The following is a 54,530-nucleotide window of genomic DNA, read 5'->3' on the forward strand; positions in this document are numbered from 1 at the left end:
AGGTTCCTCGAAAACCGCGTTCGGCTCCTGCTGTGTTGTCAGGTTGATCCCTTTACCTGACGTTGCCGGATCGCCGTTCACGAATTGAAGTGTCAGCGAAATCGACGCCATTGGCCTCTTCGCACCTGCCTCACATATGCTGCGGCTCTGACGGCCGCCTTGGCCCCAAATTCACCACATAAGCGCCGGCTTTAATACAGATTTGCGAGCATTGCTCGGATTTGCCTGCGCCTGTGGCCGCGCCGCACTTGTTGCGCAGGCTCATCCACGGCTCTGCCGTCTCTTCGCACGCGCCCCGCCTCTTCGCCCGCACCCCGCGAGGACGCCTTCGAAGGGCGGACGAGCAGGCCCCGAATGCAAAAAGGCCGCCCCGAAGGACGGCCCTTTCAGATTTCTCTTCGCGGGCCTCAGGCCAGCGCGGCTTTCGCCTTTTCGACGATACCGCCGAAAGCTTCCGGCTCATGCACGGCGAGGTCGGCCAGCACTTTGCGGTCTACCTCAATGCCGGCCAGCGACAGGCCGTTGATGAAGCGCGAGTAGGTCAGCGCTTCGTCATGGGCGCGCACGGCGGCGTTGATCCGCTGGATCCACAGCGCGCGGAACTGGCGCTTGCGGTTCTTGCGGTCGCGCGTGGCGTATTGGTTCGCCTTGTCGACAGCCTGAGTGGCGGTTTTGAAGTTGGTGGACCGGCGACCGTAATAGCCCTTTGCGGCCTTGATCACCTTCTTGTGGCGGGAATGGGCGACGGTGCCGCCTTTGGTACGAGACATCTGGGGCTCTCCTTAGCGCGCGTAGGGCATGAATTTCTTGACGATTTTCTCGTCGGCTTCGCTCATAACAACCATGCCGCGGGCGTCGCGGATGAACTTGTTGCTACGCTTGATCATGCCGTGACGCTTGCCAGCCTGGCCTGCCTTCACGCGGCCGGAGGCCGTCACCTTGAAGCGCTTTTTGGCGCTCGATTTCGTCTTCATCTTGGGCATTTGCCATCTCCATCGAAGTGGTCATATTGGCACGGGTAGGCATGCCGCTTTCGGCCCGCCCATGCGTGAGAAGCGCCGTATAGGGGCGAATCCTCCGGCTGGCAAGGAAATTCTGGCCCCTTCACACCGCCCACCGGTGCAGCCACCCTGCGCCCCGATCCGACCTCGCAGAAAGGCCCGCGCCATGCAGCAGCTCGACCAAACCTACGACGGCTTTCACGGCACGATTGTCACCGACCCGTCCCAGTCGTCCCCCCGCCCCGGCGTGCTGATCTTTCACTCCATCGCATGGCGCAGCCCGGTGGAGATGGACGCCGCCGAGCGGCTTGCCTCAATGGGCTATGCCGCCTTCGTCGCCGACACCTATGGCCGTGCGCCCGAAAGCCCGGAAGACTGCCGCAGCCTGATGAACGGCCTCAACGCCGACCGGGGCGAATTGCGCCGCCGCATCGGGGCCGCCCTCGACTGGATGCGCGGCTCGGGCGTGACCAACGGCCAGCACGGGGCCATCGGCTTTTGCTTTGGCGGCAAATGCGTGCTCGATCTGGCGCGGATGGGCGAGCCGGATGTGAAGGCCGTTGCCAGCTTTCATGGCCTCTTCGATGCGCCCACATGGCCCGTTGCGCCGCGCATCACCGCCAGCGTTCTGGCGCTGCACGGCTGGGATGATCCGCTGGCCACGCCCGAAGATGTGCTGGCCCTGTCAAAAGAGCTGGATGCCGCCGAGGCCGATTGGCAAATCCTCGCAATGGGCGGTGTGGGCCATGCCTTTACCAACCCGAAGGCGCAGGACAAGGCAGGCGGCAAGCAGTTTGACGCCCGTGCCACCGCGCGGGCCTGGGCGGCAACCGAAGGGCTTTTCGCCGCGGCCTTCTAGTTCACGATACTGGAAACCACATTCATGAACACATCCGGCGCGGTGCTCAGCGAGTAGCCGCCCGGCTTGCGCAAGACGGCAACAGAGATCAGCCCCGCCGAGATCAGCACCATGATCGCCGCCGCGCGCGGTGTCCGGCTTTCCGAGAAAGCGCCGATCAGCGCCGGGACTGCTAGCAGCCCCACGACCATGCCGATCACAAAAATGACGTCCGGGTCGATATACACAAACCCACTCCTGAACTGCACTGCATTTCCTTGCCTTAGCGGCAAGTATTCCGGCACCCGCGCAGAAAATCAATTGTTCCGCGCGGAAACCAGTTCAGGGCGGCCCGACGTGGCCGCAGGGCGACGGTGGGTTACTCCGGGTCGGAGGGGAATATGAGGCGCTCGGCGCAGGGCGCGACCCGCAGGATGTTGGTGGAGCCGGGCACGTTGAAGGGCACACCGGCGGTCACCACAATCTGGTCATCCTCGGTGGCCATTCCCAGCTCGCGGGCAGCGCGGGCACCGCTGACCACGGCCTGCTTGAAGCGCTCCAGCGTGGCGGTGATGGCGCAGGTGCAGCCCCATGTCAGGGCAAGCCGGCGGGCGGTGCTGATGTGGTTGGTCATCGCAAGGATCGGCACCTCCGGGCGCTCCCGCGCCACCAGAGTGGCGGTGGTCCCGGTCTGGGTAAAGCAGGCGATGGCCTTGATGTCGGTGGCCTCGGCAATCTCGCGCGCGGCGCTCACGATCCCATCGGCCACAGTCGAGCGCTCGATCCGGCGGGCCGCCTCGATCACGTTGCGATAGGTCGGATCGCTCTCCACCTCCTGCGCCACCGCATCCATCATGCGCACCGCTTCAATCGGATAATCGCCCGCCGCGCTCTCGGCACTGAGCATGATCGCATCGGTGCCCTCGTAGATCGCGTTCGACACGTCCGACACCTCGGCGCGGGTCGGCATCGGGCTTTCGATCATGCTTTCCAGCATCTGCGTGGCCACGATCACCGGCTTGGCGGCAGAGCGGGTAGTGCGCACAAGGCGCTTCTGGATCGGCGGCACCGCCTGCACCGGCAACTCCACGCCCAGATCGCCGCGCGCCACCATGATGCCATCGGAAACTTCAAGAATTTCTTCAAACGCCTTCACGGCGGCAGGCTTCTCGATCTTCGAGAGAATGGCGGCACGGCCCTTGGCCAGCTCCCGCGCCTGAAGCACGTCTTCCTTGCGCTGCACGAAAGAAAGCGCCAGCCAGTCAACGCCAAGGGCGCAGACAAACTCGAGGTCTTTCAGGTCTTTCTCCGATAGTGCCGCCAGCGGCAGCACCACATCGGGCACGTTGACCCCTTTGCGGTTGGAGATGGTGCCCCCGGCGATCACCTCGCAATCGGCATAGTCGCTGCCACATTCCGTCACCTTCAGGCGGATCTTGCCGTCGTTGACCAGCAGGCTAGAGCCCGGCTCCAACGCGTCAAAAATCTCCTTGTGCGGCAGGCAAACGCGACTGGCATCGCCATCCGTCGGGTCCAGATCGAGGCGAAACTTGGCACCCTCCACCAGCTCTTCGCTGTCACCCGCAAAGGTGCCCACGCGCAACTTGGGGCCCTGAAGATCCGCCAGAATCGCAATCGGGCGGCCCACATCCTGCTCCACCTGGCGGATCATCTCGTGGCGCGCCTTGATCTCTTCATGGGAGCCATGGCTCATGTTCAGACGAAAAACGTCAGCCCCGGCTTCATGCAGGTTGCGGATCATCTCGTAGGTGTCCGAGGCTGGGCCGAGCGTGGCCACGATTTTGACGTTTCGGTTGCGTTTCATCTCGTGGCTCTCCTGATCTCGATTGCCCTCTGTTAGCGCTAAAGCGGCGCAACGGGAAGGGGGGGCACTGCTTGGTTGCTCTGGTATCCCGCGCCCCTCTTGCCTATCAGAGCATGACCCGAAATCAAAACACCGCCATGACATATCACCCCTACTCCCTTCACGGGCGCGAGCGCACCGGGCGCTGGTGCGTAACGTGTGACCACGCAACAAACTTTGTGCCCGCCGAGGTGAACGGCGGCAGCCTTGGCCTGCCCGCCGAAGACATGGCCCGCCACATCGCCTTCGATCCCGGTGCAGCCGGTGTTGCGCTTGCGCTGGCCGAGCACCTGGGCGGGCCTGCGATCTGCTCAAACTTCTCCCGGCTGGTGATCGACCCCAACCGCGGAGAGGATGACCCGACCCTGCTGATGAAGCTCTATGACGGCACGATCATCCCCGGCAACCGCCACGCCGGGGCCGACGAACTGGAGCGCCGCAAGGCCCTCTGCTACCTCCCCTACCACGACGCGCTGACCGAGCTGCTGGCCGCCCGCGAGGCCCCCGTGCTCTGCTCGATCCACAGCTTCACCCCCAAGCTCAAGGGCCGCCCGGCCCGGCCTTGGCAAGTCGGCGTGCTGCACTCCCATGTCGACCCGGCCCTCGCCCACGCCCTTATCGCGCGCCTGCGCCGCGAGCCCGACCTCGTGGTGGGCGATAACGAACCCTACGGCGGCCACCTGCCCGGCGACGCGGTCGATCGCCACGCCCTGCAACACGGCCGCCCGAATGTGCTCATCGAACTTCGGCAAGACCTGATCGAAACCGACGCCCAGCAAGCCGCCTGGGCCGCGCGGTTAGCCCCGCTGCTGGAAGAGGCGCTGGAGGCATCGGGGAGATAGCGCTTTCACACCCGGCCCAAGAAGGCGACGTAGCTGGCAGGTGCCTGCCAGCGCAGCACTGAACATCGGATCAGCTTTGCGGGACTGAACACCTAGAAGCAGACTCTAGCTGAAGCCCAGAAGATCGGAAAAAGGGCTCATAGCTGTCTTCCGCGCCGCCCCTGCCTCCTATGACGGCAAGCCAACTGCCTTTACCCCTTGCTTCCAACGAGACCACGCCCATTCTCTACCCCAACAAGGAGGACCCCCATGGACGACACCACCCGCACCGAACTTGAAGCCGCCGCCTTCCGGACTTTGCAAAAGCACCTGATGGAAAAGCGCACGGATGTGCAGAACATCGACCTGATGAATCTCGCCGGGTTCTGCCGCAACTGCCTGTCGCGATGGATGCAGGAAGCCGCCGCCGAGCGCGGCATCGAGATGGGCAAGGAAGAGGCCCGCGAGCTGTTTTACGGCATGCCCTACGACGAGTGGAAAGCGCAGCAACCCGAGGCGAACGACAGTCAGAAAGAGGCGTTCAAAACCGCCTTTGAAGAGAACGTCGGCAAGGGCTGAGCCCCCGCCGACGCTGAAGGTTGGGGCGGGCACGCATGCGCCCGCCCGCGCCCCTGTTACTGCGCCGCGGCGTTCAGCGCCGGGGCCTCGCTGACCACAAGGTCAACGTCCGCGTCCAGCATCAACCGCTTGTCGACGAGCGATTCTGCGGCCGCCTCGATGGCCGCCTTATAAGCCGCCTCATCGGCATAGCGCGCCGCGATTGGTTTGCGGCTGTCTCCCTCTACCGCCTCGGCGGGGAAGGGCAGGAAGCTGCCGGTCAGGCTGCACAGCTCACCATCGGCAAAGCCTTCGCTGCGCAGGTTCCAGCCCATGTAGGTGCCGGTCGGCACCGCCACATAGGGCAGCTTCACGCCAACCTCGGCAATCCCGTCTGCATCCAGCGCGGGCACCATCAGCGCATAGGCCTCACCCTCGGCTGGCGGGTTGGAGCCATGATCCATCACATGCAGATCATTCGGCTCGGGCTCCGGCGTGCCGCCCGGAAGCTGCGGCAGCGCCAGCTTGTCAGGGCTCGCAAGCCCCTCGCCACCAAGGCCGGGAAAGGCGCTTTGCGGCGGCTCGGTTCCCTCACGCACCCAATCCTCCAGAGCCACCTCAAGCGCGCGCAGCACCGGCGCGGGGCTGAGCGGGTTGGTCATGTAGTCACAGGTGCTCGCCTCGCCCGGCGCACCGCCCCAACCGTTAAAATGCGGCGCCCCCGCCAGATAATACAGCCGCACGTTCTCGGGCATCTCCAGCGGCGTGCCGTCCGGCGCGGTCGATACCAGCGAGGACCGGCCCTGCCAAAACTCGGTATCGGTATCCACATGCATGATCTTGGGGCAGGTCTCGCTCGCCGTGCAGGTGGCCAGAATACTGTCGGTCTGCCCGGTCAGCGGATCACTGGTTTTGGAGTAGGAAAACGGAAACTGATCGCCCGGATAGTCATGGTCTTCATGCGCGCGGGAGTAGCGCCCGGCCAAAGCGAAGCGGTAGTTGGTGAAGGTCTTGCGCGACCCGGCGATATGCACGATCGCCCCGTCAAACACCGTGTTGCCCGCTTCATCCGCGTTGAAGCCCTGATAGATCAGGTCGCGCATGAACCGTCCGGATTGCGAAATGCCGATCCCCAGCGCCTCGGTGATCTCGCCGGTCGGACGCTCGGCCTCTGTGCCGGTATTACCACGCAGGAATGAGACGACATCGCTCACCGCGACAAAACCCAGCGCCGCTGGCACCGCTTCGCTGGCCGGGTAGACCAAATCATAAATCGCGCCGCCGTCCACGCCTTCGGGCCGGGTGATCTCTACCGTGCGCTCGTCGATGTAGCGAAAGCTCAGGCCCTCCGGCGTTTCGCGCGGTGAGTCGGTGTCGGCGCGCACGGTCAGCGTGGCCTTGGCCGGGTCCATATCCGCCGCCGGGTAGGTCAGGGTTCCGGTGCTCACGGTCTCGCCATCGTCAAAGATGAACTGCTCGCGCGACTGGCCCGTTACGCCTTCCGCCGTCGGCAGGTTGAGGTTCAGAAAATCCTCGCCCAGATGGGTCTGCCAGCCACTCCAGACCAGCGTATGCCCCCGGTTCATCAGAAAGCCATCGCCCGGCTTGCTGATATCAAATCCCGAGCCACCCGGTGACAGGTTCAGCCCCATGAACGACAGGTTGCGACCGCGGTTCACCACCTCGTAAAACAGCACGCCAGAGCCCTCGCCCGCCGGGCGCAGAATCGCCACCTCGGCAGTAAACTCCACCATCCCCGCGTCATTCGTCGGCACCTTGTCGAGATCGACGATCCCGGCGGCGCGCTCCAATGTCGGGTCGATAGCAATGGTCGCCAGCGCGTCGATCCGCTCATAGGCGCCCGCGTCGCCAAAACTCTGCCCTTCGAAGGCCGGGGCCTGTGATGTGATCTCGAACTTGGTGACCTCGCCAGATGCAAGGCCCGGCGCAAGCGCCAGCATGGTCGTGCCAGCCAGTCGTGCGAATAGGGTCATGAGGTATCCTCCCTCTGATTGTGTGCGGTGGGCCTAGTCCTGCGCGCCGTTTTCGGCGTCTTTCGGGAGCCGCCCGGAAATGGCGCAACAACACGCACCATCGCCCCATGGGCGGCCCATCCGCCTATCCGCGCCCTCCCATCGCTCGGATAAACATCACCACTCCCGCACAACCTATCGGGGCATAGTTAACTCGACAATATTTTTGTATACAAAAAAATAGCTATTGCATCCGTTTGGCGAATTATTGCCTACAATCACTTGCCGATTGAATTGAATCCGAGCCGCGCCGCAAGACAGGCGCACCCCCAGCAGCCAAACTCACAGCGATGTTTCAAAGGTGCGAAAGCGTCAGGCGGGCAGCCAATCGCGCCGCCCCAATGGGCCAAGGAGCCCCCGGCCCCTCAGCCAGCGGCCACGCAGGCCTCAGCACGCGGGCACAACGCCTCGCCCCCCCGCACGCCTCACCAATTTTACGAAAAGGGCAAAAAGCCCACCCGCCAACGCCAAGCCTCAGTCGTAAAGGCCGCCCCGGTCGACTCGCTTCGAAAAGGCCGTTTCCTCACCAGCGGCGAGCACCTTCGCCTGCTCCACCCAGTTGTCACGGCTCACCCGGCCCTTGAAGCCAGCGAGGTTGGCGTTGACCCATGCCACCTCCTCATCGGTCCATTCGGCGATTTGGTCGTAGTGATAGAAGCCCATCTCGTGCAGCAGCTGCTCCAGCTTCTTGCCCACGCCCTTGATCTTCTTCAGGTCATCCGGCGCGCCTTCGCGGGGGGCATCGAGGGTGGCGGGGGCGCTGCCCTCTTCGGTGCCCTCACGCACCCCGTCGCCATCGAAATCGGGCGTGGCGTCTTCCGACGGCTCTGCGGGTGTGCCCGAGGTTTCGTCAAAAGCGCGAATCTCGTCATCCTCGGCCTCAAACGCCGGAAGCGGGGCGGTGAAGGCGGCCTCGCCGCGCAGCTCGTCAAGCTCGCCCTCCATCTCCTTCATCCGCGCGTCTTTCTTTTCGCCGTCCGAGCGGCAGCGATCTAGCCGGGCCAGCAGTTCGTCGCGCTCGGCACGCAGCCGGTGCTCATTGGCGCGGGCCTGATCGAAGGCCACCTGATCCACCTCCTCGCCCGCCTCGGCCAGCGGCTCGGATTTGCCCCAGATGATCCAGCCCGCCACCAGCCCGATAAGGGCGGCAAGGGCCAGCAACAGCCAGATTTCGGTGAGCAGAAAGCCCCAGTTCTGAAACATCTCGCGTCCTTCTCTAGTCTTTCCACGCGAGGGTGGTGCGCCGGTTGCGGGCGCGGCCCTCTGCGGTGTCATTGTCGGCCACCGGCTCGTCAGCGCCGTGGCCTGTGGCCTCCAGCACGCGCTCCGGCACGCCACGGGCGGCCAGCGCCTCGGCCACAACCTCGGCCCGCTTCTGGCTCAGCGCCCTGTTGCTTTCCGGGTTTCCGGTGGCATCGGTGTGCCCGCCGAGCGCCAGCGTCAGCCCCGCCGCGCCGCACTCCAGCGCCACCGCCGCTACGGCATTGACCGCCCGGAACGAGGCCGCATCAAGCCGGAAAGCCCCGGTGACAAAGCCAATCCGCTCCCCCTCCAGCGCCGCCTGCGTGGCCGCGTTGCAGCCCTCAACGGTGGTCTCGAAGCCGCTCACGACCGGCAGCCATATGCCACCCGAAAGGCGCTGCTGCGCACCGAGCGCTGGGTTGTCGCGCAAATCGCCCTCGGCAGCGCCCTCGGCATCCGCAACGGTCAGTGTCACCTGGCCGCCCAGCGCCTCGGCCAACTGGCTCTGCAACAGAGCGCCATCCACGCCCGGGCTTGCGGTCACATCGGCGCGCACCGTGCCCCCCTCGCCCAGCACCAGCTCCACTGCCTCAAGCTCGCCCATCCAGGGCGCGAGCGCCGCCAGCGCCTGCCGCATCGGCGCGGCGCCGGTTTCGTCATCGCGCGATTGGCCCGGCGTGCCAGCCAGCCTGTCCAGCCCGGCGAGGGCGGCAATTTCCGGCGGGGTGATCCCGGCAGGGAGTTTGCCGCTGAGCGCACCGCCCTCCGCTACGGAATAGGAGAAGGTAAAGCCCGGAGGCGTGCCGTCGTCCACCAGCTCCAGCGCCAGCGAGGGCGCAAACCCCTCGGGCAGCGCCGTCAGCGCCGCCTCGGCTTCTGCGGCGGCCTGCGGGTCATCGGCCTCGCCCTCGATTTCTACCGCACCTTCGCGCACCGTCAGCCTGCCGGTGTTCAGCACCGAAAGCGCCGCAAGCCCGGGGGGCACCGCATCTGCAAAGCCATGCGCCTCGCCGCCGATCCGCGCCACCGCAACCTCACCGGCCTCCAGCGCGTCCACTCCGGCGGCGGCGGCATAGTCGAATCCCTCCAGCACCGCCGGCACCTTGCCAGAGACCTTCCACGCGCCGTCCACCGGCTTCTCGACGACAAGCGCAAAGGGCGCGCCATCGTCTTCCACGTCAATCTGGATCGACATCGGCATGCTGCCTGTCACCGGCATCAGCGCCGCCTCGGCCTCTGCCGCCGCATCCGGCGTCGCGGCCAGCGCCACAAAGGAAAGACTCTCCGGCGAAAGCGCAACATCTGCCGTCTTCACGGCGGCTACGGCCTTCAGCGCGGCGCGGGCGGCGAGGGTGAATGTCTCTTCTTCCGCCCCGATCCGCGCCATCGCCAAATCGCCGCGCGGCTCCTGTCCAGCCAGCGCCACAAGGTCATCCTCGGCCATCGCGGCGGGCAGCTTGCCACCGGCCTGTAGCCCGCTGGCCGATTTTCGCAGGGTCAGGGCATAGGGCTTGCCATCGTCGTTCAGCTCCAGCTCAACCAGCGGCGTAAAGCCTTCGGGCAGGCCTTCCAACTCGGCCCGCGCCGCTGCGGCGGCCTCCGGGTCGGCCGCAAGGCCGGTCAGCGCCAGCGTCTGACCCTCGATCCGAAGCCGCCCGCGCATCAGGCGCGACAGCGCCGTCATTCCGGCCTGCGCCGCCCCGGCAAAATCCGCCTCACCCTCGCCGATCCGCGACACCGCGATATCGCCAGCGACCGGCGCGCCATAGGCGGTGTCGAGGTCCAGCGGGTCCACCGCCGCGGGCAGCTTTCCGCCCTTCCACGTCACATTGCCACCCTCGGCCTCGATATCCAGTGCAAATGGGGTGCCATCGTCCAGCGTGGTCAGGTCCACCTCCGCCGTCCAGCCCTCGGGCAACACCACCAGCGGGGCCTCTGCGGCGGCCTGTTCCGTCGGCGTGGTGACAACGCCGCTCAGCGCAATCGTCTGTCCTTCCAGCACAACCTGCCCACGCTCCAGTGGCAACAGTGCCTGCGTGCCGGCCAGTGCGGCATCGCCCCAACCCGCCGGGGCACCGCCTGCCAGCTCCAGCCCACCGGCGGCCTCCGCACCGATCTTCTCGGCCAGCGCCGCGCGCGCCGCTTCCGATGCAACATGGCCCTCCCAGACAGGGCCACCCGGCCCCTTGGCCCCGCGCAGGGTGAACGGGTCGGCCAGCGGAAGAATGTCAGCCTGCGAGCGCACCACGCGGCGGCCCGGCACAGCATCCAGCGCGGCCATCACGCGGGCATGTTCCGCCTCGCTGTCGGCCACGCCCGAAAGCACGATATCCCGGCCCCGCGCCGTTGCAGAAAGCCCATGAGCCGAGCCCTGCACCGCCGCAGCCGCCTGCGCGTTTAACTTGTCTTCGATCGAATGTGCGGGCCGTGCTCCGGCATAGAGCCCCAGCACCAGCACACCGCCCACCAGAACTGCCCCGCCCAAGAGCTTGCGCACGTTTCAAAATCTCCCGGTTCTCAAATCAACGCCTCGGCGTGGCCGCATGGTGCCCGCAAGCCACCCCAAAGTGCAAGGCCAAAGCCCGGCACAGGGGCAGCCGGAACACGCCGCAGTGGCGCGGGAGAGCAGGCAGTACGCCCAGCGCCGGGCGCTATACGGCGGCCTTCTTCATCTCGTCGATGTAGATCTCGCGCAGCCGGGTGGCCACCGGCCCGGGCTTGCCCTCGCCCACCGGTGCGCCATCCACCGAAACCACCGGCATCACGAAGGCCGAGGCCGAGGTGACAAAGGCCTCATCCGCACCCTGCGCCTCTTCAATGGTAAAGGGCCGCTCCTCCACCTTCATCTGCGCCTCACGGGCAAAGCGCAGCACGGCGGCGCGGGTGATGCCGTGCAGAATCTCGGTGCCGAGCTGGCGGGTAATGATGGTGCCGCCCTTGACGATATAGGCGTTGTTCGAAGTGCCCTCGGTCACTGCGCCATCTTCCACCATCCATGCGTCATCGGCGCCCGCCTTCTTGGCCGCCATCTTGCCCATCGACGGGTAAAGCAGCTGCACCGTCTTGATATCGCGCCGCCCCCAACGCTCGTCGGGGATAGAGACAACGCTGATCCCCTTGCCCGCCACCGGGCTCTCGGCGATCTGCTTTTCCTGGTGGAACAGCACCAGCGTTGGCGCGGTGCCCGCGGGCGGAAAGGCAAAATCACGATCCGCCGCGCCGCGCGTTACCTGAAGGTAGATCATCCCCTCCTCCAGCCCGTTCTTCGCGATCAGCTCACGGTGAATACCCAGCAGCTCCTCTTCGGTGCAGGGCGGTGTCATCTCCAGCTCGGCCATCGAGCGCCAGAGCCGTTTGGCGTGGCCGTCGAAATCCACCAGCTTGCCGCCCAGAACGGTCGTCACCTCATAAACGCCATCGGCAAAGAGAAACCCCCGGTCGAAGACCGAAACCCGGGCCTCCTCTTCCGGCAGATACTCTCCGTTCACATAGACGATCCGGCTCATGTCATCGCTCCTTGCATGCGTTGCAGCTTCTTCCCGTGCGGCACTGCCGCCGTCAACCCGTAGGGTGGGCAATCTGCCCACCACGCGCCTTAGCCCCTGATCCAACCGGTCTCCACAGCCCGCGCCCAGTCGTCGCGGGCATAGGCGTGCGCCATGGCGACCATACGGGCGGTGTCATAGGCGGTTTGTCGAAGCTCCACGGCCCAGCCATCGGCGGCGCGCTCCACCACCGCCCAGCGGGCCTCCGGCGCGCCATTCTGCACGGCATGGGGCGCGGGCGCGCCGTCTTCATAGGCCGGGCAGCCCACCGAGCCGGGGTTGACCACCAGCGTGTCACCGACTTCCATCACCCGGGGAAGGTGCGAATGGCCGCAGAGCACCAGACCGGCCTCGATTCCCTCAAGGTCGCCCGCCACCGCCGCCGCGGGCCGCTCGGCCACGCCGTCGCCGTCGATCACCTCCATCAGGTATTCATCGTCCCGCGCGGGCCGGGCGTGGCAGGCAAACACCGCGTCCCCCAGCCAGGCTGTCACCGGAAGGGCTGCAAGCCAGTCGATCTCGGCGGGTCCAATCGCCTCGCTGCTCACCCTGTCGGTCGCGCTCATCTGCCCCAGCGGATCTTCCAGCAGGTAGCGGTCATGATTGCCCCGGATGCACACCATGCCGGGCCGTGCCATCAGCTGCGCCGCTACGCCCGCAGGGTCCAACGGGCCGCTCAGATGGTCTCCGAGGTTGACGATATGGCCCAGCCCCTCGCCGTCGATCTCCGCCAGCACCGCCGCCAGCGCATCGGCATTGCCATGCACATCCGCGATTACCGCAAACCGCTCCGGCGGAGCGGGCAGATGCGCGGCGGGCAGGGTCATCCCCAGAGCGCGGCCTGGCTCGGGTGCACGCCGCGCCCGTCATAGGCCAGCGGCGGCATCCGGTCTTCGCCCAGCAGCAGCGGGCCATCGAGATCGGTGAAGCCCACGCCCTGCGCCACCAGCACTGCCGGGGCCATACCGAGCGAGGTGCCCACCATGCAGCCCACCATGATGCCATAGCCCTCTTCCTGCGCCGCCCGCTTCAGCGTGAGGGCCTCGGTGAGCCCGCCGGTCTTGTCGAGCTTGATGTTGATCACATCGTATTTGCCCTTCAGGTGCTTCAGGCTCTCCCTGTCATGGCAGCTTTCATCGGCGCAAATCGGAACCGGCTTTATGAGCCCAATCAGGCTCTCGTCCTGATCGGCGGGCACCGGCTGCTCCACCAGCCCCACGTCGAGGCGCAGGAGGTGGGGGGCCAGCTCGCTGTAGATTTCCGCACTCCACCCCTCATTGGCATCCACGATCAACCGCGAGCGCGGGGCGCCCCGGCGCACGGCTTCCAGCCGGGGCATGTCTTCCGGGGTGCCGAGCTTGATCTTCAGCAGCGGGCGATGCGCGTTTTCGCGGGCGGCCAGCTCCATCTCGTCGGGCTCGCCCAGCGACAGGGTATAGGCGCAAATCTCCGGCCCGGGCTGCGGCAGGCTGGCCAGCGCCCACACCCGCTCGCCGCGCTGCTTGGCTTCCAAGTCCCAAAGCGCGCAATCCACCGCGTTGCGGGCCGCGCCCGAGGGGAGAAGCCGCAGCAGATCAGCGCGGTTCACCTTTTCCGGCAGGCCGTTGATTTGGTCCATCACGCTGGCAAGGCTCTCACCATAACGGGCGTAGGGCACGCATTCGCCCCGGCCAATGGCCCCGCCCTCGCGGATTTCCACTGTCACCACATCGGCCGCCACCTTGGTGCCGCGCGAGATGGTGAAAGGCACCTTCAGGGCAAATTGCTCTGTCTTTGCAGTGATCTGCATCGGGGTCTCCGTTATCTGTTGCCGACCAGCCTAGCCCGGCCCCGTAGGGTGGGCAATCTGCCCACCTCGCGGCTACGCCTTGGACGCGGGAAGCGCATCCACCAGCCGTGCCGCGCCTTGGCGGAACGGGTCCACCGTGGGCAGGCCCATACGCTCTTCCACCTCTGCCAGATAGGCCTCGGCCTCGGCTTCGCTCATGTGCTGGGTGTTGATCGAAATGCCGATCACCTCGACCCCGGGGTTTACCACCCGCGCCATGGTGAGCGACAACTCGCGCAGCGCCTCCAGCGTAGGCAGCTCATAGCCCGGCAGGCCGCGCATATGGGGCCGCGTCGGCTCGTGGCAGAGCACCAGCGCATCCGGCGCGCCGCCATGCACCAGCGCCAGCGTCACGCCGGAGTAGCTGGGGTGAAACAGGCTGCCCTGCCCCTCGATCATGTCCCAATGGTCGGCGTCGTTGTCAGGCGTCAGCCACTCAATGCTCCCGGCCATGAAATCCGCGATGACAGCATCCAGCGGCACCCCATCGCCGGTGATCAGGATGCCGGTTTGCCCGGTGGGCCGGAAGGTTGATTTGAGGCCCCGCTTGCGCGCCTCGGCGTCCATCGCCAGCGTGGTATACATCTTGCCCACCGAGCAATCGGTGCCTACGGCCAGCAGGCGCATGCCGCTGCGCGGCTCTCCGCTGGCGATCGGATATTCGACGCTGGGGATGCGCACATCATGCAACTGGCGCCCATGCTCCTCGGCCAGCGCCACGAGTGTCGGCTCGTTCCGCAGCAGGTTGTGCAGGCCGGAGGCCAGATCCAGCCCCGCGATCAGCGCCTTTTCCAGCACATCCATCCAGCTTTGCGCAATCTTGCCGCCCCGGTTGGCCACGCCGATCACCAGCGTCTTCGCCCCCGCCTCCACGGCCTGCTCAATGCTCAGCTCCGCCAGCTTCATATCGGCCTTGCAGCCCGGCAGGCTCAGCTGGCCCACCGCGTTTTCGGGCCGCCAATCCTTGATACCCTGTGCCACCTTGGCCGCGAGGGCATCCGGGGCGTCTCCGAGGAAAAGAAGATACGGCGTCTCGATCATCTGGGCAGCTCCTGTTGGTGTTGCCCACAACCTAGGGCGAGACCGGCAAGAATTCTTGCCGATCTGCCCCGGCTCGGCGGGCATATGTGCAAAAATATCCGAATCCATCCAAAAGTTGCGCAAAATCTTCGCGCAATGCCCGCCCTTCAAGCCGCGTTCGCGCCGCCGTGGTGCCCTTTGGCCCCTATTTTGGCGTGCAAGGCGCGCCCTCCGGCGCCGCGCCGCTCATGAAGCTCGTGTGCCCGGGGCCATAAACCGCCTCCGCCCCCCGCGTTGTCCAGCTTTCGGCCCAAATCGGCAGGCCAAGGGCCGGGTCATATTCCATCACGGTGTCACCGCTCTCTTCCTTGAGCGCGGTAAAGCTGTAGCGAAACCGCTTCACCAGCCGCCGCTGCCCCGAGGCCAGCTCGCGCCGCCCCTCACCCAGCGCCTCGATGCGAATGTCGAATGGGTCAACCATTGCAGGCGTGTCGGTGCCCGTCATCCGGCGGCTCCGGTCGGCCTTCAGTTCCAGCACCTCGCCCGCGCTCAGCGCGGCCAGCGCCGCATAGCTGCCATCTTGCGCTGCCATCTCCTGCAACCTGTTGCCGCGCCGCCAGCGCACCATCTCGATAACCTGCCATTCCTCCTCGCCCAGATAGGTGCCGTCGAGATAGACATCCACCCGCTGTGGGCCCGCCTCGGCCTCGCAGCGCAAAACCTGAACCATCTCGCAATTGCTCCGCAGCATGGTCGCCGTCACCGCGCAGCCCGATGGCACGCCCACGGGCTCTGCCGCAACTGGGGCGGCGCTGCACAGGAGAACGACGGGAATGAAGTAAAAACGCATGATAATACCTCCGATGAATGCGCCAACTATGCCGCATCGGCCCCACGCCGCCTAGCCGCCATTGCTGCAGGTGCGAAATCGGCTTGCGATTGGCGGCGCAACAATCTATCTCCAAATAAACCGCCTGCGACACATCATTACCCAGAGGTCCGCCAATGTCCTTCCGCCTCCAGCCCGCCCCGCCCTCGCGCCCCAACCGTTGCCAGCTCTTCGGCCCCGGCTCGCGCCCGGCGATCTTCGAGAAAATGGCCAGTTCGGCGGCGGATGTGATCAACCTCGATCTGGAAGATTCCGTCGCCCCCGACGACAAGCCGGAGGCCCGCAAGAACATCATCGCCGCCATCGGCGATGTCGACTGGGGCAACAAGCTGCTCTCGGTGCGCATCAACGGGCTCGACACGCCGTTTTGGTATCGTGATGTGGTGGACCTGCTGGAAAACGCCTCCGACCGGCTCGACCAGATCATGATCCCCAAGGTCGGCTGCGCGGCGGATATCTACGCGGTCGATGCCCTCGTCACGGCAATCGAAAGCGCCAAGGGCCGCAACAAGCCGATCGGCTTTGAGGTCATCATCGAGAGCGCTGCCGGCATCGCTCACGTCGAAGAGATCGCCGCCGCCTCCCCCCGCATGGCCGCGATGAGCCTTGGCGCGGCAGATTTTGCGGCCTCCATGGGCATGCAAACCACCGGCATCGGCGGCACGCAGGAAAATTACTACATGCTCCACGGCGAAGCACGCCACTACTCCGACCCGTGGCATTGGGCCCAAACTGCCATCGTCGCCGCCTGCCGCACCCACGGCGTGCTGCCGGTCGACGGGCCCTTTGGCGACTTCTCCGACGATGAGGGCTACCGCGCCCAGGCCCGCCGCTCGGCCACCCTCGGGATGGTTGGCAAATGGGCGATCCACCCCAAGCAGGTGGCGCTGGCCAACGAGGTGTTCACCCCCTCCGAGGAGGCCGTGGCCGAGGCCCGCGAAATTCTCGCCGCGATGGAGAAGGCCAAGGCCGAAGGTGCGGGCGCGACCGTCTACAAGGGCCGCCTCGTCGATATCGCCTCGATCAAACAGGCCGAGGTGATCGTGCGGCAAAGCGAGCTGATCGCGGGCTGACGCAGGGCGGGGCTTGCCCCTCCCCCGGCACCAGCCCCCCTAGGCCAGCGGCATCACCACCTCGGTCAGCAGCTCTTCCTGTGCTGTGTCCATCGCGTTGTTGAGGTAACGCTCAAACGGCGGCTCCACCTCCGAGGGTGCCCGCCCGCTTTCGGGCAGGGCTTTGCCATACATGAATCCCCAAGCCTCGGGCAGCCCGGTGTAGGGGCCCTTATGGGTCACCACCAGCACCTCGCAGGGTGTCACCTCCACCGGGTCCAGCCCCTCTGGCAGGGGCACCCCCTCGGGCAGGATCACCCCGGCATGAGAGCGCAGCTTTTCCACCGGAACCGCCGTGGGGTCATCCCAGAAATAGGCCACCAGCAGCCCCAGCTTGCCCCTCAACCCGGCCTCAAGGCAGCGCGTGATCAGCCTGTCAAAGGCCCCGCCGATCTGCTGATAGGCCCCCGCGTGGGCAATCGCAGCCCCCCGAAACCCCGGCTCCTTGCGAATTTCAACATCATACATCGGAATTTCTCCTTGTTTGTCAGGCAATAACAGAACCGGCGTTGCGCGGCGCGTGCGGGTTTGAGAGGGCGTTTCGCCAAAAGCGGTACGATAGGCACGGGCAAAGCTCTGCGGGTTCGGATAGCCGCACATCGCGGCCACCTCACTCAGCTCCTGCCCGGTGGTCGCCAGCATCACGGCGGCCCGGTTCAGCCGTGTGCGCCGCACCGTCTCGGCCACCGTCTCACCCATCATCCGGGTGTAGACACGGTGAAAATGAAACCGCGAGAAGGCCGCCACATCGGCCAGCGCATCGAGGCTCAGATCCTCGTCCAGATGGGTCAGGATATGGCGTTCCACCCGATCCATCCGCTTTCGATAATCCATCGCAATCCCTCGCGGCCAACGCCCCTTCGCCTAGCATCGCGGCAGACGACAAATCTTGCTTTGTTGCAAGCCCCGCCACGCTGCGCCATATGAGGGGGGCAGCCACTCCGAGAGGCCATTCTGCGAGGATAGATGACCAACTACCTGGAATTCGAAAAACCGCTTGCCGAGATCGAAGGCAAGGCCGAAGAGCTGCGTGCGATGGCGCGCGCCAACCCCGAGATGAAGGTCGAGGATGAAGCCAAGGGGCTGGACGCCAAGGCCGCCACCCTGCTCTCCGACCTCTACGGCGACCTCTCCGCCTGGCGCAAATGCCAGGTCGCGCGCCACCCCGACAGGCCGCACTGCAAGGATTACATCGAAGCCCTCTTCACCGAATACACCCCGCTCGCCGGGGACAGGAACTTTGCCGACGATCACGCGGTGATGGGCGGCATGGCCCGGCTTGAGGGCCGCCCGGTGGTGGTGATCGGCCACGAGAAAGGCCATGACACCAAAACCCGGATCGAGCGCAACTTCGGCATGGCCCGCCCCGAGGGCTACCGCAAGGCAATCCGTCTGATGGATCTGGCAGACCGTTTCAACCTGCCCGTGGTGACGCTGGTCGACACCCCCGGTGCCTACCCCGGCAAGGGCGCCGAAGAGCGCGGCCAATCCGAGGCCATCGCCCGGTCTACCGAAAAATGCCTCAGCCTCGGCGTGCCGATGATCTCGGTGGTGATCGGCGAAGGCGGCTCGGGCGGCGCGGTGGCTTTTGCCTCTTCCAACCGTCTCGCAATGCTCGAACATTCGATCTACTCGGTGATCTCGCCCGAGGGCTGCGCCTCGATCCTCTGGAAGGACGCCGAAAAGATGCGCGAAGCCGCCGAGGCGCTGCGGCTCACCGCGCAGGACCTCAAGCAGCTCGGCATCTGCGACCATATCATCAAGGAACCGCTCGGCGGCGCGCAACGCCACCGCGCCGAGGTGATCGAGAGCGTCGGCAGCGCGGTCCAATCGCTGCTGAAAGATCTTGAGGGCAAGGGCCGCAAACAGCTGCGCGCCGACCGGCGAGAGAAGTTCCTGAAGATGGGAAGCAAGGGGCTGGCCGCCTGAGGCAAACCCGCGCTCCGCGATCTATTTCCCGAAATGTGATATATTGGCCGCGCCGACTGGTGCGGCTTTTTTAATCGCATATTTCACACAGGAGTTAGATCAATGGCCAAAATGCCTGATCCCGCTAAACAATTTGCCGAGCAAGCCGTTAAGGCGCGCGCCGATTTTGACAGGTTCGACGCCGAAACGAACGAATCGATCAATCGCACGATGAAAGCCTATGCCAAGCTGGCTGAGGAGAAGCCCGAGGAGCTTTTCGGCCTCAAACCGACCGAGCGCGAGCGCTTCTTTGTCTCCCGCCTGCTCGACCCGGCAGTGCTGCGCGCCGGTGCCGTGGCACAGCTCACCGGCACATCGGGCCCTGACGCGCCTTTGGACGATGCTGTCGAATTTTCCGGAGAGAACCCGGCCCTGATCGCCGGGGCCATTGCCAAGATCCTCAGTTCCGATGGTGGCGCCAAGGTAATTGAAGAATTCCTGCACCATATCCGCGAAGAAAAGAAATTCTTCAAGGAAACCGGTGAGGATATTATCGGCTGGCTTTTCGGCGGCGAGTAGCGTGCGGGTCGGATTTCCGATTGCCGTGAAGGCGAGGTTATTCGCAGAGGCCAGCCGCGCCGATCCTCATGAGTGCTGCGGCTTGTTCCAATGGGTGCTCACGTCTGAGGGGCTGATTATCCAAGCTCTGGTGCCGCTGGCCAATCGGGCGCCGAACCCGATGGGCGGCTTTTCGATCGGTCGGGCGCAGTTCCGGCGGGCGAGGGAAAGACTAAGGGGCGCGGTGGGCATCTACCACAGCCACCCCACCGGCCCCGCGCTCGCCTCGGGCGCGGATCGCCGGGCGATGGCGCGCCGGGACGGGCTGTATCTGATCTGCGATACGCTGGGGGATGTCGCCCTCTACACGGCGCGGGCCGGGGGCCTGCGCACCTTGTTTCAGGGCAGGCTCGGCGGGGCTGTGCGCTGACGGCGCAGGGGGCCGCAGGATGCTACCACATCCGCGGCCTGGCATATTCCGCGTAGCCGTCGTCGTAGCTTTCGGCATCAAACGCCTTGTCCGCCTCGCGGATCATCTGGCCCGCGCTCGGCACCCTGCCGCTTTCGTCCTCGCCGCGCCACAGCCCCGAGCGCATGATCGCCTTGGCGCATTGGAAGTAAACTTCTTCGACCGTCACCACCACGACCGAGCGCGGCTGCTTGCCCGCCTTCTCGAAGCGCGCCAGCAGGCCCGGCTCCACCGCGACCACCGCGCGCCCGTTCACCCGCACCACGTTGGCGGCCCCCGGCACCATGAACATCAGGCTCACCCGCCCGTCGCGGACGATGTTGCGCAAGCTGTCGATCCGGTTGTTGCCGCGCCAGTCGGGCAGTGCGAGGGTGCGGGCGTCCAACTCCAGCACCACCGGCCCGTCGTCGCCGCGCGGCGTGCCGTCGGTGCCCTCGGGGCCGACGGTGGAGAGCACGCAAAACCGCGAGGCCCCGATCCATTGGCGATAAAGCGGGGTGATCTGCCGTGCCACCTTGGTCAGCGAGGCCTTCACCGGCTCGCCATAAAGCCCTTCCAGCGCCTCGATGCTCTCGATCACCTTCATCATCGCCCTACTCCCCCAGCGGAATGTCCTTTGTCGCCACTGGAAACCCCGCCTCGGCCATCAACTGGTCGGAGCGGGTTTCCACCACCTCCTCCAGCCGCGCCATGAAGGCCTTGGCCTCCATCCCCGGCGGGATCGGCGGCAGAAATTCGATCACCCCGAGCCCCGGCTTGCGGTAGATGCCCTTGCGCGGCCAGAACACGCCCACATTGGTCGCCGCCGGCACGCAGGGCTGCCCCAACTCGCGGTAAAGCACAGCACTGCCCACCTTGTAGGGCAGATCGACCCCGGGGGCGACGCGGGTGCCCTGCGGGTAGATCACCAGCTGCCCCGGTAGCGCCGCGCCCGAGGCCACGTCAGAGATCATCTTCTGAATCGCCTGCGCCCGCTTGCCCCGGTCCACTGGCACACAGCCGATCCGCAGCGCGTATTGCCCAAGGATCGGCGCCCACATCAGCTCTTTCTTCATGATGAACTTCGGGCGCGGCAGCACCGAAACCAGAAGGATGATGTCCAGAAAGCTCTGGTGCTTTGAGGCCACCAGCACCTCTTCGCTCGGCACTTCGCCCCGCACCTCGGTTTTCAGCCCCACCATCCAAGAGGCCGTCCAGCGGACCCAGCGGCAGTATGTGTGTACCCCGGCATAGGCGCCGCGCCGGTCAAACAGCATCCACGGCGTGAAGAACAGCGCCAGAATGAACATCGCCAGATACATCTGCCCAACGAAGATCAGGCTGCGCAGCCATTGGATTGAATAGCTCATGTCACTTGCCTCAGGCTGCGGAATGCGGCGGCCCGGGTGGCCCAGAAGGCCACGGCGGCGGCCAGGAGCGGCACCAGCAGCGGCAAGAGCCAGCCCACCCCGGTAAAGCCGAGCCCGGTGAGAAAACCGCCGGTGGTTTCGGTCCGTGGCATCAGGGCGATGGCCAGCATCGCCAGCGAGGTGCCCACCGCCGCGCCCAGCAGCGCCCGCTGGGTGAAGCGCCGCACGAAGGCGCGGGCAATGTACACATCCCGCGCGCCCACCAGCCGCAGCGTGGCGATAACCCGGGCATTGGCAGCCAGCGCGGAGCCCGCCGCAAGGGTGATCATCGCGGCCATCGAGGCGGCAATGAGCCCCAGCGCCACCAGCCCCATCAGCCGCAGCCGCGAGGCCGCGCGGATGAGCGGGGCGCGCCAGCGGGAGTGATCGTCATAAACCGCACCGGGCACCTCGCCCGCGAGCCTTTGCTTCAACCCCTCCACATCCAGCCCACTGCCCTCGACCACCTCGATCAGCACCGGCACCGGCAAGTTTTCCAGCGGCAGGTCGACGCCGAGCCAAGGTGCCAGCAGCGCCTTCTGCTCCCCGTCATCCAGCGCCCGGGCCGAGCTGATGCCCGGCGTGCTCTCCAGCACCTCCAGCGCCTTTGCGGTCTGGGCCGCGCGCTGATCGGCGGGGGCGGAGATGCGCAGCGTGGCCGAGCGGGCCAGCTCCTCGCTCCAACGGTCGGCCACCCGGCCCGTGGCGAGCGAGAGGGCAAGCGCGAAGACGGCCAAAAAGGCCATGGCGCCCGCAGTGAAAAGGGTGAGGTTGGCCGTAAAGCCGGTCGGCGGCACCACCCGGTCGGCCTGCCCGTCGCCCTGCAACAGCGCCAGCGCCCGGCCCAGCCTCTGGCGCATCTCGGCAACGATGGCCCCGGCCCGGCTCAAAGGTCGGCCCCGGCCAGTTGCAAACGGCGCTTGGAAATGCGGAGCACCCGCGCGGCCACCTTGCTCTTGGCGGTGCGGATCAGGTTCAGATCATGGGTGGCGACGAGGATGGTCTTTCCCATCTTGTTCAACTCCACCAGCAGCTGGAGCAAGCGCTGCCCCATCTCCCAATCCACGTTGCCCGTGGGCTCATCGGCCAGCACGATATCGGGAGACATCACAACCGCCCGCGCCAGCGCCGCCCGCTGCCGCTCGCCGCCCGAAAGCGAGGGCGGCAAGGCATCGGCATGGGCCTCCAGCCCGACCCAGCGCAGCAGCTCATCCACATTTCCGCGCTCCGCCTCCACGTTCCGGCCCGCCACGGTGAGCGGCAGCGCGATGTTTTCGGCCAGCGGCAGGTGATCGAGAAACTGGCAATCCTGATGCACCACGCCAATGCGCTGGCGCGCGCGGGCCACCTCATCGCGGCTGAAGCCCTCCGAAGGCCGCTCAAACAGCTGCACCCGGCCCGCCGTGGGGGCCAGCTCCAGATAGCACAGCTTCAAAAGGGTGCTCTTGCCCGCGCCCGAAGGCCCGGTCAAAAAATGGAAAGAGCCGGGAGCAAGGCGGAGCGAAATGTCACTCAGCAACTCGCCCCCGCCGTAGCTGTAGGCCACATTCTCCAGCTCGATCACGCACTACCCCCGCCAGTCCTGCGGCTCCTTTTGCCGCAGTGGGGCCTCACATGCAATTGCCGCCCGCCGGGGGCCAGCGCTATTTCTTTGCTTCCCGCTGTTTGAGTGATAGTTTGCGCATCAATAAACTGGGGCAAGCAACCGAAACGGGTTGAAATCGAGGGGCGACTATGCGGCTGGTATGCCCGAATTGCGGGGCGCAATACAACGTGGACGACGGCGCCATTCCAGAGGCAGGCCGTGACGTGCAATGCTCCAGCTGTGGGCATGGCTGGTTTCAGAAGCCCGAAGGCGGCGGCGCAGAGCCAAGCCTGGCCACCCGCATCGCCAGCCAGCCCGGCCCCAAGCGCGAGACCACCAAGATCGCCACCGGCGGGCCGGATCAGGCCAGTCGCGAGGCCGCAGCGAGCGGCGCGCCCGAGCAGCGCACCGGCCGCCGCGCCCTCGACACCGCCGTCATGGACGTTCTCCGCGAGGAGGCCGAACGCGAAAAGGCCGCCCGCGCTGCCGAAAGCGCCTCACAACTGCAGCCCGCAGCCCCGCCCCCAGCCCAGCCCGAACCAATCCCTGTGCCCGAGCCGGCACCCGCGCCTGCGCCCGCCGCCGAGGCCCCCGCACCCGCCGAGCCGGAACAGGCCGCACCGCAGCCCGCACCCGAGCCGGCCCCAGCGCCCAAGCCGGAAGAGCGGCAGGTTGCCAGCGAAACCCACAAGGCAAAGATCCGTGGTGAAAACCCGGTGGTCGCCGTCGCCGCCCTGTCGGGCCGCGCGGTTCAGCGCAAGGAAATGCTGCCCGATATCGAGCAGATCAACTCCACCCTGCGCGCCAGCGCCGACCCGAGCCGCGCCGCCGAAGAAGCGGGCGCCGCCGATGAGGCCGAGAAGCGCAAGGCCAAGCGCGGTTTCCGCATCGGCTTCGGCCTCGTGGCCGTCCTCGCCCTCGCGGCCACCCTGATCTACATCCAGAGCCCGCGCATCGCGGCGGCCGTGCCCGCGCTGGAAGGCCCGCTCACCAGCTATGTTGCCGCCGTAAACGATGGCCGCCGCTGGCTCGACAACACGCTGCGCGGCGCCAGCAGCGAATAAGCGCCCGCTTCACGTCAGGTCAAACGCGAAAGAACGCGCCTCGGCGGCAGGCCTTGCACGGCCTCGCCGGATGGTGGCTGGTGGCTGGTGGTTGATGGCTGATTGCAGGCGAAGGCCAACACACGCGGTCAGAACCGCTCCAGCAGCCGCTTGAGGTATTCCAGTTCCACATCCGGGCGGCCCTGCTCTGAGGAGCGGCGGCGGATTTCATCGAGCAGGTCGCGGGCGCGGCGATACACATCATCGCCTTGCAGCATGTGCTCCTCGGTGCCCAGCGGGCCGGTGGAACCCCGGTCACGGCCCAGCGGATCGCGGCGGTTGTTCGGGTCTGCCCGACCCACGTTTTCGCCCTGCCCGCCCTGCTGCTGGCGGCGCTCTTCAGCCATGGCTTCGCCAAGGTTGCGCATGCCTTCGCGCAGCCGCTCGATGGCCTGTGATTGGTTGTCGATGGCCTCGGCCATGTCACCCTGCCGCAGGCTCTCCTCGGCCCGGTCCATCGCCCGGCCCGCCTCGTCGAGCGAGCGGCGGGCGGCATCGCCCTGCTCGGTGCCCGCGCCCGGCAGCTGCCCGCGCTGACGCTCCAACTCACGGCGCAGCTCGCGCTGGCGCTGCGCAAGGCTGCGCTCGTCCGGCTCGCCACCCTCGCCGGGGCGGCCATCGGGGTTGTCTCCCTGGCCCTGCTGGTTCTGGCCCTGCTCATGGCTCTCGCCCTGGCCCTGGTTGCCATTGCGGCCCTCGTTCTGCCCGCTCTCGCCCTGCTGGGCATTGGGGTTGAACTGCTCCTGCAAGTCGCGGAAGGCTTCGTCGCTCAGGCCCTGCTGATCGCGCAGGGTTTCGGCCAGCCCTTCCATGGCTTCCTCGCCGGGGCTCTGCTGCCCCTGCCCGCCCTGGCCCTGGGTGACCTGCATGTTCTGCATCATTTCCATCAGCTGGTTCAGCAGCTCCTGCGCCTCGGCGGTGCGGCCCTGCTGCATCAGCTCTTCGAGCTTGTCGAGCATATCCTGCAAATCTTGCTGGGAAAGCTCCATCGTCTCGCCCTGCTGGCCGGGCTGTTGCTCGCCGGGGTTCTGCTGTTGCTGCTGGGCAAGCTGGCGCATGTAGTCCTGCATCGCCTGCCGCATCTCTTCCATCAGCTGGGCAATCTCTTCGTCGCTCGCGCCGTTGCGGATCGCTTCGTTCAGCCGCTCCTGCGCCTGCCGCAGCCGCTCCAGCGCGTTGCTCAGCGTGCCCTCCTCGATGCGCACCGCAATCTCCCAGAGCGCCTCGGCCAGTTCGTCGCGGGTGGCCTCGGGCAGCGTCTCGCCGACCGCCTCCAGCCGCTTCAGCACCATCCGCACCTGCAAATAGGTGCGCGGTTGGGCGATGGCAGAGGCGGGCTTCCACGTGATCGTGCGCAGGATCTGGGCGGTGCGCGCCGCGTTCTCCCGGCTCCACAGCAAATCGCGGCGAAGCTCGATCAACGCCGAGGCCGCCGGGTCAAAGAAGCGCCGCCCGGGCAGCACCATGGCGCGAGCCTCGCTGCGGCCCTGCTGGCCGTTGGCGTCTTCCACCGACATCTGCATCACCACGGGCAGGTTGGCCCACGCGTGTTTTGACAGATCGTCAATCAGGGTTTCCTCAAAGCTCGCGCGGTTGCCCGAAATCGTCATCGGCAAATCGAGCACCACCGGCTCGCGCGGCTCCGGCTCGGCCTCCAGGCCATAGCGGCGATCCAGCGCGCCCTCGTCCAGCGTGATCCGGGCAGACCCGGCAACAACGCCGTAGTCATCCTCGGCCCGGAACCGCTGCTGCAGCTCGCCCATCGCCGATTTGTCGACCTCCCCAACAAGCTCCACCCGGGGCGCCGTGTCGGGCGAAATCAGCACCGTCCACTGCCGCCCGCCGGAGCCGCCAATCTCGATCTCGCCAGAGCCGTTGATGGCAAAGCTGCGCACGCCGTCGTCTGCTGCAGGCGTGGCCTCGGGGGTGGCCTCATCGGCAGAGGCCTCTTCGGCCGAAGCGGCAGGTGCCATGCCAGAGACGGTTTCGCGCACATCCAGCGCACCCACCTCGCCATAAAGCCGGATCGTCACCTCCGAGCCCTCGGGCACGGTAAACTCGGCCTGTTCGATGTCGTTGAGATAGAGCGAGGGCTTGCCGGTATAGGCCGGCGGCTCGATCCAGCCCTCCCAGCTCGGCCCGGCCGCCAGCGCCGCGCCCGGCCCGGCACCGGCCGCATCATCCAGCGAGGTGATCCGCCAAAGCGAGCCAAACAGCAGCGCCGTCACCAGCGCGCCCAGCGCCACGTAGCGCAGCGCATAGGGGTCACGGTCCGAAAGCCGCAGATCGGGCTGCACCGCGCGGGCGCTCTCGATCCGCTCGGCCATCCGCTCAACATGGGCGTTCCACACCGCCTCGGAGCCAAAATCACCCGCGCCAATCGCCTGCTTGTCAGAGAGCGCCTTGATCGGGCGGCCCGGCAGCGTGGCATCCAGCCGCGCAACAACCTCCTTGCCCGTGGGGCGGGTGTAGGCGCGGATACCAAGCCCGATGGCCACGATGACGGCCACAATCCAGAGCCCGCCAACACTCCACACCCCCTCGGGCGGCAGCATGTCATGCGCGCCAAAGGCCAGCGCGGCCAAGGCGGCAAACACCAGCGTCCAGACCGGCCAGAAGCAGCGCACCGCCCGTTCGGCAATCATCCCCATCCGCGTCAGCTGGAGGGGTTTCATCAGGCGCTTCAGGGCGCGGGAGCGGGCGGCATTCGGGTCCATGACCCTCCGATGCGGTCAGGATTCGCGGCAAGTGCGGCCAGCATGGCCTACACCCATGACGGAACCTTATCGCGGGCAATCATTTCGTCAAAGGTCGGTCTTTCCCGTATGACGGCAAAGTTATCTCCGCTCACCAGCACCTCCGGAATGAGCGGCCGCGAGTTGTATTCGCTCGACATTACGGCACCATACGCACCCGCCGAGCGAAACCCGACAAGCTCACCGGGCTTTACCGGCGCCATGGTGCGCCGCTTGGCAAAGGTATCGCCGCTTTCGCAGACAGGCCCGACGATATCATAGTTGCGCTGCTCCACCCCCGGCTCCGCCTCGATCACCGGCACGATGTCATGGTGTGCGCCATACATCGCAGGCCGCAGCAGGTCGTTCATCGCGGCGTCGATGATCAAAAAGTCGGTGCCATCCCCGTCCTTCTCATAGATCACGGCGGCCACCAGCATACCCGCATTGCCAGAAATCAGCCGCCCCGGTTCAATCTCCACCTCAACGCCCAGCCCCTCGGTGACCCGCTTGATCATCGCGCCATATTCAATCGGCAGCGGCGGGCCGGAGTTGTTGCGCTCGTAGGGGATGCCAAGGCCCCCGCCAAGATCGAGCCGCTCAATCGTGTGGCCCTCCGCGCGCAGCGCATGGGTCAGCTCAACCACCTTCTCAAAGGCGGTCTCGAAGGGCGTAAGGTCGGTGAGCTGGCTGCCGATATGCACGTCGATCCCCACCACCCTTAGGCCGGGCAGCGCGGCGGCACGGGCATAGGCCTCCTTGGCGCGGCTGATCGGGATGCCAAACTTGTCACCCTTCTTGCCGGTCGAAATCTTCTCGTGGGTCTTGGCATCCACATCCGGGTTCACCCGGATCGTCACCGGCGCCTCGGCCCCCATCGCGCAGGCCACCTCGCTCAGCGCCTCCATCTCCGGCTCGCTCTCGATGTTGAACTGCCGAATGCCGCTCTCCAGCGCCATCGCCATCTCGGCGCGGGTTTTGCCGACGCCGGAAAACACGATCTTGTCGCCCGGCACACCGGCGGCAATCGCCCGGGCATACTCCCCGCCAGACACCACATCCATCCCCGCCCCGAGCTTGCCCAGCAGGGTCAGAACCGCCTGATTGGCGAGGCTCTTCATCGCAAAGCAAATGCAATGCGGCACGCCGTCCAGCGCCTCTTCGAACAGCTTGTAATGCCGGGTCAGCGTGGCGGCGGAATACACGTAGAACGGCGTGCCCACCTGCGCCGCGATCTCGGAGATCGACACATCCTCGGCATGCAACACGCCGTCACGGTAGAGAAAATGGTCCATCGCGCCCTCGCTCGTTTCCGCGCGTTCCTACTGCCCAGCGCCGGGCAGATCAATCAGTCAGCAGCCCCGCGTCCCGCATCTCGGCGCGGCTGGGGTGCCAGAGCGTCTCGGGCGGGGTCTGATAGGCCCGCTCAAGGAAGGCCCGCGCCACGCCACGCCGCGCCAGAAAGGCCCTGTCCTTCGCCTCCTCGGCGGCAGCATTCACATGCCGCACCGCGCCATAGCTGGAACTGTCCAGCAGCACGTAGCGGTGAAAGCCCAGCGCGCCCTCCTGCCCCACGCTCCGCGCCGCCCCGGCGGCAAACACCAGCGTGCAGGCCGAAAAGCAGCGCACCTGCGCATGGGTCGCCAGCCCCGCCTCCTCGATCAGCCGCGCCATGCCGCGCGCCGCAAAGATATTGCCGCCCGGGCTGTCGAGGTCGATCGCCACCACACCGCCCCGCGCCAGCCGCTCGCGCAGCGCATTGAACTGCGCCAGCGTCATCTCCCCCTCCAGCCGCAGCCGCCCGGCCTCTTCCGGCAGGCTGGCCACGGCAAGGCGGGCGGGCACCGTCTCTGAGGTAAAGCTGCGCACCGGCGTCTTTCGCGCCACCAGCGTTGTGCCCACGGCCAGCAGCACCGCGCCCGCGCCCGCATAGGCGGCAAAACCGGCCACAAACCCGCCGCCCTCCCGCAACGCCCTGTCCGCCGTGCGAAACGCCCCCACCACAGCCCAGATCGCCAACGGCGCATCCACCAGCGCAAGCGCGGGCAGCGGCCAATCCGCCAGCACCCGGTTCACCGCCCAAAGCAGCAGCGCCGAGCCTGCCACCGGCCCCGCCAGAGCCAGCCAGAGCGGCAGCGCCCCACGCCAGTGTTGTTTGAGAAATGAGGCCACCCGCATGGGGCCAGCCTAACCGCCTGCGCGGCAGCAATACAGCGTCAGCCGGTAATCCGCGTGACGGGGCGAATGTTGCCGTCGGCATCCTTGGCCACGCCCATCTGCACCTTCCCGTGAAAATGCACCCCGGGCTCGGGGCGGTCGGCGTTGGGCTCGCCCATCGCGCAGCCCGAAAGCAGGGCGGCGGCAGCCAGCAGCAACAACAGCCGTTCAGAACGTGCGATCATCTTCATCCGCTCCATAAATCACATAGGGCTCCCAATCGGCCACCCGCTGCACGGGGCGGGTCTTGCCATCGCTCGACCCGGCCACACCGGCTTGCACCTTGGTCGGCAGGCTCACGGCCACCTTCAGCCCCTCGCCCGACCCTCCGGCGCAGCCCGCCAGCAGACTGCCGAAGCAGAGAAGCGCCAGTGCCCGCATTAGCCACTGCCCCCGGTGATCCCAACCTTCACCTTGCCACTCACGCTGATGCCCGGCTCCGCTGGCGGCTCCGGCTCGCCATCAACCCCGCAGGCAGCAAGGCCCAGCAGGCTGGCAATCACGATCAGCTTCTTCATCCCAATGCGTCCTTCCAGCGGGCAATCTGCGCCCGCACGTTGGCAGGGGCGGTTCCGCCATAGGATGTGCGCGAGGCCACCGAGTTGTCTACCGACAAGACCGTGAAGACATCTTCGGTGATCTCCGGCTTGACCGATTGCATCTGTTCCAGCGTCAGATCTGGCAGGTCGCAGCCCTGTTTCTCGGCCATCGCCACCAGCGCGCCGGTCACGTGATGCGCATCGCGGAACGGCAGGTTCAGCACCCGCACGCACCAGTCCGCCAGATCGGTCGCGGTCGAAAAGCCCGTGCCCGCCGCCTCGGCCAGCTTCTCGCGGTTGGGGCTCATGGTTTCGACCATCCCCGCCATCGCGGCCAGCGCCAGCATCAGCGTGTCGGCGGCATCAAAGACGCCCTCTTTATCTTCCTGCATGTCCTTGGAATAGGTCAGCGGCAAGCCCTTCATCACCGTCAGCAAGCCAAGGTTGGCACCAAGGATGCGCCCGATCTTGCCGCGGATCAGCTCGGCGGCATCGGGGTTCTTCTTCTGCGGCATGATAGAGGAGCCGGTGGACCAGGTGTCGGACATGGTGACAAAGCGGAACTGCGCCGATGACCAGATCACCAACTCCTCCGCCAACCGGCTCAAATGCATCGCACAAATGCTCGCCGCCGCCATGAACTCCAGCGCAAAGTCCCGGTCTGCCACCGCATCAAGGCTGTTGGCCATCGGCCGGTCAAACCCCAGCGCCGCCGCCGTCGCCTCCCGATCAATCGGAAAGCTCGTCCCCGCCAGCGCCGCCGCGCCCAGGGGCGACTCGTTCATTCGTGCCCGCGCGTCCTGAAACCGCGTCACATCGCGGCCCAGCATCTCCACATAGGCCAGCATGTGATGGCCCCATGTCACCGGCTGGGCGACCTGCAAATGCGTGTAGCCGGGCATCACCCAATCCGCGCCCGTCTCGGCCTGCGCCAGCAGCGCCTTCTGCACCGCACGGATCGCGGGCACCGCCGCATCGCACTGGTCACGCACCCACATCCGAAAATCGAGCGCCACCTGGTCATTCCGGCTCCGGCCCGTGTGCAGCCGCTTGCCCGCATCCCCGATCAGCTCCACCAGCCGCGCCTCGACATTCATGTGAATGTCCTCCAGCGCTGCGGAAAACTCGAATGTGCCGCCTTCGATCTCTGACAACACCGTGAGCAGCCCTTCCCGGATCGCCTCGGCATCGCTATCCGAGATGATGCCGACCTGCGCGAGCATGGCGGCATGGGCGCGGCTGCCCGCGATGTCTTGCTGCGCCATCCGCTGGTCAAACCCGATCGAGGCATTGATCGCCTCCATGATCGCGTCCACACCGGCAGAAAAACGCCCGCCCCACATGGCGTTGGCACTGGTCTTGGAGGTCTCTGTCATTACGGGCCTGAAGGAGTTGGGAATGAAACGTCTGATTGCCGCGGTTCTCTACACGGCGCTGAGCCTCACTGCAAACACGGGCAGCGCAAGCGCCCAAGACATTGCCGCCCTGCGCGACGGCAGCATGAAAAAGCTCGCCGTGCACTCCACGCCCCGCGACGTGCCCACCGAGGCCTTCGACGGCCCCGATGGCCCCGTTACCCTTGCCGACCTGAAGGGCGAGGTGATCATCCTCAACTTCTGGGCCACATGGTGCGCCCCCTGCCGCAAGGAAATGCCCGCGCTGGCCGAACTTGGGGAGGCCTTCGAGGGCAAGGGCGCCCGCGTCGTCACCGTGGCCACCGGGCGCAACCCCGACGGCGCCGTCACCCGCTTTCTCACCGAAATCGGCCTTGCCGACCTACCGGTCTACCGCGACCCGCGCCAAAAACTGGCCCGCAACATGGGCGTCCTGGGCCTTCCGGTAACGGTGATCCTCAACGCCGAGGGCCAAGAGGTTGCCCGCCTCACAGGCGATGCCGAATGGAACAGCGACAGCGCCCGCGCCATCATCGCAGCGCTGGTGGAATAGCGCGCAACCCGTTCATTTTCTTGCTGAAAATACTCACCGAATCTCTTTTGGCCTGCCCTCACCCAAGGGCGGCACAGGCGTCATGGCGCGGGCAGCCCACCACGTGGTCATTCACCATGCCCACCGCCTGCATGAAGGCATAAACGATCGTCGGCCCGACAAAGCGGAAGCCCTGCTTCTTCAGGTCTTTCGAGATCGCCTCCGAAACCGCCGTCTTCGCGGGCACCTCGGCCAGCGAGGGCCAGCGATTCTGCACCGGCTTGCCGTCGACGTAATTCCAGAGGTAGGCCGAAAACCCCTCCCTCGCCTCGATCTCCAGCCAGCCCCGCGCATTGCCGATGGCCGCCTCGATCTTGCCCCGGTGCCGCACGATCCCCGGATCAGCCAGACAACGCGCCACCTCGGCCTCGCCCCATACGGCAATCCGCGCAGGCTCGAACCCCTCGAAGGCGGCGCGAAAATTGTCGCGCTTTTTCAGAATGGTGATCCACGAGAGCCCGGCCTGAAACCCGTCGAGCATGAGCTTTTCATACAGCGCCCGCCCGTCAAATTCCGGCACGCCCCACTCCTCATCGTGGTAGTCGATGTAGATCTGGTCCTGCCCGACCCAGCCGCAGCGCTCGCCCATCCTGCACCCATCCCTAAAATTAGAACAAAATATGAATATTCAGGATTTCTTAGGAGAACAAGGTGCATCCTGTCGGCACCTGTCAGAACGGAGCATGCAATGGCCGGAGCAGAACCACGGCGGCAATTCTTCGAGGCCAATGACACCTCTCCGCTCGGCGCAGCGGTGCGCCAGCGCGACGAGAATATCCTGTCGATGGTCCGCGCCGCGCTGGACAGGCGCGATGTCATGCTCGCCTTTCAACCCATCGTCAGCACCCTCGATCACGGCAGAACCGCCTTTTACGAGGGGCTGATCCGCGTGCTCGATGACACCGGGCGGGTGATTCCCGCGCGGGAGTTTATCGGCGCTTGCGAAACCAACGAGATCGGTCGAATCATCGATTGTCTCGCGCTCGAAATGGGGCTGACAGCGCTGCATCAGGCCCCCGCCCTGCGGCTGGCCATCAACATGTCGGCCCGCTCCATCGGCTATCCGCGCTGGATGCAGACGCTGGAGCGCGGCCTCACGATGGAGCCAACGCTGGCGGAGCGCCTGATCATTGAGATCACCGAAGCCTCGGCCATGATCATGCCCGATATCACCTCGGTTTTCATGCTCGATCTGCAAACCCGCGGCATTTCCTTCGCGTTGGATGATTTCGGGGCGGGCTACACCGCCTTCCGCTACTTCAAGGATTTCTTCTTCGATATCCTCAAGATCGACGGGCAGTTCGTGCGCGGCATCAGCCACGACCCCGACAACCGCGTGCTGGTGCAGGCCATGGTCTCCATCGCCCGCCACTTCGACATGTTCACCGTGGCCGAATTCGTCGAAAACGCCGATGATGCCGCCGCGCTTTCAGCGCTCGGGGTGGATTGCTTGCAAGGCTACCACTTCGGCGCCCCCACCACCTCACCGGGGTGGAAGGAATTTCCCCAAGGCATGCGCCGCACCGGCTAAGCGGGCCACGGGGCGCAGGCCAATCCGCCTCAGCTCCGGCTCAACGCCGCAGCGCAGCATTTTGCCGCAGCGCAGCAATGCCGCCCTTGCGTCACCCCCGCCAAAGCTCTACCCATGGCTGTGATCCGGGCGGGGTGGAGTCGGGTCAATCAGGCACGCAAACACAGACACCCCGCCCCAGCCATCGGGAAAGGATGTCTCATGACCAACGTCGTAATCGCCTCAGCCGCGCGGACCCCTGTGGGCTCCTTCCTCGGCTCTTTCGCCAACACCCCGGCCCATGATCTCGGCAAGGCCGTTCTGGAGGCCATCGTTGAGCGTGCGGGCATCGAAAAGGGCGAGGTTTCCGAAACCATCCTCGGCCAGGTGCTCACCGCCGGTCAGGGCCAAAACCCCGCCCGTCAGGCCCATGTCAACGCCGGTCTGCCCACCGAGGCCGCCGCATGGGGCATCAACCAGGTCTGCGGCTCCGGCCTGCGCGCCGTGGCGCTCGGGGCCCAGCACATCCAGCTTGGCGATGCCTCGATCGTGGCTGCGGGCGGGCAGGAAAACATGTCGATGTCCCCCCACTGCGCCTCCCTGCGTCAGGGCCAGAAGATGGGCGATATGAAGTATATCGACACGATGATCCGCGATGGTCTCTGGGATGCCTTCAACGGCTACCACATGGGCCAGACCGCCGAGAACGTGGCCGACCAGTGGCAGATCACCCGCGACCAGCAGGATGAGTTCGCCGTTGCCTCCCAGAACAAGGCCGAAGCCGCGCAAAAGGCCGGCAAGTTCGACGACGAGATCACCGCCTACACCATTGGCACCCGCAAGGGCGACATCGTGGTCGACAAGGATGAGTACATCCGCCACGGCGCGACCATGGAAGCCATGCAAAAGCTGCGCCCCGCCTTCACCAAAGAGGGCTCCGTCACCGCCGCCAACGCCTCCGGCCTCAATGATGGCGCCGCCGCCGTGCTGCTGATGAGCGCCGATGACGCCGAGAAGCGCGGCATCCAGCCGCTGGCCCGCATCGCCTCCTACGCCACCGCCGGGCTGGACCCGTCGATCATGGGCGTCGGACCGATCTACGCCTCCCGCAAGGCACTCGACAAGGCGGGCTGGAGCGTCTCCGACCTCGACCTCGTGGAAGCCAACGAAGCCTTCGCCGCGCAGGCCTGCGCCGTGAACAAGGACATGGGCTGGGATCCCTCGATCGTGAACGTGAACGGCGGTGCCATTGCCATCGGTCACCCCATCGGCGCCTCGGGCTGCCGCGTGCTCAACACCCTGCTCTTCGAAATGCAGCGCCGCGACGCCAAGAAGGGCCTCGCCACCCTCTGCATCGGCGGCGGCATGGGCGTGGCCATGTGCCTCGAACGCCCCTAAGCCGAGAGAACGCAGAAGAGGGCGCGCAATATAGTTGCGCGTCCAATTTCAACTGCGTAACAAGATTACCAATACGGAGGAGGAGAATCATATGACCCGCGTTGCACTCGTCACCGGCGGTTCCCGAGGGATCGGGGAAGCCATTTCCAAAAAGCTGAAGTCCGATGGCTACGAAGTGGCCGCCACCTATGCGGGCAATGACGAGAAGGCCAAGGCCTTCACCGAGGCCACCGGCATCAAGACCTACAAGTGGAACGTGGCCGATTACGAGGCCTCCAAGGCCGGTATCGCCCAGGTCGAGGCCGATCTCGGCCCGATCGACGTGGTGGTGGCCAACGCAGGCATCACCCGCGATGCGCCCTTCCACAAGATGACGCCCGAGCAGTGGAAAGACGTGATCGACACCAACCTCACCGGCGTCTTCAACACCGTCCACCCGGTCTGGCCCGGCATGCGTGAGCGCAAGTTCGGGCGGGTGATCGTGATTTCCTCGATCAACGGCCAGAAAGGCCAGTTTGCACAGGTCAACTACGCCGCCACCAAGGCCGGTGACCTCGGCATCATCAAATCGCTGGCCCAGGAAGGCGCCCGCGCCGGGATCACCGCCAACGCGGTCTGCCCGGGCTACATCGCCACAGAGATGGTGATGGCCGTGCCCGAGAAGGTGCGCGAGAGCATCATCGGCCAGATCCCCGCCGGTCGCCTTGGTGAGCCCGAGGAAATCGCCCGCTGCGTGGCCTTCCTTGCCTCCGATGATGCGGGCTTCATCAACGGCTCCACAATCTCGGCCAACGGCGCTCAGTTCTTCGTCTGAACCCGACGCGAAGGCAAGCAAGGGGTCGGCCATGCGGTCGGCCCTTTTTCTTTGTCCGCACCCCGGCTAGACCGGCGGGATGACACGCCCCGCCGCCACCGCCATCGGCTTCACCGCCATCCTGCTCTGGGCGCTTCTGGCGCTGTTCACCGTGGGCTCCGCACCGGTGCCGCCGCTTCAGCTCAACGCCATCTGCTTCACCATTGGCGGGGCCATCGGGCTTGTCTGGTGCGCCGCGCGGCCCGGCGGCTTTGCCCGCATGCTCGCGCCGGGCTGGAAGGTCATCGTCTTCGGCACCACCGGTCTCTTCGGTTACCATCTGCTCTACTTCTCCGCCCTGCGCGTTGCCCCGCCCGCGCAGGCCGGGCTCATCGCCTATCTCTGGCCGCTCTTCATCGTGCTCTTCTCCGGCCTCCTGCCGGGCGAAAAGTTGCGGGCCGGGCACATAATCGGGGCGTTGCTCGGCTTTGCCGGGGCGGCGGTTGTGATCACCGGCGATGGCGGCGGATTTACCCGCGAATGGGCGCTTGGCTACGGTCTGGCCTTCGCCTGCGCGCTCACCTGGTCAAGCTATTCGGTGCTGTCGCGCCGCCTCGGAACGGCCCCCTCCGAAGTTGTCACCCTTTTCTGCCTCGCCTCCGCCCTGCTCTCTGCGGTGGCCCACCTCGCGCTGGAGCAAACCGCATGGCCACAGGGCACGCTGGGCTGGGCGAGCATGCTCGCGCTGGGGCTGGGGCCGGTGGGCCTTGCCTTCTATACTTGGGATATCGGCATGAAGCGCGGCAACATCCAGCTTTTGGGCACCGCCTCCTATGCGGCCCCGCTGCTCTCTACCCTTGCGCTCGTGCTCGCAGATGTGGCGAAGCCGACCGAGTGGCTGGCCGCCTCCGCCCTCCTGATCTCGCTTGGCGCCGCGCTTGCCGCTCGGGCAAGCCGCAGCGCCGTGAAGCTCACTTCGCCAAAGCTTAAGTCGCCAACCGGCTGATCTCTTCTTTCAGACGAAGTTTCTGCTTCTTCATCTCCGCGATCTTTAAATCGCTCGCCCCGGGGCTGCGTTGTGCCTCTTCCACTTCGGCCGAGAGTACTTGGTGTTTGCGACGAAGCTCCTGAAGATGGGCAGTCACGGACATGAGTATCTCCTCTATGGTTATGGGTCAGCCCGCTGATTGCAGCACAGAATCTGAGTCGTGTCACCCATGCCGCGCAACTGGGCTGTGGATAAAGGTCAAGTGCAAAGCTTTCGAAAGGGTTAAGATTTCACAGAGCTGTCACAAGAGCCGGGTGAGCGGCGCGCCCTCCCGCAAAATCGCAGCCGCTTCTTCGGTAAAGTCGTCCCCATCCCGCTCATGCGCCGGCCCCCGGTGCAGCACCATCGGGGCCACCAGCCGTGCATCGGCCCGCCCGCCCTTGCGGGCTTGCACAATCACCCGCCCGGCGTCCCGCCCCGCACGCCCGGCCAGCGGCAGCATCTGCGGCCCGCCAAACCCGCCCTGCCCCTGGAGCGCCGCCAGCAATTCGGGCAGGCGCTCGGCCCTGTGAATCACCGTGAGCAGGCCCAGCGGCGCCAGCCTTCTGGCGGCCACATCGACCCACTCTGCAATCGGCGTTTCCTCGCCCATCGCCGCCTCTCGCGCCGGATCGGGCGAGGCCTTGCCGCGGCTGCGGTCGAAATAGGGCGGGTTGAACAGCACATGGGCAAAGCTGCAGGCCTTCAGCTCTGGCGGCAGGGCCGCAATGTCGGCCTCCACCACCTCCACCGCGCCGTCGTTCTCGCAGGCATTGCGGCGGGCAAGCGCGGCATAGGCCGCATCGCGCTCCACCGCCGTGACCCGGCAGCCTGTCACCCGGGCCGCAAGGCACAGGCTGGCCACACCGGCCCCCGCGCCCAGCTCCAGCGCCGTCTGTCCGGCCTGCGCGGGCACCGCTGCCGAAAGCAGCACCGCATCCATCCCGGCCCGATAGCCCGCCACCGGCTGCCAGGCCTGCACGCGCCCGCCCAGATACCGATCGCGCCGCGCCTCAGTCGACAACACCTTCCACCCCGTTGTCGCGCAGGATCTCGGCGGCCTCCTCATGCTCGGCATCCGCCACCATCAGCCGCCGCGGCAAAACGCCTATGGAGCCTTCGAGCACGCTCATATGGACGTCCATTTCGAAGCAAGTTATATCCTCGCCGGTCAGGAGCGCCTTGGCGAATGCGAGTTGTGTCGGGTCGGTGGTGCGTAGAACGGCCTTCATGGACAAAGACTTAAGCGCAGCGATGGCGGCTGTCGAGCGGGGTTACAGGAGCGTGAGCGTGCTGAAGAAAGCAGAGACGGCGGCGCAGACCAAACCACATGAACGGCTGGCTGTGGCGTTGCAGGGCGATATGGCCGCGGTCAACGCGCTCATCGCCGAGCGTATGGCCTCCGAACACGCCCCCCGCATCCCCGAGGTGTCGGCCCACCTGATCGAGGCAGGCGGCAAACGCCTGCGCCCCATGCTGGTGCTCGCCGCGGCGCGGCTCTGTGGCTACGCCGGCCCCTTCCACGTGCACCTCGCCGCGACGGTCGAGTTCATCCACACCGCCACGCTGCTGCATGATGACGTGGTCGATGAAAGCGCCCAGCGCCGGGGCCGCCCCACCGCCAACCTGCTCTGGGATAACAAATCTTCCGTGCTGGTGGGCGATTACCTCTTCGCCCGCGCCTTCCAGCTCATGGTCGAGCCGGGCAACCTGCGGGTGCTCTCGATCCTCTCCAACGCGGCGGCCACCATCGCCGAGGGCGAGGTGCTGCAACTGAGCGCGGCGCAGGATCTGAAGACCGATGAGAGCGTCTATCTCAAGGTTGTGCGCGGCAAGACGGCGGCGCTGTTCTCGGCGGCAACAGAGGCGGGCGGGGTTATCTCCGGTGCCGCCGACGAGGCCACCCGCGCCCTCTTCGACTATGGCGACGCACTCGGCATCGCCTTCCAGATCGTCGATGACTACCTTGATTACGCGGGCGACACCGGGGCGACCGGCAAGAACGTGGGCGACGATTTCCGCGAGCGCAAGCTGACCCTCCCGGTGATCAAGGCAGTGGCGCTGGCCGATGCGGAAGAGCGCGATTTCTGGAAGCGCTGCATCGAGCGCGGGCGTCAGGACGAGGGCGATCTGGAAACCGCGCTCGGCCTTCTGGCAAAGCACGGCACGCTGGAGGCCACCCGCACCGAGGCCACCGCATGGGCCGACCGCGCCAAGGCGGCCCTCGCGCCGCTGCCCGCAAGCGACATGCGCGACATGCTCATCGACCTCGCCGATTACGTGGTCGCCCGCATCCGCTGACGCCGGGCTCAGCCCTCGGCCACCCACCACTCGGGCCGCTCATCGCGCAGCATCCCGGCGGCCCGGTCGCGGGCCTCATTGTCCTCGAAAATGGCAAAGCAGGACGCACCAGAGCCTGACATCCGCGCCAGCATCACCCCTTCCATTAGCCGCAGCTCATCAAGCACCTCGGCAATCTCCGGGGCCAGCGAGCAGGCGGGGGCTTCAAGATCATTGCGCTGCCACGTGAGCCAATCCACCAGCTCGCGGCGCGTGGGGGCCTCGGGCGGCTCCGGCAGGGGGGCGTTGTCATGCCGCTCCATCCGCCCAAACACCGCCGCCGTCGAAACCGGCACCCGCGGGTTGACCAGCAGCAGGTTGAGTTGCGGCATCCGCTCGATCCGCGTCAACTCCTCGCCAATGCCGCGCATCCGGTAGGCAACGCTCGGATCGGCGCAAACCGGCACATCCGCGCCCAGCGCCTCTGCCAGCCTGTGCGGGCCGGGCATGGGCAGGCGCCACAACTCCGAAAGCGCCCGCAGCGCCGCCGCCGCATCCGCCGAGCCGCCACCGAGGCCGGAAGAGATCGGCAGGTTCTTTTCCAGCTGGATAGAGACGCCGCCCGCCGGCAGCCCAAGCCGCGCGGCCTCGGCCTCCATCAGCTCCGCAGCCTGCAACACAAGGTTGGAAGGCCCCGGCGGCACGCTTGCCCCAAACGGGCCAGAGGCACCAAGGCTCATCCCCGCCGCATCGCGCAGGATCAGGTGATCGCCCACATCGGCAAAGCACACGAGGCTGTCGAGCAGGTGATACCCATCACTGCGGCGGCCTGTAACGTGAAGCGCAAGGTTGATCTTGGCCGGGGCGAAGGCCTCAACCTTCGTCATTGGCGATTGCGAGCGGCTGTGCACCTTCCTCGGCCAGAACCTCGTCCAGCCCCACCTCCAGCTTGCGCCGGATGCGCTCCGCGTCCTTTTCTTCCGGCTCGAAGCTCAGCGCCCGCTTCCACTGAAACTGCGCCTCAAGATGGCGGCCCACGGCCCAGTAAACGTCGCCCAGATGGTCATTGACGATCGGGTCCACTGGCAGCAGTTCGGTTGCCCGCTCCATATGGGCCACCGCCTCATCGTAGCGGCCCAGCCGATAAAGCACCCAACCGAGGCTGTCGGTGATATGCCCGCTATCGGGCCGCTCGGCCACGGCGCGTTCGATCATGTCGAGCGCCTCGTCGAGGTTTTCACCCATCTCCACGTAGGAATAGCCAAGGTAGTTCAGCACCTGCGGTTGGTTCGGGCGCAACTCCAGCGCCTTGCGAAAATCCGCTTCGGCACCGTCCCATGTCTCCATCCGCTCACGGGTGATGCCCCGCGCGTAGTAAACAACCCAATGGGTCTCCAGATCGCTCTCGAAGAGCGCAATTGCCTTGTCATAGGCCGCTTCGCTCGCCGCCCATTCCTCCTGCCCGCGCAGGATGTCGCCCAGCGCGATGTGCACTCCCAGAATATCGGGGCGCGACTTGGCCAGCTGGCGCAACACTTCCGTGGCCGCCTCCACCTTGCCAGCCCGGCGCAGCGCCTCGGCGCGGCCCATCTCGGCAGCATGGAAGGCCGGGTCACTCTGCGGCACCCGCTCATAGGTGCGGGTGGCCAGCTCGTATTGCTCCATCTGGTCCAGCAGCTCAGCCGCCAGCAGCAGCGCCTCGGTGTTGCCATCCGGGCGCAGGTAGTCGGAGGCGCGGGCGTAGAGCAGCGTGTAGCTGTCGGAGGTTTCGCCATTCAGCGCACCGGCCACCGAGAGAAACACCTCTGCCAGCCCGTCATCCGCCGAGCGGATCACGGTAAACGGCAGGGTCTCTCCGGCCTCCAGCTGCGTGCGCATGGCGGCAAGCTCTGGGTCCAGGTCGCGGGTGAAGGCCTTCTGCATCAGCTCCAGCGCAGACTCGTTGCGGTCCAGCTGGCTCAGCACCTGCACATGGGCAATCACGCCCCGGCGGGTCAGCCGCAGCGGCCCGGCCTCGCGGCCCGAAAAGATGTTGTCGGCCGCCTCAAAATCACCTGCCACCCCAAAGGCCAGCGCCTTGTGATACAGGCCAAACGCCTTCAGCCCGGTATCGGCAGCAGCGGTATCGAAAGCCTCCAGCGCGCGGTCCATATTGCCCTGCGCCAGCTCGGCCCAAGCCCGCACCAGACCGTCCACCAGCGGGCCAACGCTCTCACCCGCCTCGATGCTCTCCAGTACCCCGGCATAGTTCTTCTTGCGCAGCTCCTCGGCAATCAGCACCAGCTGCGCGATCTGGCTGTCCTCGGAAGTCTCCACCATCTGCCGGGCAATCGGCGCAGCGGCCTTGAAGTCGCCCAGCCCGATGAAGGCCAAGATGGCGTTTTCCAGCAAAAACGGGTTCGTCCGGTCGCGCACCAGAGCGCGGGTGTAATAATCGGCGGCGGCGCGAAAATCGTTGTTATAGCTGGCCACACGGGCCGCGAGATACGCGCCGGAAAGCCCCCTGTCGGCCTGTTGGGCGGCGGCGGGCAGGGCAAGGCTCACGGCCAGCGTCAGCGTGGCGGCGGTGCGAAGCAGTGATCTAAGGCGCGGGGTGCTCATGGCGGGGCCGATCTACCTTTTATTGTTCATTGTCGGCGCACGGTAGACCCCTGTGCTTACCAAAACAATACGATCCCCGGCCACGACAGCCCTTGTCACGCGATTTCTCGCGCCATCGTGACGGCCCTGCCGCGCCCGCCCCTCACATGTTGGGGTAGTTCGGCCCGTCACCGCCCTGCGGCACCGTCCAGTTGATGTTCTGCGGCGGATCCTTGATGTCACAGGTCTTGCAATGCACGCAGTTCTGGAAGTTGATGACAAACTCTTCCTTGCCATCCTTCTCCACCACCTCATACACGCCCGCCGGGCAGTAGCGCTGCGCCGGTTCGGCGTATTTCGGCAGGGTGAAGGCAATCGGGACCGACGGATCCTTCAGCTTCAAATGGCAGGGCTGGCTTTCCTCGTGGTTGGTCATCGAGAAAGACACATTGGTCAGCCGGTCAAAGCTGAGCTTGCCGTCGGGCTTGGGGTATTCAATCGGCTCATGGTCGGCGGCCAGCCCGGTGGCATCGGCATCGTTCTTGCCGTGCTTCAGGGTGCCGAACAGGCTGAAGCCAAAGAGGTTGTTCGTCCACATGTCCAAGCCGCCCAGCGCCAGCGACGGCCAGAGGCCCCACTTGCTCCACATCGGCTTCACGTTGCGCACCTTCTTGAGATCCTTGGCAATCGCTCCGCCGCGCACCTCAGCCTCATAAGCCGCCAGTTCGTCGCCCTCACGCCCCGCCTTGATCGCCTCAAAGGCCGCCTCGGCCGCGGCCTTGCCAGAGAGCATGGCGTTGTGGTTGCCCTTGATCCGCGGCACGTTGACCATGCCCACCGAGCAGCCCAGCAGCGCCACACCGGGCGCCACCATCTTGGGCATGGACTGATAGCCACCCTCGGTGATCGCCCGCGCGCCATAGGCCACGCGCTTACCGCCCTCCAGCAACTCCGCCACCATCGGATGATGCTTGAACCGCTGAAATTCCATGTAGGGGAAGAGATGCGGGTTCTTGTAGTTCAGGTGAACCACGAAACCCACGTAAACCTGATTGTTCTCAAGATGATAGATAAAGGAGCCGCCACCTGCGTTGCCGCCCAGAGGCCAGCCCATCGTGTGGGTCACGGTGCCCTCGCGGTGCTTGGCCGGGTCGATCTCCCAGATCTCCTTCATTCCAAGCCCGTATTTCTGCGGCTCATGCCCCTCGGCCAGCCCGTATTTGCCGATCACCTCCTTGGAGAGCGATCCCCGCACGCCCTCGCTGAGGAACACATACTTGCCGTTCAGCACCATCCCCGGCTCGTAGCCCGCGCCCGGCGTGCCGTCGGGATCGCGGCCAAATTCACCGGCCACAACACCCTTCACCCGGTCGCCCTCATAGATCAGCTCCGAGCAGGCCATGCCGGGAAACACCTCAACCCCCAGCTCTTCCGCCTGCTCCGCCATCCAGCGGCAGACATTGCCCATCGAAACGATGTAGTTGCCGTGGTTGTTCATCAGCGGCGGCATCGGGAAGTTGGGCACCCGCAGCTTGCCCTCTTCGCCAAGGATATAAAAATTGTCCTTCGTCACCGGCACATTGACCGGCGCACCCTTCTCTTTCCAATCCGGAATCAGCGCATCAAGGCCGCACGGGTCCAGCACCGCGCCAGACAGAATATGCGCCCCAACTTCCGAGCCCTTCTCCAGCACCACCACGTCCAGATCGGCATCAAGCTGCTTGAGCCGGATCGCCGCCGACAGGCCCGCAGGCCCCGCGCCCACGATGACCACGTCATAATCCATGGATTCGCGTTCGATATCGGCCATTGGTCACATTCCTCGCGCAAGAAAAATTCGTCCGGCCTTGGTTACCGGAGGGGCAGGCGCAAGTCCATCGCTACGCTGCGGCTTTGGCCGGCGCGACCAACGCCCCTCCAACAGGACCTATTACGATCACTCCGCGATACGACCGGTCTTTCCGTCCGAAAGCGAGACTCGTTGTTCATAGATCAACGGCTCACCCTTGACGGCGCGATAGCCCGCATCAGCGATTAGCGTTCCAGCCTTAAGGAGGAGGGCAGCCGCCAGAAAGGTAAACGCCAGAAAGAAAAGGATGCCCACGGTCGTGAAATGGCTGCGATCAATACAGAGTGCAGCGATCAAAAAAACCACACCCACCGCGGCAAGCAATCCTACTATCGCGTTAACTCGTCCAGCCCAGATCATTAGTAGCAACCTTGTATGTGTCATTGAACATTACGTCCGACTTGGCACCGCCAATGTGGCATGGACTTGGCTAATTAACGAACTTGTTGGGATTAGCGCCAAACCCCGTGAAATCACGACCTCTGGTTTTGGAACAGAACGGCGAAGATTATGAAGTGGCCTGGCAGGGGCAGCAGGGCTTGAACCCGCGACCTACGGTTTTGGAGACCGTCGCTCTACCAACTGAGCTATACCCCTAAGGCCGGTGCCGTGCATATGAAAGCGCGCCTGCCTTGGCAAGAGGGAAATCCGCAGGGCGGGGCTTGTGGGGCCATCCCGCAGCCCTCAAATCCACTTCAAGCGGCGCAGCACCCAAAGCTGCCCGACCGCCACAACGCAGAGCGCCCCGGTAAACACCCAGAACGCCGCGCCGCTTTCGGCCCCCGGCATCCCACCTAGGTTGATCCCCATCAACCCGGTCAAAAAGCCCAACGGCAGGAAGATCGCGCTGAGGATGCTCAGCAGGTAGAGGTTGCGGTTCAGCCTGTCCTGCACCGCCGAGTCGATCTCGTCCTTCAACACGATCAAGCGGTCGCGCATGGCATCCAGCTCCTCCACCGCGCGCACCAGCCTGTCATGCGCCTCGTTGAGCCTGCGGCGGTCGCTCTTGGACAGCATCGCATGGCCACCACTGACGAGCAGGCCAATCGCATCACGCTGCGGGCCGAGGTAGCGGCGCAGGTCGATCACCTCCTGCCGCTCATCCACAACCTGCCCGCGCTGTGCCGGGTCGGGCGTGGCAATCACCGCGTCCTCCAGCGCGTCCACCCGCTCGGCCAGATCAAACAGCGCCCCGTCAATCCGCCCGCCCAAGTGCTCCACCAGAGCCGCCAAAAACGTCCCCGCGCTCTGCGGGCCCTCACCCGCCTCCACCTCCCGGCGCAAGTCGGTGAGCGAGAGCAGCGGACGCCGCGAGAGCGTGATGATTCGCGCCGGGTTCAGGAACACCCGCAGCGAAACCATGTCTTCCACCTCTTCGCCGGGGTTCAGGTTGACCCCCCGCAAAATCACCACCAGCCCGTCCTCCTGCACCGAGGTGCGCGGCCGGGTCGATTTGGCGGTCAGCGCGGCGCGGGTCGGCGGCTCGACGAAGTCCAGCACCTCCTCCATCCAAGGGTCGGTTTCCGGGTGGTCGGCCACAAGATGCAGCCACGCCAACTCATCCGCCTTCAGGCTGGTGACGATATGCGCCTCGCTGTCGAGCCGCTGGCCCGCGTCGGGGCCGTTCAGGCAATATGCAAATTCGATGTGCTCCATGGGCCTGAGCCTAGCTCCCGCATCGCGCCGGGCAACCGAAATCCGGCGATGGCCACGGAGGCGAAGCCACCGGCGCGCGCAGCCTTAACAGCGAACGCCCTGCATTTTCTCATAGGTATGGAATGTGCATGGGATGTGCATAGGATGTTGCCCCCCAAAACCACTGGTTAACGGCGCGACAGCGGCCCACGCAACGGCATCCCTGCAAAGCCCGCCGCGCCCCCGGTGGAGCGCGGCGCAAGCCATTGATATCAGGCGAACTCCACGCCAGCATCCACCATCGGAAGCCGCATGATCCGCTTGCCCGTCGCCGCAAAGATCGCATTGGCCACGGCAGGTGCCGCAGGCGGCAACCCCGGCTCCCCGATCCCCGTAGGCGCTTCAGCAGAGGCCACGATATGCACCTCGATCTTGGGCATATCGTTGATCCGGAGCGGCTCGTAATCGGGGAAGTTGCTCTGCACCACCTCACCGCCATCCAGAGTGATTTTCTGGCGCATCGCATGGCTCAAACCATAGCCAATCGCCCCCTCCACCTGCGCGCGGATCACATCGGGGTTCACCGCCACGCCGCAATCCACCGCCGCCACGATCCGCTCCAGTTTCACGCGGCCATCGGCATCGGTCGAAACCTCTGCCACCTGCGCCACATAGCTGTTGAACGAGGGATGCACCGCCACGCCCCGGCCCCAGCCATCGGGCAAGTCATTGCCCCAACCGGCTTTTTCCGCAGCGAGCTGAAGAACGCCCAGCAGGCGTGGGCTACCCGCAAGCATCTCTTCGCGGAAGGCCACCGGATCGGCGCCCGCAGCTTCGGCGGCCATATCCATCGCCACCTCCATCGCATAGCCCGAATGGCTGTGGCCAACCGAACGCCACCAGAGCACCGGCACCGGGGTTTCCATGTTGCGCACCGAAACCTTCATCGCCGGGATCGCATATTGCGTATCTGAAACGCCCTCGACAGTGGAGTGATCCACCCCGTCATGCACGATCATCTCTTCCATCGGCGTGCCGGTGAAGATCGACTTCGAGGCCACGTCCGATTGCCACGCAGCGAGCTTGCCATCCGCCCCGACCGCCATCTTTACCCGATGCTTAACCATTGGCCGGTAGTATCCGCCGCGCACGTCATCTTCGCGGGTCCAAACCAGCTTCACCGGCTGATCAGTGCCCAAGGCAACGGCGGCCATCGCGGCTTCCACGTGGTAGTCGCTGTCCATATTCGCGCGTCGGCCAAAAGAGCCGCCCGCGTAAATGGTCTCGATGGAGGTATTTTCCGGGCCAACGCCAGTGACCGCGCCCACGGCCATCTGCGTCACGGTCGGAAACTGCGATCCGTCCCAGATGTGCACCTTGCCGTCCTTGGCCTGCACAACGCAGTTCATGGTCTCCATCGGCGCATGGGCAAGGAACGGAAAGTCAAACTCCGCCTCCACGGCGGTGCCGGCCTCCAGCGCCTCGGCCACGCCCGCGTCGTCACGGGCCACCGGGCCGTCGCCATCGAGCGCAGCGGCGTATTCGGCCTCCATCTCCTCGGTGGAGCGCCCTTCTGCATTGGAGAAATCCCACTCGATGCTCAGCGCATCGCGGCCCTGCATCGCGGCCCAGGTGTCGGTGGCATAAACCACCACGCCCTTGGGCGTTTCCTTCACCGCAGACACGCCGGGCACCTCCAGCGCAGCGCTGTCATTAAGGCTCGCAACCGTTCCGCCAAAGCGCGGCGCCCGGGCCATGACGGCATAGATCGCGCCCTCAGGTGCCACATCCATGGCGAAAATCGCGGTGCCATCCGTCTTGGCCGGAGTATCCTTCCGGGGCAGCAGATCTTGCCCTATCAGCTTGAAATCCTTCGGCTCTTTCAGGATCGGCTCGCTCGGCGGCTCGGCGGTCTCCTTCACCTTGCCAACCAGCTCACCAAAGCCCGCGGATACATCCCCGTGGCGCACCACCCCCTTGTCGATGGTGATCTCGCTGGCCCGCACGGCCCACTCAAGGCTCGCCGCCTCCATCAGCATCGCCCGTGCCGCTGCGCCCGCCTGACGGTATTGCATGTAGCTGTTGGCCATTGCCGTCGAGCCGCCAGTGCCCTGCATTCCGAAGAGCGTGTTGGCGTATTTCGAGGCATCCGCCGGGGCAAACTCGATCTGGAGCGCGTCCCAATCGGCGTCCATCTCCTCGGCCACCAGCGTGGCAAGGCCCGTGGTCGTTCCCTGCCCCATCTCGAAGTGCTTGATGATCACCGTCACGGTGCCATCCGGCGCGATCTTCACAAAGGGGTTGGGCACCAGCGCACCATCATGCCCGGCAGCCAGCGCGCCCTTGGCGTTCAGCCCGATAACAAGCGCAGCCCCCGCAGCGGCGGAGCCAGCGAGGAAGGCGCGGCGGGAAGGTGTAAAATCATTCATGGTCTCAGCCCTCCATCCGCTTGGCCGCATCGTGGATCGCAGCCCGGATCCGCACGTAGGTGGCGCAGCGGCACACGTTGCCTCCCATGTAGCTGTCAATGTCCTCATCCGTCGGGGCGGCGTTTTCGCTCAGCAAACCAACGGCTTGCATGATCTGGCCTGACTGGCAGTAGCCACATTGCACCACGTCATTGGCGCGCCACGCGGCTTTCACCGCCTCGGCCACCGGCCCGCTGGCCCCTTCGATGGTGGTCACCTCAAGCCCCTCCACGTCAGAGATCCACGTCTGGCAGGAGCGGGTCGGTTCGCCGTCCACATGCACGGTACAGGCCCCGCAAGAGGCCACGCCGCAGCCAAACTTGGTGCCAGTGAGCTTGAGGCGGTCGCGGATCACCCAGAGGAGCGGCATCTCCTCGGGGGCCTCAACCGAAACCTCCTCGCCATTGAGTTTAAAGGAAATAGACATCGGTGCTGGCCTCCCTGAGCTGGCGCGGTGAACTCTTGTGTTCATTTTGCTCAGGGACTTAGAGCGCGGCGACATTTTGTCCTGCCAGCCAGCCAAAAAAGTCGGGCCGCCCCGGCTAAGGGGCGGCCCTGCAACGCTTTTTCAAGGTGAGGTGGGCAGATTGCCCACCCTACCGATCACTCGATGATCTTGGAGACCACGCCGGCGCCGACGGTGCGGCCGCCTTCGCGGATGGCGAAGCGCAGGCCGTCTTCCATGGCGATCGGGGCGATCAGCTCAACCGTGAACGACACGTTGTCGCCCGGCATCACCATCTCGGTGCCCTCTTTCAGGGTCACCGTCCCGGTCACGTCCGTGGTGCGGAAGTAGAACTGCGGGCGGTAGTTGGCGAAGAACGGGGTGTGACGGCCGCCTTCCTCTTTGGTGAGGATGTAGGCTTCGGCTTCGAATTTCGTGTGCGGCGTCACCGAACCCGGCTTGCAGAGCACCTGGCCCCGCTCAACGGCTTCACGGTCGATACCACGCAGCAGCGCACCGATGTTGTCACCAGCTTCACCACGATCCAGCAGCTTGCGGAACATTTCCACGCCCGTGCAGGTCGTCTTCTGGGTGTCCTTGATGCCGACGATCTCGATTTCGTCGCCCACGTTGATCACGCCGCGCTCGACGCGACCGGTCACAACCGTACCGCGACCGGAGATCGAGAACACGTCCTCGACCGGCATCAGGAACGGCTGATCCACGGCGCGCTCGGGCGTCGGGATGTACTCGTCAACGGCAGCCATCAGCTCCTTGATCTTCTCTTCGCCGATCTCGGGCTTGTTGCCCTCCATCGCCGCCAGAGCCGAACCCGCGATGATCGGGATATCGTCGCCGGGGAAGTCGTAGGACGACAGAAGCTCACGCACTTCCATCTCGACGAGCTCCAGAAGCTCCTCGTCGTCCACTTGGTCGACCTTGTTCATGAACACGACCATGGCCGGGATGCCAACCTGACGGCCGAGCAGGATGTGCTCGCGGGTCTGGGGCATGGGGCCGTCAGCGGCGTTCACCACCAGGATCGCGCCGTCCATCTGGGCGGCACCGGTGATCATGTTCTTCACGTAGTCGGCGTGGCCGGGGCAGTCGACGTGGGCGTAGTGACGCGCGTCCGTCTCGTATTCCACGTGCGCCGTCGAGATGGTGATCCCGCGGGCCTTCTCTTCCGGCGCGCCGTCGATCTGGTCGTAGGCGCGGAAGTCGCCGAAATACTTGGTGATCGCAGCCGTCAGCGTTGTCTTGCCGTGGTCAACGTGACCAATCGTGCCGATGTTCACGTGCGGCTTGTTACGTTCAAACTTTTCCTTAGCCATCGTCCTTGGCGCCTCTTTTCGGGGGGCCGACGATGGCCCCGGGATTTGCATGGGCGGGTGCCTACGCGGGCATGGGAGAAAAATCAAGCAGGTTTGGGGGCAAGCGGTTCACAACATGGCAAAAGCCGCGCCGCACCTATTGTGCAGGTGTGATGACCTCGCCGATGTCGGGCGACACGCCGGGCCGGTCGGTTGCCGCCGGGGGCACCATGGGCGAAGGTGCGGGCGTGGCTTGCACTGTCGGAGCGGGGGCGGTGCGGCGGGTAAACCACCCCGGATTCTCCCGCATCCACGCTTCGATCAGCCGCGCCGCATTGGCCGAAAGCTGCTCGATCTGTTGCTCACGTGTGCGGGTCAGCCCCGAGCCCACGACGGTTTCGCTGGAAAACCGCTCAAACACCGTGAAGGCACGGGGCTCGGCGTTCAGCTTACCGCCCGCCGCATCATCCCAGACCGAAACCTGTATCCGCAGCACGGACTTGGGCGAAAGCACCACAGGCACACCGGGCACCGCCAGCGCATAGGCATCAACCTTCACCGCGACGTGGTAGAGTTGCCCGCCATCAAACCGGCCAAAGCGCTGAGTCAGGGCGCTCTCCAGCGCCGCCTGCCATTCCTCCGGCGTTGCCTCCCGCGAGGGCGGCACCTTCTGGGCGCCTTCGGCGACCACCACCGCATGCCCAAGGCTGAAGGCCCCGATGGGCACCACCGGCTCTTCAAGGTCGGCCACGGCAGAGCAGCCTGCCAGAAGCAACAGCAGGGCCGCGGCGCGCCTCACTTGCAAATCGCCTTCAGCGCATCCCATTCAGCATCGGTCAAAACCGGCTCAAAATCGCCCCTGGCGCGGGTCTCGGCGGCACGTGCGGCGATGGCCCGGCTGGCAAGGTTGGGGTGTGAGGCGAGATATTCCATCGCGCCCTCACTGTCGCCGTAGCGGTCGCGCAGCTTTTCGAAGAAGCGGGCGATCCCCTCGGTGGGCAAGCCAGACTTTTCCAACGCCTCAAAGGCAAAAACATCGGCCGCCGCTTCGGCCTCGCGCGAGAAACTGGCTTGCATCAGCTGCTGCGAAATCGCCAGCACCAGCGTGCCACCGGCAAAATCGCCGAGGATCATCGAGAGGATACCCGCCGACCCTGCCGTGCGCAGGGTGATGCGGAGCGGGTCGCGGTTGTAGACATGGCCGATCTCATGGGCCAGCACACCGGCCACCTCTTCGGCGCTATAGGCCTTGTCGAGCAGGCCCGAGACAATCACCACATGCCCGCCCGGCGCGGCAAAGGCATTGACCATCGGATGGCGGATGACCTTGAGCTTCAGCGGATAGGGCAACTCGATATGGCCGGTGAGCCGCTCGCTCATCTTTTCCAGCGCCGCCTGCCCCTCTTCGCTGGTGCAAAAGCCCGAGCCGTTGCGGCTGCCCAGCATGCCCTCCATCTGTGACACCACCGTGAGGCCGATCTGCTCTTCCTGCTCGGGCGAGATCAGCCCGGCGAGCGTGTCAGAGAGGGTGGGCAGGATCACGAAGAGGATCAGCAGCAGCGCCGCCACGGCCCCGCCCGTCCAAAACAGCACCTTGCGAGCCGTGCCTTTGGCCACGGTCACCTTGCGCAGATTGGGGGCAACAGCCTCCAGCGCAGCCGCATCCTGCGCCGAAGCAACGTTTAGGCGGGCTTCATCATGGCCTTCGCGGTAAAACACGATGCCATCGCCAAAACCCGGGTCGCGGATCATCCGCAGCTCTTCGAGTGGCCACTCTGCAAGCAGGCGGCCGCTCTCTTCGTCAAAGATCTGCAGCCGCCCCTTGAGCTGTTCGGCCAAGCCGCGCACCACCGTCTCACCGGCGCTCTGCCCGTCAAAGTAGCGGGCGGCAACGGCAAAGGCGGGCAGGGGCGCGGCATTGCTCATGGGACGGCTCCTTTTGAGTGTGGCAGACGCAGCCTAGAAGGCCGCGCCCACATCGAGCGCATCGGCAAAGCCCTCGGCATCTACCACCTCATCGCCTACACGCTGGCGGATGGCATCAAGGCCGGAGGCGTTGATCACGGTAGTTTCTTCAACATAGTGCCGCAGAATCGGCTGGGTGATGAAGACCATCGAGAGTGCGCCTGCAAAGACGATGACGAAGAAATAGGCAAAGCCAACGATGGCAATCGCCAACCAGCCTTGCGGAGTGGTCATCAGCGCGTCTGGATCGACGAAAATCGTGGTCGCCTGAGCCAGCCCGCCAAGCAGCAGCCCCAGCGGGATCAGCGCAAGCGCCGAAAGCAGCGAAACTGCGATGCTGCCAACGATATAGGTGCCGATGATGGTGCCGGTGCGCGGCAGCGAGCGGAAGCGAATATCTTCGCCCAGCACCTTATGGGCCGCCAGAATGCGCCAGGCGTGCACCTGGTAGTAGATGAAGCCGATGATCAGCCAGATGTAGCCGACGAAAAACAGCACCGTGCCGAGCAAGCCAAGGTTCGGATCAACAGCGATGAGCACGCCAGCCGCGATAAAGAGCACCACACCGATCACCACGTGGATCATCGCCCGATAGAGGCTTGTCCACTTGCCGCCTTGGGTAAACTTCGCATCACCATACCACGTGCGGTTCCACGTGTATTTTTCGAGCTTGAAAGTGGCGAGCGGGGTAAGCAGGCCGAGTGAGAGGCCGCTCACGATAGCGAGCAGACAGCCCCGCCACGTGTAGCCCCAAGCGCCCTTCTCCGCCCCGAAGCGCACGCCACGCCAGCGGGTGCGGCTGAGCAGGTAGCGGCGGGCGCGATACTGCGCGAAATAGATCAGCGGGATCAGGGCGAAGAGGTTGATATACAGCACCAGAATCTGCTGAAACATCACCATCGGGTCCGAGGGGTCACCCCCTGTGAGGATCGAGAAACCGGCGAAGAGCAGCAGCACGTTGAGAACGCCGAGATAGGCGGCAAGGATCACCACCGCCACAAGGAAGCCAAGAAACTTCTCAAGCCCGGTGCCGGTATATTCAAACGGGTTGCCGCCGGGAGCAGTGGCGCTCCAGAGATAGCGGCGAATGCGGGCCTTGGCCCAGAAACGGTAAATACCCAGTGTCAGCAGCGTCAGCACCCCGGTGCCGAGCGCAAGCCAGAACAGCCGCCCTCCCTCGCCGCGATATGCACCGTGCAGCACGTCGTCCTCGACAAGTGGTGCGTCTGTATAAGCCATTGCTCTTCCCTCGTTTTATGCCCTGCCCTCTTATCGGGGCTGATCGGGCGAAATCATGACATTCAGTCGGTAAATTTGTTGTCTCTCGGAAATCCGCGCGGGGCCATTCGGCCAGAGGAAGCGCGTTTGCCGATCCATTCGGCAAGGTCGGTTTCGGTGCGGGTGCGCCCGGCCGGGTCTTTCCAGCTCAGCCCCTCTTCAAGCGTGAAGGTCACGGCGTCTGACAGGCCACCATCCTTGTAGCGTTGCAGCCGCACGCCCTTGCCGCGGGCCATTTCTGGTAACTCGTCGAGCGCAAACACCAGAACCTTGCGATTCTCGCCCACAGCCGCCACGTGATCGCCCTTCACCGGGCGGCAGACCAGCGCCGTGACGCCATCTTTCACGTTGAGCGATTGCTTGCCCGCGCGGGTCTGGGCCACCACCTCGTCGGAGTTGACCACAAAGCCATCGCCCGCGCTGGAGGCCAACAGCAGCTTCTGGCCCGGCACATGGGCAAAGAGGGCCGTGATCTCGGCCTCATTGGGCAGATCGACCATCAGCCGCACGGGCTCGCCCATGCCGCGCCCACCGGGAAGTTGCGAGCCGGGGAGGGTATAAAACCGCCCGTTCGCGCCCAGCAGCAGCAGCTTGTCGGTGGTCTCGGCATGGAAGGCAAAGCGCGGCCCGTCACCGTCTTTGAACTTCAACTCCTGGCTCAGGTCGATGTGGCCTTTCATGGCCCGGATCCAGCCCATCTGCGAGCAGACAACCGTGATCGGCTCCCGGTCGATCATCGCCTCGATCGGCACATCCTCAACCTCGCCCGCCTCGGCAAAGGTTGTGCGCCGCGCGCCGCCCTCCGCCTTGGCACCAAACTTCTCGCGCACCTCTTTCAGCTCGTCGCTGATGCGGGCCCATTGCAGATCGGGGCTTTCCAGCAGGTCTTGCAAGGCCTCGCGCTCCTGCATCAGCTTGTCCTGCTCGGCCTTCAGCTCCATTTCCTCCAGCCGCCGCAAGCTGCGCAGCCGCATGTTGAGGATCGCCTCGGTCTGGACCTCTGTCAGCCCGTCCTGCGGCTCTTCCGGGGTGTCGGGGCCGATGGGGCTGACATAATCGCGCTCATCCGTGGCCCGCGCCCTTGTGAGCGACCAGTCCTCGGCCATCAGGGCGCGCTTGGGCTCGTCGTCGTAGCGGATGATGTCGATCACCCGGTCGAGGTTGAGGAAGGCCACCATCAGGCCTTCGAGCACCTCAAGGCGATGGTCGATCTTTTCGAGCCGATGGCGCGACCGGCGCTCCAGCACGTCGCGGCGGTGGTCGAGGAAGGCGCGCAACAGCTCTTTCAGCGAGCAGACCTTGGGCGTGCGCCCGTCGATCAGCACGTTCATGTTGAGGCTGAATCGCACTTCGAGGTCGGAGTTGCGAAACAGCATGCCCATCAGGATCTCGGGATCGACGTTCTTGGAGCGCGGCTCGATGACCAGCCGGATATCCTCGGCGCTCTCGTCCCGCACATCACCCAGAATCGGCAGCTTCTTCAGCTGGATCAGCTCGGCGATCTTCTCGATCAGCTTGGACTTTTGCACCTGGTACGGGATCTCGGTGACAACGATCTGCCACTGACCACGCCCCAGGTCTTCAACCTCGTAGCGGCAGCGCAAGCGTACCGCGCCTCTCCCCGTGCGGTAGGTTTCGGCAATGCTCTCGGGCGGCTCCACGATCACGCCGCCGGTGGGGAAGTCGGGGCCTTTCACGTAATTCAGCAGCGTATCGTCGCGCGCATCCGGCGTTTTCAGCAAATGCAGGCAGGCCTGCACCAGCTCGTCAATGTTATGCGGCGGAATGTTCGTGGCCATCCCCACGGCAATGCCGCTGGAGCCATTGGCCAGAAGGTTGGGGAAGGCGGCGGGCAGAACCTCGGGCTCCTGCAACCGACCATCGTAGTTGTCACGGAAGTTGACGGTGTTTTCGTCCAGCCCTTCCAGCAGCGCCTCCGCGCCCACGGTCATCCGCGCCTCGGTGTAGCGCGAGGCGGCGGGGCCGTCGCCATCAATGTTGCCAAAATTGCCCTGTCCGTCGACCAGCGGGTAACGCACCGCAAAGTCTTGCGCGAGCCGCGCCATCGCATCGTAGATCGCCTGGTCACCGTGGGGGTGAAAATCCCCCATCGTGTCGCCGCTGATCTTCGCCGACTTCAGGAATCCCCCGGTCGCCGACAGCCGCAAACGGCGCATCGCGTAGAGGATTCGCCGGTGAACCGGCTTCAGCCCGTCGCGCGCATCGGGGAGCGCGCGGTGCATGATGGTTGAGAGCGCATAGGTCAAATAGCGCTCGCCAATTGCCCGGCGGAGGGGTTCTGCCCTCTCGTTTGGCTCGATATTGGGGGTGTCTGCCTCGTTATTCATAGATGATGTGATACCGAAGCCAAGAAACGCGGTAAAGCGAAAGCGGAGTCATCTGAACGACACACAGAGGCCCTCAAAGCGGTTTGACGATTGGCAACGCCATGGCCGGGCGGAACTCTTCACGCTATAGTGCGGTTAGATTTACCGGGTCGGTTTAAAGTGCAAAGTCTGCGGAGGGTGCGATGGGTGCGCGCGGTTTGATGAAAATGGTTGTAGCGTTGGTCGCCCTTATTTTTGGGGCGATGGTGCTTGTTGGAGACGGCCCCGAGGTTGCCATGGGGTCTGATCAGCCAGAATTGACCACGCAGGAGTTGGCCGCGCTTGACGCCGAGTCGGTGCAAGACACCGCCACCAAGGCCGAAGACAACCCCGCTGTCCTCACCACCGCCCCACCGGCGATTG

55 protein-coding genes and 1 tRNA gene (1 of these 56 cut by a window edge) are annotated in these 54,530 nt (G+C 65.4%); 15 read left to right on the top strand and 41 right to left on the bottom strand.

Annotated features, from left to right (window positions below):
- Nucleotides 1-407: 407 nt before the first annotated feature.
- Together rplT and rpmI are read right to left on the bottom strand one after the other, a co-directional pair.
- A complete protein-coding gene (rplT, locus tag ACXAG6_RS17770; RefSeq protein ID WP_140015489.1) occupies nt 408-770 on the bottom strand; it encodes a 50S ribosomal protein L20 in 363 nt (120 codons plus the stop codon).
- Nucleotides 771-782: 12 nt separating this feature from the next.
- A complete protein-coding gene (rpmI, locus tag ACXAG6_RS17775) occupies nt 783-983 on the bottom strand; it encodes a 50S ribosomal protein L35 (RefSeq protein ID WP_140015490.1) in 201 nt (66 codons plus the stop codon).
- 184 nt (nt 984-1,167) lie between these two features.
- Between rpmI and ACXAG6_RS17780 the strand changes: the two genes are divergently transcribed.
- Nucleotides 1,168-1,860, top strand: a complete 693-nt coding sequence (locus ACXAG6_RS17780) for a dienelactone hydrolase family protein (protein WP_475339212.1) — start codon at nt 1,168-1,170, stop codon at nt 1,858-1,860.
- Here the strand turns inward: ACXAG6_RS17780 and ACXAG6_RS17785 are convergent.
- Complete coding sequence (locus ACXAG6_RS17785) at nt 1,857-2,087, bottom strand: hypothetical protein (RefSeq protein WP_254695363.1); 231 nt, start codon at nt 2,085-2,087, stop codon at nt 1,857-1,859. The genes ACXAG6_RS17780 and ACXAG6_RS17785 overlap by 4 nt on opposite strands.
- A 131-nt stretch (nt 2,088-2,218) precedes the next feature.
- Entirely contained in the window at nt 2,219-3,664 is a 1,446-nt protein-coding gene (pyk, locus tag ACXAG6_RS17790) for a pyruvate kinase (protein WP_140015492.1), read from the bottom strand.
- A 137-nt stretch (nt 3,665-3,801) separates the two neighbouring features.
- Between pyk and ACXAG6_RS17795 the strand changes: the two genes are divergently transcribed.
- Both ACXAG6_RS17795 and ACXAG6_RS17800 read left to right on the top strand, forming a co-directional pair.
- Nucleotides 3,802-4,545 (top strand): N-formylglutamate amidohydrolase, encoded by a 744-nt coding sequence (locus tag ACXAG6_RS17795; RefSeq protein WP_475339512.1) that lies wholly within the window; start codon nt 3,802-3,804, stop codon nt 4,543-4,545.
- A gap of 249 nt (nt 4,546-4,794) precedes the next feature.
- Nucleotides 4,795-5,103, top strand: a complete 309-nt coding sequence (locus tag ACXAG6_RS17800; protein WP_475339214.1) for a DUF1244 domain-containing protein — start codon at nt 4,795-4,797, stop codon at nt 5,101-5,103.
- Between the two features lie 56 nt (nt 5,104-5,159).
- Here the strand turns inward: ACXAG6_RS17800 and ACXAG6_RS17805 are convergent, their stop codons facing one another.
- From ACXAG6_RS17805 to ACXAG6_RS17840, 8 genes are all read right to left on the bottom strand, one after another.
- Nucleotides 5,160-7,076: an alpha/beta hydrolase domain-containing protein gene (locus tag ACXAG6_RS17805; protein ID WP_475339215.1), complete on the bottom strand. Its 1,917-nt coding sequence runs from the start codon at nt 7,074-7,076 to the stop codon at nt 5,160-5,162.
- 513 nt (nt 7,077-7,589) lie between these two features.
- Entirely contained in the window at nt 7,590-8,318 is a 729-nt protein-coding gene (locus tag ACXAG6_RS17810) for a hypothetical protein (protein WP_475339216.1), read from the bottom strand.
- Nucleotides 8,319-8,331: 13 nt separating this feature from the next.
- Nucleotides 8,332-10,854 carry an OmpA family protein gene (locus tag ACXAG6_RS17815; protein ID WP_475339218.1) on the bottom strand — a complete coding sequence of 841 codons (2,523 nt, stop codon included), beginning with the start codon at nt 10,852-10,854 and terminating at the stop codon, nt 8,332-8,334.
- 154 nt (nt 10,855-11,008) lie between these two features.
- Nucleotides 11,009-11,863, bottom strand: a complete 855-nt coding sequence (locus ACXAG6_RS17820; protein ID WP_475339219.1) for a D-amino-acid transaminase — start codon at nt 11,861-11,863, stop codon at nt 11,009-11,011.
- Nucleotides 11,864-11,952: 89 nt separating this feature from the next.
- Entirely contained in the window at nt 11,953-12,729 is a 777-nt protein-coding gene (locus ACXAG6_RS17825; RefSeq protein WP_475339221.1) for a metallophosphoesterase family protein, read from the bottom strand.
- Nucleotides 12,726-13,691, bottom strand: a complete 966-nt coding sequence (gene dgcA / locus ACXAG6_RS17830) for an N-acetyl-D-Glu racemase DgcA (RefSeq protein WP_475339222.1) — start codon at nt 13,689-13,691, stop codon at nt 12,726-12,728. The genes ACXAG6_RS17825 and dgcA overlap by 4 nt, the downstream gene beginning before the upstream one ends.
- Nucleotides 13,692-13,763: 72 nt before the next feature.
- Entirely contained in the window at nt 13,764-14,771 is a 1,008-nt protein-coding gene (dgcN, locus tag ACXAG6_RS17835; RefSeq protein WP_475339224.1) for an N-acetyltransferase DgcN, read from the bottom strand.
- 184 nt (nt 14,772-14,955) lie between these two features.
- Nucleotides 14,956-15,600, bottom strand: a complete 645-nt coding sequence (locus ACXAG6_RS17840; protein ID WP_475339225.1) for a hypothetical protein — start codon at nt 15,598-15,600, stop codon at nt 14,956-14,958.
- Between the two features lie 155 nt (nt 15,601-15,755).
- Between ACXAG6_RS17840 and ACXAG6_RS17845 the strand changes: the two genes are divergently transcribed.
- Nucleotides 15,756-16,712 carry an L-malyl-CoA/beta-methylmalyl-CoA lyase gene (locus ACXAG6_RS17845; protein WP_475339226.1) on the top strand — a complete coding sequence of 319 codons (957 nt, stop codon included), beginning with the start codon at nt 15,756-15,758 and terminating at the stop codon, nt 16,710-16,712.
- 39 nt (nt 16,713-16,751) lie between these two features.
- On the opposite strand, the gene ACXAG6_RS17850 is transcribed toward ACXAG6_RS17845, so the two are convergent.
- A complete protein-coding gene (locus ACXAG6_RS17850; protein WP_475339227.1) occupies nt 16,752-17,585 on the bottom strand; it encodes an AraC family transcriptional regulator in 834 nt (277 codons plus the stop codon).
- A 132-nt stretch (nt 17,586-17,717) separates the two neighbouring features.
- Between ACXAG6_RS17850 and ACXAG6_RS17855 the strand changes: the two genes are divergently transcribed.
- The 3 genes from ACXAG6_RS17855 to ACXAG6_RS17865 all read left to right on the top strand — a co-directional run bounded on the left by ACXAG6_RS17855 (nt 17,718) and on the right by ACXAG6_RS17865 (nt 19,647).
- A complete protein-coding gene (locus tag ACXAG6_RS17855; protein ID WP_475339229.1) occupies nt 17,718-18,680 on the top strand; it encodes an acetyl-CoA carboxylase carboxyltransferase subunit alpha in 963 nt (320 codons plus the stop codon).
- Between the two features lie 102 nt (nt 18,681-18,782).
- Complete coding sequence (locus ACXAG6_RS17860; RefSeq protein ID WP_475339231.1) at nt 18,783-19,238, top strand: hypothetical protein; 456 nt, start codon at nt 18,783-18,785, stop codon at nt 19,236-19,238.
- 25 nt (nt 19,239-19,263) lie between these two features.
- Nucleotides 19,264-19,647: a Mov34/MPN/PAD-1 family protein gene (locus ACXAG6_RS17865; RefSeq protein WP_475339232.1), complete on the top strand. Its 384-nt coding sequence runs from the start codon at nt 19,264-19,266 to the stop codon at nt 19,645-19,647.
- Nucleotides 19,648-19,669: 22 nt separating this feature from the next.
- Here the strand turns inward: ACXAG6_RS17865 and ACXAG6_RS17870 are convergent, their stop codons facing one another.
- From ACXAG6_RS17870 to ACXAG6_RS17885, 4 genes are read right to left on the bottom strand one after another with little or no spacing between them, the layout of a single operon-like run.
- On the bottom strand, nt 19,670-20,272 hold the full coding sequence (locus ACXAG6_RS17870) for a pyridoxamine 5'-phosphate oxidase family protein (RefSeq protein ID WP_475339513.1): 603 nt from the start codon (nt 20,270-20,272) through the stop codon (nt 19,670-19,672).
- A gap of 7 nt (nt 20,273-20,279) precedes the next feature.
- Nucleotides 20,280-21,035, bottom strand: a complete 756-nt coding sequence (locus ACXAG6_RS17875; RefSeq protein ID WP_475339233.1) for a lysophospholipid acyltransferase family protein — start codon at nt 21,033-21,035, stop codon at nt 20,280-20,282.
- On the bottom strand, nt 21,032-21,934 hold the full coding sequence (locus ACXAG6_RS17880) for a cell division protein FtsX (RefSeq protein WP_475339515.1): 903 nt from the start codon (nt 21,932-21,934) through the stop codon (nt 21,032-21,034). Before ACXAG6_RS17880 ends, ACXAG6_RS17875 begins: the two co-directional genes overlap by 4 nt.
- 26 nt (nt 21,935-21,960) lie before the next feature.
- Complete coding sequence (locus tag ACXAG6_RS17885) at nt 21,961-22,638, bottom strand: cell division ATP-binding protein FtsE (protein WP_140015509.1); 678 nt, start codon at nt 22,636-22,638, stop codon at nt 21,961-21,963.
- A 170-nt stretch (nt 22,639-22,808) separates the two neighbouring features.
- Here ACXAG6_RS17885 and ACXAG6_RS17890 point away from each other — a divergent pair, with 170 nt between their 5' ends.
- Nucleotides 22,809-23,723 (top strand): zinc-ribbon domain-containing protein, encoded by a 915-nt coding sequence (locus tag ACXAG6_RS17890; RefSeq protein WP_475339234.1) that lies wholly within the window; start codon nt 22,809-22,811, stop codon nt 23,721-23,723.
- A 128-nt stretch (nt 23,724-23,851) separates the two neighbouring features.
- Here ACXAG6_RS17890 and ACXAG6_RS17895 read toward each other — a convergent pair whose 3' ends face one another.
- From ACXAG6_RS17895 to argH, 7 genes are all read right to left on the bottom strand, one after another.
- On the bottom strand, nt 23,852-26,437 hold the full coding sequence (locus ACXAG6_RS17895) for a TIGR02302 family protein (RefSeq protein WP_475339235.1): 2,586 nt from the start codon (nt 26,435-26,437) through the stop codon (nt 23,852-23,854).
- Nucleotides 26,438-26,526: 89 nt separating this feature from the next.
- On the bottom strand, nt 26,527-27,792 hold the full coding sequence (lysA, locus tag ACXAG6_RS17900; RefSeq protein WP_475339236.1) for a diaminopimelate decarboxylase: 1,266 nt from the start codon (nt 27,790-27,792) through the stop codon (nt 26,527-26,529).
- Between the two features lie 49 nt (nt 27,793-27,841).
- Nucleotides 27,842-28,669 (bottom strand): COG3904 family protein, encoded by an 828-nt coding sequence (locus ACXAG6_RS17905; RefSeq protein ID WP_475339237.1) that lies wholly within the window; start codon nt 28,667-28,669, stop codon nt 27,842-27,844.
- Nucleotides 28,670-28,713: 44 nt separating this feature from the next.
- Nucleotides 28,714-28,899: a hypothetical protein gene (locus ACXAG6_RS17910; RefSeq protein WP_475339239.1), complete on the bottom strand. Its 186-nt coding sequence runs from the start codon at nt 28,897-28,899 to the stop codon at nt 28,714-28,716.
- Nucleotides 28,883-29,095, bottom strand: coding sequence for a hypothetical protein (locus tag ACXAG6_RS17915; RefSeq protein WP_475339240.1), 213 nt, complete (start codon nt 29,093-29,095; stop codon nt 28,883-28,885). The genes ACXAG6_RS17910 and ACXAG6_RS17915 overlap by 17 nt, the downstream gene beginning before the upstream one ends.
- A complete protein-coding gene (locus tag ACXAG6_RS17920) occupies nt 29,095-29,232 on the bottom strand; it encodes an argininosuccinate lyase (protein WP_475339241.1) in 138 nt (45 codons plus the stop codon). Before ACXAG6_RS17920 ends, ACXAG6_RS17915 begins: the two co-directional genes overlap by 1 nt.
- Nucleotides 29,229-30,629, bottom strand: a complete 1,401-nt coding sequence (argH, locus tag ACXAG6_RS17925) for an argininosuccinate lyase (RefSeq protein ID WP_475339243.1) — start codon at nt 30,627-30,629, stop codon at nt 29,229-29,231. The genes ACXAG6_RS17920 and argH overlap by 4 nt, the downstream gene beginning before the upstream one ends.
- Before the next feature lie 22 nt (nt 30,630-30,651).
- On the opposite strand from argH, the gene ACXAG6_RS17930 reads away from it, so the two are divergent.
- The gene (locus tag ACXAG6_RS17930) at nt 30,652-31,200 is read left to right on the top strand and encodes a TlpA family protein disulfide reductase (protein WP_475339244.1); all 549 of its coding nucleotides are present in this window, start codon (nt 30,652-30,654) and stop codon (nt 31,198-31,200) included.
- Nucleotides 31,201-31,258: 58 nt separating this feature from the next.
- Here ACXAG6_RS17930 and ACXAG6_RS17935 read toward each other — a convergent pair whose 3' ends face one another.
- Nucleotides 31,259-31,828, bottom strand: coding sequence for a DNA-3-methyladenine glycosylase I (locus ACXAG6_RS17935; RefSeq protein ID WP_475339245.1), 570 nt, complete (start codon nt 31,826-31,828; stop codon nt 31,259-31,261).
- Nucleotides 31,829-31,927: 99 nt separating this feature from the next.
- On the opposite strand from ACXAG6_RS17935, the gene ACXAG6_RS17940 reads away from it, so the two are divergent.
- The 4 genes from ACXAG6_RS17940 to yddG all read left to right on the top strand — a co-directional run bounded on the left by ACXAG6_RS17940 (nt 31,928) and on the right by yddG (nt 35,946).
- Nucleotides 31,928-32,770 (top strand): EAL domain-containing protein, encoded by an 843-nt coding sequence (locus tag ACXAG6_RS17940; RefSeq protein ID WP_475339247.1) that lies wholly within the window; start codon nt 31,928-31,930, stop codon nt 32,768-32,770.
- Nucleotides 32,771-32,971: 201 nt separating this feature from the next.
- Nucleotides 32,972-34,147 (top strand): acetyl-CoA C-acetyltransferase, encoded by a 1,176-nt coding sequence (locus ACXAG6_RS17945; RefSeq protein WP_475339248.1) that lies wholly within the window; start codon nt 32,972-32,974, stop codon nt 34,145-34,147.
- Nucleotides 34,148-34,238: 91 nt separating this feature from the next.
- On the top strand, nt 34,239-34,961 hold the full coding sequence (gene phbB / locus ACXAG6_RS17950) for an acetoacetyl-CoA reductase (protein WP_140015522.1): 723 nt from the start codon (nt 34,239-34,241) through the stop codon (nt 34,959-34,961).
- A gap of 79 nt (nt 34,962-35,040) precedes the next feature.
- Nucleotides 35,041-35,946, top strand: a complete 906-nt coding sequence (gene yddG, locus ACXAG6_RS17955) for an aromatic amino acid exporter YddG (RefSeq protein WP_475339249.1) — start codon at nt 35,041-35,043, stop codon at nt 35,944-35,946.
- Here yddG and ACXAG6_RS17960 read toward each other — a convergent pair.
- The 3 genes from ACXAG6_RS17960 to ACXAG6_RS17970 form a co-directional block, all read right to left on the bottom strand.
- Entirely contained in the window at nt 35,927-36,091 is a 165-nt protein-coding gene (locus ACXAG6_RS17960) for a YdcH family protein (RefSeq protein ID WP_140015524.1), read from the bottom strand. The genes yddG and ACXAG6_RS17960 overlap by 20 nt on opposite strands.
- Nucleotides 36,092-36,229: 138 nt before the next feature.
- Entirely contained in the window at nt 36,230-36,994 is a 765-nt protein-coding gene (locus tag ACXAG6_RS17965; protein WP_475339250.1) for a tRNA1(Val) (adenine(37)-N6)-methyltransferase, read from the bottom strand.
- Nucleotides 36,981-37,199 carry a putative signal transducing protein gene (locus ACXAG6_RS17970; protein WP_140015526.1) on the bottom strand — a complete coding sequence of 73 codons (219 nt, stop codon included), beginning with the start codon at nt 37,197-37,199 and terminating at the stop codon, nt 36,981-36,983. Before ACXAG6_RS17970 ends, ACXAG6_RS17965 begins: the two co-directional genes overlap by 14 nt.
- Before the next feature lie 130 nt (nt 37,200-37,329).
- Here ACXAG6_RS17970 and ACXAG6_RS17975 point away from each other — a divergent pair, with 130 nt between their 5' ends.
- Nucleotides 37,330-38,268: a polyprenyl synthetase family protein gene (locus ACXAG6_RS17975; protein ID WP_475339516.1), complete on the top strand. Its 939-nt coding sequence runs from the start codon at nt 37,330-37,332 to the stop codon at nt 38,266-38,268.
- 8 nt (nt 38,269-38,276) lie between these two features.
- On the opposite strand, the gene ACXAG6_RS17980 is transcribed toward ACXAG6_RS17975, so the two are convergent.
- From ACXAG6_RS17980 to ACXAG6_RS18040, 13 genes are all read right to left on the bottom strand, one after another.
- Nucleotides 38,277-39,134, bottom strand: a complete 858-nt coding sequence (locus ACXAG6_RS17980) for a 4-(cytidine 5'-diphospho)-2-C-methyl-D-erythritol kinase (protein WP_140015527.1) — start codon at nt 39,132-39,134, stop codon at nt 38,277-38,279.
- Complete coding sequence (locus tag ACXAG6_RS17985) at nt 39,121-40,848, bottom strand: tetratricopeptide repeat protein (RefSeq protein ID WP_475339252.1); 1,728 nt, start codon at nt 40,846-40,848, stop codon at nt 39,121-39,123. The genes ACXAG6_RS17980 and ACXAG6_RS17985 overlap by 14 nt, the downstream gene beginning before the upstream one ends.
- A gap of 142 nt (nt 40,849-40,990) precedes the next feature.
- Nucleotides 40,991-42,637, bottom strand: coding sequence for an electron transfer flavoprotein-ubiquinone oxidoreductase (locus ACXAG6_RS17990; protein ID WP_475339253.1), 1,647 nt, complete (start codon nt 42,635-42,637; stop codon nt 40,991-40,993).
- A gap of 126 nt (nt 42,638-42,763) precedes the next feature.
- Nucleotides 42,764-43,036, bottom strand: a complete 273-nt coding sequence (locus ACXAG6_RS17995; protein WP_475339254.1) for a hypothetical protein — start codon at nt 43,034-43,036, stop codon at nt 42,764-42,766.
- Nucleotides 43,037-43,197: 161 nt separating this feature from the next.
- Nucleotides 43,198-43,273 (bottom strand) — tRNA-Trp (locus tag ACXAG6_RS18000).
- Nucleotides 43,274-43,360: 87 nt separating this feature from the next.
- The gene (locus tag ACXAG6_RS18005) at nt 43,361-44,332 is read right to left on the bottom strand and encodes a zinc transporter ZntB (RefSeq protein ID WP_475339256.1); all 972 of its coding nucleotides are present in this window, start codon (nt 44,330-44,332) and stop codon (nt 43,361-43,363) included.
- Between the two features lie 251 nt (nt 44,333-44,583).
- Entirely contained in the window at nt 44,584-46,740 is a 2,157-nt protein-coding gene (locus ACXAG6_RS18010; protein ID WP_475339257.1) for a xanthine dehydrogenase family protein molybdopterin-binding subunit, read from the bottom strand.
- A 4-nt stretch (nt 46,741-46,744) separates the two neighbouring features.
- On the bottom strand, nt 46,745-47,206 hold the full coding sequence (locus ACXAG6_RS18015) for a (2Fe-2S)-binding protein (protein ID WP_475339258.1): 462 nt from the start codon (nt 47,204-47,206) through the stop codon (nt 46,745-46,747).
- Nucleotides 47,207-47,382: 176 nt separating this feature from the next.
- On the bottom strand, nt 47,383-48,558 hold the full coding sequence (gene tuf, locus ACXAG6_RS18020; RefSeq protein WP_475335129.1) for an elongation factor Tu: 1,176 nt from the start codon (nt 48,556-48,558) through the stop codon (nt 47,383-47,385).
- A gap of 136 nt (nt 48,559-48,694) precedes the next feature.
- The gene (locus tag ACXAG6_RS18025; RefSeq protein ID WP_475339259.1) at nt 48,695-49,336 is read right to left on the bottom strand and encodes a hypothetical protein; all 642 of its coding nucleotides are present in this window, start codon (nt 49,334-49,336) and stop codon (nt 48,695-48,697) included.
- Nucleotides 49,333-50,463, bottom strand: coding sequence for a M48 family metallopeptidase (locus ACXAG6_RS18030; RefSeq protein WP_475339260.1), 1,131 nt, complete (start codon nt 50,461-50,463; stop codon nt 49,333-49,335). The genes ACXAG6_RS18025 and ACXAG6_RS18030 overlap by 4 nt, the downstream gene beginning before the upstream one ends.
- Nucleotides 50,464-50,496: 33 nt before the next feature.
- On the bottom strand, nt 50,497-51,741 hold the full coding sequence (locus tag ACXAG6_RS18035) for a YjgN family protein (RefSeq protein ID WP_475339261.1): 1,245 nt from the start codon (nt 51,739-51,741) through the stop codon (nt 50,497-50,499).
- A 62-nt stretch (nt 51,742-51,803) separates the two neighbouring features.
- Nucleotides 51,804-54,128 carry a DNA topoisomerase IV subunit A gene (locus tag ACXAG6_RS18040; protein ID WP_475339262.1) on the bottom strand — a complete coding sequence of 775 codons (2,325 nt, stop codon included), beginning with the start codon at nt 54,126-54,128 and terminating at the stop codon, nt 51,804-51,806.
- A gap of 200 nt (nt 54,129-54,328) precedes the next feature.
- Between ACXAG6_RS18040 and ACXAG6_RS18045 the strand changes: the two genes are divergently transcribed.
- Nucleotides 54,329-54,530, top strand: partial view of an SH3 domain-containing protein gene (locus ACXAG6_RS18045; protein ID WP_475339263.1) — the beginning only. It continues 329 nt past the right edge of the window; the window shows 202 of its 531 coding nt (coding positions 1-202); the start codon lies at nt 54,329-54,331; the stop codon falls past the right edge of the window.

It is taken from the genome of Vannielia sp. ABF1_015, assembly GCF_056160745.1.

Excerpts from the sequence above, each read along its gene's own strand:
- ACXAG6_RS17960 (WP_140015524.1), bottom strand. The coding sequence starts at position 36,091 with ATGTCCGTGACTGCCCATCTTCAGGAGCTTCGTCGCAAACACCAAGTA.
- tuf (WP_475335129.1), bottom strand. The coding sequence starts at position 48,558 with ATGGCTAAGGAAAAGTTTGAACGTAACAAGCCGCACGTGAACATCGGC.
- ACXAG6_RS17945 (WP_475339248.1), top strand. The coding sequence starts at position 32,972 with ATGACCAACGTCGTAATCGCCTCAGCCGCGCGGACCCCTGTGGGCTCC.
- ACXAG6_RS17975 (WP_475339516.1), top strand. The coding sequence starts at position 37,330 with ATGGCCGCGGTCAACGCGCTCATCGCCGAGCGTATGGCCTCCGAACAC.
- ACXAG6_RS17780 (WP_475339212.1), top strand. The coding sequence starts at position 1,168 with ATGCAGCAGCTCGACCAAACCTACGACGGCTTTCACGGCACGATTGTC.
- ACXAG6_RS17915 (WP_475339240.1), bottom strand. The coding sequence starts at position 29,095 with ATGCGGGCACTGGCGCTTCTCTGCTTCGGCAGTCTGCTGGCGGGCTGC.
- yddG (WP_475339249.1), top strand. The coding sequence starts at position 35,041 with ATGACACGCCCCGCCGCCACCGCCATCGGCTTCACCGCCATCCTGCTC.
- argH (WP_475339243.1), bottom strand. The coding sequence starts at position 30,629 with ATGACAGAGACCTCCAAGACCAGTGCCAACGCCATGTGGGGCGGGCGT.
- ACXAG6_RS17990 (WP_475339253.1), bottom strand. The coding sequence starts at position 42,637 with ATGGCCGATATCGAACGCGAATCCATGGATTATGACGTGGTCATCGTG.
- ACXAG6_RS17855 (WP_475339229.1), top strand. The coding sequence starts at position 17,718 with ATGACCAACTACCTGGAATTCGAAAAACCGCTTGCCGAGATCGAAGGC.
- ACXAG6_RS18040 (WP_475339262.1), bottom strand. The coding sequence starts at position 54,128 with ATGAATAACGAGGCAGACACCCCCAATATCGAGCCAAACGAGAGGGCA.
- dgcN (WP_475339224.1), bottom strand. The coding sequence starts at position 14,771 with ATGATCGAGACGCCGTATCTTCTTTTCCTCGGAGACGCCCCGGATGCC.
- ACXAG6_RS17935 (WP_475339245.1), bottom strand. The coding sequence starts at position 31,828 with ATGGGCGAGCGCTGCGGCTGGGTCGGGCAGGACCAGATCTACATCGAC.
- ACXAG6_RS18005 (WP_475339256.1), bottom strand. The coding sequence starts at position 44,332 with ATGGAGCACATCGAATTTGCATATTGCCTGAACGGCCCCGACGCGGGC.
- ACXAG6_RS17845 (WP_475339226.1), top strand. The coding sequence starts at position 15,756 with ATGTCCTTCCGCCTCCAGCCCGCCCCGCCCTCGCGCCCCAACCGTTGC.
- ACXAG6_RS17870 (WP_475339513.1), bottom strand. The coding sequence starts at position 20,272 with ATGAAGGTGATCGAGAGCATCGAGGCGCTGGAAGGGCTTTATGGCGAG.
- dgcA (WP_475339222.1), bottom strand. The coding sequence starts at position 13,691 with ATGCAGATCACTGCAAAGACAGAGCAATTTGCCCTGAAGGTGCCTTTC.
- rplT (WP_140015489.1), bottom strand. The coding sequence starts at position 770 with ATGTCTCGTACCAAAGGCGGCACCGTCGCCCATTCCCGCCACAAGAAG.
- ACXAG6_RS17795 (WP_475339512.1), top strand. The coding sequence starts at position 3,802 with ATGACATATCACCCCTACTCCCTTCACGGGCGCGAGCGCACCGGGCGC.
- ACXAG6_RS17800 (WP_475339214.1), top strand. The coding sequence starts at position 4,795 with ATGGACGACACCACCCGCACCGAACTTGAAGCCGCCGCCTTCCGGACT.
- ACXAG6_RS17930 (WP_475339244.1), top strand. The coding sequence starts at position 30,652 with ATGAAACGTCTGATTGCCGCGGTTCTCTACACGGCGCTGAGCCTCACT.
- ACXAG6_RS17910 (WP_475339239.1), bottom strand. The coding sequence starts at position 28,899 with ATGATCGCACGTTCTGAACGGCTGTTGTTGCTGCTGGCTGCCGCCGCC.
- ACXAG6_RS17985 (WP_475339252.1), bottom strand. The coding sequence starts at position 40,848 with ATGAGCACCCCGCGCCTTAGATCACTGCTTCGCACCGCCGCCACGCTG.
- ACXAG6_RS17880 (WP_475339515.1), bottom strand. The coding sequence starts at position 21,934 with ATGCGCCAGAGGCTGGGCCGGGCGCTGGCGCTGTTGCAGGGCGACGGG.
- ACXAG6_RS17875 (WP_475339233.1), bottom strand. The coding sequence starts at position 21,035 with ATGAGCTATTCAATCCAATGGCTGCGCAGCCTGATCTTCGTTGGGCAG.
- ACXAG6_RS17820 (WP_475339219.1), bottom strand. The coding sequence starts at position 11,863 with ATGAGCCGGATCGTCTATGTGAACGGAGAGTATCTGCCGGAAGAGGAG.
- ACXAG6_RS17825 (WP_475339221.1), bottom strand. The coding sequence starts at position 12,729 with ATGACCCTGCCCGCCGCGCATCTGCCCGCTCCGCCGGAGCGGTTTGCG.
- ACXAG6_RS17810 (WP_475339216.1), bottom strand. The coding sequence starts at position 8,318 with ATGTTTCAGAACTGGGGCTTTCTGCTCACCGAAATCTGGCTGTTGCTG.
- ACXAG6_RS17890 (WP_475339234.1), top strand. The coding sequence starts at position 22,809 with ATGCGGCTGGTATGCCCGAATTGCGGGGCGCAATACAACGTGGACGAC.
- ACXAG6_RS18030 (WP_475339260.1), bottom strand. The coding sequence starts at position 50,463 with ATGAGCAATGCCGCGCCCCTGCCCGCCTTTGCCGTTGCCGCCCGCTAC.
- lysA (WP_475339236.1), bottom strand. The coding sequence starts at position 27,792 with ATGGACCATTTTCTCTACCGTGACGGCGTGTTGCATGCCGAGGATGTG.
- ACXAG6_RS17805 (WP_475339215.1), bottom strand. The coding sequence starts at position 7,076 with ATGACCCTATTCGCACGACTGGCTGGCACGACCATGCTGGCGCTTGCG.
- ACXAG6_RS17995 (WP_475339254.1), bottom strand. The coding sequence starts at position 43,036 with ATGATCTGGGCTGGACGAGTTAACGCGATAGTAGGATTGCTTGCCGCG.
- ACXAG6_RS18010 (WP_475339257.1), bottom strand. The coding sequence starts at position 46,740 with ATGAATGATTTTACACCTTCCCGCCGCGCCTTCCTCGCTGGCTCCGCC.
- ACXAG6_RS18015 (WP_475339258.1), bottom strand. The coding sequence starts at position 47,206 with ATGTCTATTTCCTTTAAACTCAATGGCGAGGAGGTTTCGGTTGAGGCC.
- rpmI (WP_140015490.1), bottom strand. The coding sequence starts at position 983 with ATGCCCAAGATGAAGACGAAATCGAGCGCCAAAAAGCGCTTCAAGGTG.
- ACXAG6_RS17840 (WP_475339225.1), bottom strand. The coding sequence starts at position 15,600 with ATGCGTTTTTACTTCATTCCCGTCGTTCTCCTGTGCAGCGCCGCCCCA.
- ACXAG6_RS17980 (WP_140015527.1), bottom strand. The coding sequence starts at position 39,134 with ATGACGAAGGTTGAGGCCTTCGCCCCGGCCAAGATCAACCTTGCGCTT.
- ACXAG6_RS17895 (WP_475339235.1), bottom strand. The coding sequence starts at position 26,437 with ATGAAACCCCTCCAGCTGACGCGGATGGGGATGATTGCCGAACGGGCG.
- ACXAG6_RS17970 (WP_140015526.1), bottom strand. The coding sequence starts at position 37,199 with ATGAAGGCCGTTCTACGCACCACCGACCCGACACAACTCGCATTCGCC.
- ACXAG6_RS17860 (WP_475339231.1), top strand. The coding sequence starts at position 18,783 with ATGGCCAAAATGCCTGATCCCGCTAAACAATTTGCCGAGCAAGCCGTT.
- ACXAG6_RS17850 (WP_475339227.1), bottom strand. The coding sequence starts at position 17,585 with ATGGATTATCGAAAGCGGATGGATCGGGTGGAACGCCATATCCTGACC.
- ACXAG6_RS18035 (WP_475339261.1), bottom strand. The coding sequence starts at position 51,741 with ATGGCTTATACAGACGCACCACTTGTCGAGGACGACGTGCTGCACGGT.
- ACXAG6_RS17940 (WP_475339247.1), top strand. The coding sequence starts at position 31,928 with ATGGCCGGAGCAGAACCACGGCGGCAATTCTTCGAGGCCAATGACACC.
- pyk (WP_140015492.1), bottom strand. The coding sequence starts at position 3,664 with ATGAAACGCAACCGAAACGTCAAAATCGTGGCCACGCTCGGCCCAGCC.
- phbB (WP_140015522.1), top strand. The coding sequence starts at position 34,239 with ATGACCCGCGTTGCACTCGTCACCGGCGGTTCCCGAGGGATCGGGGAA.
- ACXAG6_RS17920 (WP_475339241.1), bottom strand. The coding sequence starts at position 29,232 with ATGAAGAAGCTGATCGTGATTGCCAGCCTGCTGGGCCTTGCTGCCTGC.